Below are 57,671 nucleotides of genomic sequence, written 5' to 3' on the forward strand. Positions count from 1 at the left end.
GCAAGCCATGATCCAGGGCAAGTTCGCCACCGGTAGCCTGCGCCATGAATTCACGGCCGGCGTCTCGACCTTCCGCCGCAAGGACCGCGCGGGACTGTACGTGTATGACTGGGCTGGCGTGAGCAACATCTACCACCCGCAGATCGTCGACATGTCGACCGGCGTGCAAGGCCCCGTACGCCTGGTGCGCAAGGACACGGAAAACTCCGTCTTCGTGCAGGATATCGTCAGCCTGGCGCCGAACTGGAAGCTGCATGGCGGCTTGCGCCATATCGACGTCGACGGCTACCAGTATGTGCTGAAGGCCGACAAGGAAATCCGCGCCAAGCACGACTTCCTGCTGCCCAACGTCTCGCTCGTCTACACCCCGCTCGACAATGTCTCCGTGTATGCGGCCTATTCGCAAGGCATGGAACATGGCGGCACGGCCGACCGCAAGGCGATGAATGCCAACGAAGAACTCACGCCCAGCCGCTCCAAGCAGATCGAGCTTGGCGCGAAGATGGATGTGACGCCGGACTTCATGGTGGCGGCCAGCCTGTTCCAGATCCGCAAGGGCCTGGAATTCCAGAATGCCGCAGGCTACTTCGTGCGCGAAGGCCAGGCACAGCACCGTGGACTGGAATTGTCGGCCCAGGGCAAGGCAACTTCCAACCTGAGCCTGGGCGCCTCCGTGACGGCCCTGAACAGCCAGCAGTCAGGCACGGGCAATGCCACCCTCGATGGCAAGCGCGTGCCCAACGTGCCGGCCTTCAAGGCAGCCGTGCATGCGGACTACGCCGTGCAACAGGTGGCGGGCTTGAGCGTCAATGGCAGCTGGGAGTTTGCTAGCAAGAAAGCGTTTGAGTACAACAACACGACCTTCGTGCCGTCGTACAACGTGTTCAACCTGGGCGCCGCCTGGGCCACGCGCATCGCCGGCACGCGCGCCGTGCTGCGCGCCAGCGTCAACAACGTGGCCGACAAGTTCTACTGGCGCGACGTGACGCCGGAGTCCGATGGTTATCTGTATCCGGGCGCCAGCCGCACGTTCAAGGTGTCGGCCCAGTTTGATTTTTAATTGAGGGAAATGGCAGGCGCTGCAGCTAGCGCCTGCTGCAGCAAGGGCGCCGCCTGTTCCAGGCGTGCCTCCAGGCTGTCGTGCAGCACGTGGTACACAATGCCGCGCGCGTCGAGCTCGTCGAGCAGGTAGCGGTAGATCAGTTGGCGCACGGCTTCGGACTCGCGCTGCAAGCCATCGGCCACCCACGGGCTGTCGGGCGCCGTCACCAACGTCAGATCGTACTGCGTGGCATCGGCCAGCGCCGCCAGCTGTGCATCGGCGCCATCAAAATAATGGCGGCTGTAGACGACCGTCATCAACGGCGTCGTGTCGCAAAACAGGAAGTTGCGCGCTTGCGCGGCGGCTGCCGCCTCGCGTTCGACTTGCGTGCGCGCAATGCCAAACTGGTCGGCCGAGACGGGCACCCTGCCCTGCGTTTCGACAAATTCACGTAAATACTCGGGCACCCAGACGGTGCCGTAGCGCTCGGCCAGGGCGGCCGCCAGGGTCGACTTGCCCGACGATTCCGCGCCCAGGATGGCCACGCGCACGCAGTTGCCCATCACTTGAGGACCATCGCATCGGGCGCGGCCGGCGCCGACTTTCTCCACGCCAGCAAGCCGATGATGGCCATCACGACGAAGAACGCATACAGCACGGCCGTCAGGGTCAGGCCCTTGTGCACATACAGCCACACGTACAGCACGTCGACGATGATCCAGGCGATCCAGTTTTCCAGCTTCTTGCGCGACAGCAGGAATTGCCCCACCAGGCTGCCTGCCGTGAGAAAACCGTCCGCGTGCGGCACGTCCGTATCCGTCGTCGTCAGCAGCCAGGCGATCAGCAGGAAGCCGACCAGCCAGCCTACGGCGCAAGCCAGCCAGCCGCGACCATCGAGGCGCGTGACGGGCAGGGTCTTGCCGCCGCTGGCCGGGTGCAGCCACTGGTACCAGCCCCAGAACGAGACGCTGATGAACAGCAGTTGCAAAGCCATGTCGCCATACAGGCGCGACTCGAAAAACACGAAACCGTAGGCGGCCGAGGAAATGATGGCGAACAGCCACGCCCAGTGATTCTGGCGGATGTTCAGCGCAACGGTTGTCAGTGCCAGGACAAAGGAAATCAGTTCAAGCGGCGTGGTGGCAAAACCCAGCAGGAGAAGCGTATCGTTCATGGGAATCGTGATGAGGCTGGTGGTGCAGTATGCAATACCGGCCATGAATAAGCAAGATTGCCCGCACCGCCGCAGCCCTTCCCTGCTCAGGCAAAGCCTCCCTTGACGGCGCGCGCCAGCGTACGCCGCACAACCAGCTTGTGAAATGGCCGGATCAGCAGGATGTAGCTACGCCCTATCCAGTTATGGCAATGCACGACGGTGGAAAAGGTGATGCTGCCATGCAGCCCCGCGTCCCGGTTGCGCAGCACGGACAAACGGAAGTCCAGGTGGCTGTCGTCCTCGCCCACGATGATTTCATCATCGCTGACAGCGTAGATGCGAAAGATGCCGATGCGTCCATCAGGCTTGGCCGCCAGCTGTTTCGCCGTCTTGATGCCGAAGGGCGTGACAATAATGTCGCGCACCGCCAGCAGCCACTGCGCCCAGCGCGGCTGGCTGCACAGCACCACGCGCGCCAGGGCCTGCATATCCATCTGCCGCACACCAGCGCTGGGCAGGCCGACGGCATACGCGTCGGCCAGGTTGCTGCCCTGGTACAAAGGGGCGATGCTGGCGCCGGGCGGCATGGCCACGGCGCGTACCACGTTGCTCATCTCTTGCATGTGCTCTCCATGTGTTCAGTGATAACATGACCATCATACACGACAATGTGAACAGCGATAACATAGAATGAACACAAGTAGCAATTATCACCATGGCAACCTGCGCGACACCCTGGTCGCCGCCACCATCGCGCAACTGGCGCAGCAGCACGACGCCACCCTCTCGCTGCGCGAACTGGCGCGCACGGTGGGCGTATCGATCGCCGCCGTATACCGCCACTTCCCCAGCAAAGAAGCCTTGCTGGCCGAGGTGGCGGCGGCCGGTTTTGCCAGCCTGATCGCCAAATGGGAGGCGGAACTGCCGCCGCAGGGCAGCCTGCCCTCCGAACAGCGTTTTCAGCTGCTGGGCCAGCAATACATCGAATTCGCCCTGGCCGCACCGGCCCACTACCGGCTGATGTTCGAGCACCAGGACGTGCGCCAGTTCCCGGCCCTGCTGGAAGCGGCGCAAGCGTGCTTCCAGTACGTGCTGCAGACGGCTGGTGCCGCCGTGCGCGAAGCGGGCCTCGACCCGCGCTGGGACAAGGCTGCCGCCAGCGCCGGCTGGTCGCTGGGCCACGGCTACGTGATGCTGCTGCTGAGCGGTCGCCTGGCCATGACGGAGAGCGGCGACGATTTATCGCCAGCCATGGTGCCGCGCTTTTTCCAGTTGCCGGTGGAGGCCTTGCGGCAGGCGCGTCAGCAAGCGGGAAAACAACCGTGATGACCATCGCCAGATGCGCCCGCTGATCATGCAGGATCCCATGGACTCATCCACTGTCCCTGGCACCGAGGGCTATGCAGACAATGCAGAGCGGCTCATCGCCCGATATGAAAGCGTTGCCTTCCTGGATAAATACCGTCCCGTTGCCCATCTCTTGCCGACGCGGCCAGGCGCCGTGCTCGACATCGGCGCCGGAACCGGCGGCGACGCGGCGTGGCTGGCAAGCCTGGGGCACACGGTGATCGCGCTTGAGCCCGTTGCCGCCTTCCGCGCAGCGGGCATGCAGGCGCATGCCCTGGCCAACCTTGAATGGATCAACGATAGCCTGCCCGCCCTGTCCACGATAGGCGCGCGCCACACCAGGTATGACCTGATTGTCGTCGCTGCCGTCTGGATGCATCTGGCAGCGGAAGAAAGAATGGAGGCGATGGGCAATATCAGCGCATTGCTCAAGCCGGGCGCAGTACTCGTCATTTCCCTAAGGCATGGTCCGCCTCCGGAAGGCCGCCGCATCTTTGACGTAGCCGCCAGTGAAACGGCAGACCTGGCGATGCGGCATGGGCTCAAGGTCATGCTGAGCACGCAGGCGCCATCCGTCCAGCCACAGAACCGCCAGGCGGGGGTGAGCTGGTCCTGGCTTGTCTTTGAGAAATGATTCAAGCTGAAGCAGCCTGCGCCAGGGAGCTGAGAGGCAGGCACTCAGCCGAGACCAGCCATTATTTTTGAAACGCCGTCAATTTATGCACAATATATCAATAGACACTCTCTCCGTGATCGCCAGGCAATGCATTGCCGTGACGTGCCTGCAGCGCTTTTGCCTGCGCTTCGACATTCACCATCCGGCGCTGTCCGCGTTCGCCGGCCACATATGGAAAGTAACGCAGGTCGCGCCTGGGGATTTTGCGGCCTGGGAGCGCGGCTTTGCTTCCCTGGCTGTGACGGGCATGGGCGATCCCTGGCCGGACGACATCCGCACGGCAATACCCGGGCACCTGCTCGGCACGCTGGAGCAGCTTGTTCAGCATGTGCTGGAAACGAGCGCCTGTACCTGGCATGCCGACGACCTTCCGGCAAGCCGGCGCCAGCTGGAAGCCGTGCTTGACATCTGTGTCCGGCATGATGTGGCGGTACCGCAACTTGCGCACTATGCGCAGCACGATACGGCGCCGCGCGGCGGCTGGGGGCCGATGCTCACGGACGCCGAAGTCAGGGCCTGGAAAGCCCTGATATAGCAGTCAGCCCCTCATGCATGGCTGGCCATTGCCGCCAGCCGCACCTGGTCGAGCAGCCGTTCCTCTTCATCCGTATCGGCATCGATTTGCGTGACCACGGTCCAGAATCGCGCGCAGGTCCTGATCTGCTCGAAAGCATGGCGCGTCTCAAGCCGCACCATGGTTTTCCTCAGGCTGTGCAGATAGCCTTCCTCGATGGCATCGAGCAAGTCGTCATCGGCAGCGTCGATCAGCTCGAGCAGCGCGCCTTCTATCGTTGCATGCCCCTCTTCCCATAGTTGGCCAATTTCCGGCACATCGACTTCCATGCACTCGTTCGACCAGTCCGGCGGGTAGTCACCACGCGCCCGGTTGTCGGGATCGGTGTCAAAGCTCAGCGAAAGGGATGGGAACGAGACGGCGTTGAAGGCAAACGCTGAAAATGCCTGGTCCTTGAATCGGGACGCGCCCAGCACTGCCAGCGACGCGCTGGCCAGCTTGAACCAGGTTTCTTCAACGGCGTATGCCGCTTCAAACGTTTGCCAGTCAGGCAGCGAATCGGGAGTCAGGGACATGGTGGGCCTGTCGAAAATGAATAGCGGTGGATAGTGCGAGGAATTATACGTGGCACAGCCAATGCGGCCGGCGGTGGTGCGTGAACAGTGCGGACGATGCCGGGAGCACAAACCGGTGACTCAGAGCGGCCCTTCATCGTCAGCGCGGCGAAAAAAAAGACCGCACCCGCCTAGGGAGCCGGGGCCAGGTCGGATATGCAGATAGAAACTATTTCTTAGGCTGGGACAGGGTCGCCTATGAGAGATATCGCTAGCGTTCAGCCTTATCCAAGATCGGGAAGGGAGGCATCCATCAAATGCCACGTCACGTCGTCATCTGGCAAATCGAGCAGCCAGTCGCGGCACGGTCGCGGGAACGGCGCGCCTTGGGTCAGCCAGGCCTGGCGCCAGTACTGGTTGACGATGGCCTGCAGCGGATGGTCGGCCGCCACCCACGGTTGCCAGACGCCGCTGACTGGACAAGCCTGGTCGCAAGCGCAGCTCAACCATGGCTCGGGCCGTGCCACCTCGCGCAGCAAGCCGCGCGCCGCGCGCGGCTCCACTACCCCATGGTTGTGCCATATCGTCAGGCACTGTTCCCATATCACGGGGCCGTAACGGGTCTTTCCTGCAGCATCGAGCACGCTGAAATGGCGGAACTCTTCGCCTTCACCGAACAGCCAGGCCGGTTCCGTCAAACCCTGCCCTTGGGCGGGTTGCCAATACGCGGAAAATGGCGCGGTCGGCGCGTCGCTGTGCAAGCCGGTGGGATGTAGCGCATAGCCGGCGGCCAGGAAATATGGTTTTTTGAAAAGCGACGCAGCGCCTGGCTGCGGAATGGCTGGCGGCGGACGCACGCCCATGGCGGCGTCGAGCAAGGCATCTTTGTTGCCATCCCACGGCGGCAGATCGGCCGGTGGCAATGGCAATATTTTATCGAGGTTGGGGAAGCGCGCATTGGGGTTGAAGCCGAGGGCGTTACTAAGTACGGCATATCGCTCTCCACGAGCCTTGTCCACATATGGCGCCAGCATATCGGCAAGATCAAAAGGTGAACCGAATTCAATTGCCAATGCGCTCGCACATTCTGCGCAGCCAAACTTGACTCCCTCATGCAATACATTTAGAGCACGCTGTTTGGTTGCAGGAGTTCGATCGCCAATCTCATCGCCATTTGCAGCTCTTGGTATTGCATACAAATAGTGCAGGTTAAACGCAGCAGGCCCATATCCTTGAGAAAGCGCACACGCCATCATTTTTATCGCTACAGGAATATTGGCCCAATATCCAGGAATAGCACCGTCTGTTCCCGCTCTTAATTTTTCTCCTAAAAATGCCATCGCCTGAGGATTTCCCATGACAGCCGCCTTTTGCCAGAAGGCATAAGCCCGGGTGGTATCGCCTGTCACACCCGTACTGTTCGCATAATACGTTCCCATCCGGTCGTAGGCCGCCGGTATGCCCAGCCGCATCGCTTTTTCCACCAGTTGCACCGCTTCTTCCTCACCATTTAAAGGATCGCGTCCTTCCACATACAGGCTGGCCAGATTGAGCATCGCCTTCCAGTGCAAACGCTGCGCCGCCTGACGCGTCAGATCGATGATTTTTTTATAATCGCGGTCTTCCACAAAAATTTCAGGATCTTCCAAGGCGCGTGCTTCGAGAAACCAGTCCTCGGCTTGCGCATCGATGGGCGGCACCTTGTTCGATTCGATTTCACAAATGAAATCAGGGACATGCGGATTGAAGAGGGGCAGGCTTTGATTGCGTGGCAAGACTTCTTCTTTGTCGTTTGGCATTTTGCAGGCGAATAAAGGGATATACAGGAGAACTACCAATACGGAACATGGCAGACGAATGAATATATTTTGATACTGTTTCATGCTCACCCCAGACGTATAGTAGAACTTCGGCTATCTTCTAATGGCAACAAAAAACCAATCATTTTTTTTAATTTTGCTCCGCCTTGTTTTGCCAGCTTTTTCGTTCGATTGGCCTTCATTAAGTTTCCCCACTTTTCAAAGGCATCCACAATCTCCGCCTTCGTCCCGCCCCCGCCATCGACCAATCCCCCGCTATGCATGCGCCACACCCGCTTGCGCAAATCGCGGGCCACGCGGCGGTCGATGGTGGCTATATTGATTTCGCTGTCGACGGCCATGCTGCGCTGGTTCAGGTTGGCGCTGCCCAAGGTCATGAACACGTCGTCGACCAGCATCAATTTGGAGTGGATGTAGATTTCACGGTAGCGCCAGCGGTTGGTGTCGAACGCGCTGACATTGAGCATGGCCACCGAGACCTTCAGCCCGAATTCGCTTTCAAGCATCATCGCGCCGGGTTTGTTGATGCCGTTGGAATGCCGCACCACGTCGGGCAACTTGACTTCCGCCTCGGTGGAAATGCCGAATCCTGCCCTGACACGCCGGGTTTTCGGTCGCTTGTTGTAGTCGTCGATCATGGTGTTTTGCCCCGTCATGCCAGCGTGCTGCCCCAGCGCCGCCAGCGTGTCGTGGGTGCGCGGCACCATCTGCGCGCGTTCCGGCACCGGAATGACGATGAACACGTGCATGACCGGCATGTCTTGCAAGATCTTGCCCGCCTTGACACTGCCGGCCTTCCAGGCGGCGACCACCTTCTTGCGCTCGCTCAGCAAATGCGCGGCCCAATCTTCATACTGGAAATACTGGTTTTCCACATACAGGTAGCCGGCCGCCAGGCTGGCCTGGGTCACGGCGCGAAAGTAGGTTTCCTTGATGGTTTTGTCCTGCTCCTCGGGCTGCGTCAGGACGATCTGCACGGTGGAGTCGTCCGGCCCGGCCTCGCGCAACAGCCGCGCCGGTGGGCTGCCACATGGCAACTCCTGGCTAACACAGTCGGTGGAAGCCGAACGCGTGCGGTCGTCGATAGCGCGGTCCCATGCCTTTACGAAATTGTTGTACAGCGCGATCAATGCCTTGCCGCCGTCGATGCGGCAGGCGTAATCCTGATACGGTTTCAGCGTGGCGAACCCGCCGTCCGCGGCCATTCCCTGCAAGCACTCGCGCCGCTCGTTGACGCCGCCCTGTTCGCGGCGCGTATCGTCGAGCAGATGGGCCGTCGTGTCCCAATAATCGGTCACAGAGTTCAGGCCCATCACGTAACCGACGGCCTTGGCCCCCTCTTCGTGGTCGAAATCGATCAGGACAGGCTTCTGGTGGTGCGTGCCCAGGTATTGCATGCCGGGCTTTTCGATTTCCCCCATCGTCAAGCCGCGCGGCTGGTTGATTTCGGTCGAGATACTCTTGCTGATTGCGCCGCTGTCGCCGTGGCGCAAACGAATCGTGATACCACTCAGCATGCCCTTAAACGCCGCCACATACCAGTTGTAGCAATATTCTTCACGCGCCAGCATCGGAATATCCTCGGGCCGGACCCTATCGCCCCTGAAACCGCCGCTGAACATCGCTTTCCTGGCGACCGCGTCCTGCAACATCGCCAGGCTGGCTTTGGCGCTGATGTCGTCGGCGCGCTGTCCATAGGTTTTCCATGGCGAGGTGCCGTGCGAATGGCCCGGCATATTGTGCACCATCGGCGAACCGATCCGGTCATGCCAGATCAGCAGGCGCACCCTGACGTGACGCCGTGCGGCGGCGATCAGCAAGTCGCCAAACGTGTCGCCACGTGGCCAGGTTGCGCCGTTGCCACGCACCACTTCCATGCCCGGGTCGAAGCCCCAGCAGCACAGGTCGACTGAATGTTTGGCCTTGGCGATCTCCGCGGCGATGTCGGTGAACGCTTCCTGTCCGCAAATGAACAGCGTCAGCTTGTTGTTATGCGTGATCGGGTGGCTGGCCTTGCCCTTCAGGTTGCGGTTTTCCAGCAGCCACTGGAGCGAACTCGTCGCAGTCCGTCCGACTTCGTCGATATGGGTCGTTTCGATGCGGCCGCTCGATTCCGGCATGGCGCTCTCCAGTCAGTGTCGTGAATCATTGAACCCAGCGGCCATCGGCGGTGTCGTCGAACGCGCGCAAACCGCGGTTCGACAGCTTCTGTTCGCCGTCCGGCGCCGCGTTCGGGTCGAAGCGTGCGCTGGCCTGCAATGAAAATTCTTCGCCATTGCCAAGGACGACACGGTAGCGCGGCGTGCCGTCCTGATGCGCGATCAGGATGCGGCCGAATTCGTCGGTCAAGCCGCGTTCGACTTCGGCGTCTCCCCTGTACAGCGTGTACGGCACGTGCGCGTATTGACCACCATCCGCATGGGCCTGGATCGTATGCTGCAATTGCCCCGCTACCGGCGCGATGGGCGGTTCCAGCTCCGGTTGCGGCCGGTTCTTGGGCGCCAGCGTTTCCAGGTTTCCATGGAACAGCGTCGGCGACGCGGTAAAAAACTGCACCTTGTCGCTAATTTCAAGCATGCAATTGGCGCCATGCAGGCGCACGCCTTTGCGGCCGCGAATATCCACCCAGTCGGTCTGGCTGATCAACTCCAGAACCTTGTTGGCGACGATATCGACCGCATCGGTTTGCGCCGCGATCTGCACCGGGCCAGCTGCGGCGATCAGTTTCATGCCAGCCTTGTGGACGAACAGGCGGAACGCTGCGCCGATGCTGGCGAACAGGCCGCCGCCGGCCGCCAGCGACAGGTCGCGTCCGGCCGTCAGCGCGGTGTGCTCGGCGCTGGCGATGTGCGTCGATTGCGCGGTCGTCGTTTCGATACCGGCCGGACTGGCCAGCACCAGATGCGGCTTAGCTAATTCGGGAAACGCGTTTTCGCCATTGCCGCCACCGCCCTGGATCCCGGCATGCTGAGCTTTCAGCACATCGGCGGCGGCGCCCTGCTGGGCGGCGCTTTCTTGCGCACCATAATGCTGCGCCAAGGCGGCAAGCGCCTTGTGCCGCTCGGCAGCCTCGGCCAACCGGCGCAAGGTTTCATCCATGCTATTGATATGCGAGCCGGCACCGGGGCGCGCTTCGGTGGTCAGCAACATGCCGCGGCCGGCGCGCGCCACGCCCCAGGCGTCTGATGCCAGTTCCCAGCCCTCGCCACGCGCATCCTTGCGCCCGCTGGCGTCTTCGATGCGGCTGATGCAGCCGAGCGACAATTGGCTGTGCTGATGATCGCTTTTCAGTTGCGCCTGGATGCGCTGGTGCGTGTCGTCGAGCACCAACTGGTTGCCGCGCACGCCGTAGCCGCCGCCAGGCATCAGCTCGGCGCTGCGCCAGCCCCCAAGCATGCGTTGCCCCGGCAAATTCCACGGCGGCGCATGCTTGCCGTTGTACACCGCGCCGACAATGACGGGACGGTCGATATTGCCGTCGAGAAACTGGATCAGCACTTCCTGGCCGATGCGCGGCAACGCGATCTGGCCGAACGCCTGGCCCGCCCATGGCGTCATGACCCTGATCCATGGCGAACTGCCCGCGTCGAACTTGCCCAGCCGGTCCCAGTGGAATTGCACCTTCACCCGGCCCAGACCGTCGGTATGGATGGTTTCACCTGCCGGCCCGGTGACAATCGCCGTCTGCACGCCGGGCAACGCACAAGGCGTGCTGTTGAACTGTCGCCCCGGATACCAGCGGACGCTCTTGCGGATGCAGCTAAAACGGTTTTCATAATGCGACTTCGCACCCGTGCCTGCCTGGTAATTGTTGCTGGCGATATGATCGACCGACAAGATCAGGTATTCGCGCGAGCCAATGTCCGGGCGCGCCGGTTCACCTCTGGCCGGCATGGATTGCTTGCCGCTGAAGTGTCCGACCAGCGTGAAACTGCGCCCGGCCTGGGCGCAGCGGTGATTGCCGCCCGCGTCGAAGTATTGCGCCCGGCAGTTACTCTCCTCCAGGCGGCGTTGCGCCAGCGCTTCGCCGTCGCCCATGTCGGCATAGCCATAGCCGGTGTCCTGATACAGTTCATGGGCAAACACGTCGCCCTGCTGGTGCAGCGCATGGCCGCTGGTGCGGCTGGCATACGGCTGCTTGTAGTTGAAGCTGGCCAGCGTGAGCGAGCCTGAAGCGATCTTCCGTATTGCCTGCCAATCACGTATGCCGTCGCGCTCCAGCGAGCCCGCGTCGCCGCGAAACATCATTTCGTCGGCTTCGCTGGCATGGCCGTCGCCTGGGTCGATGCTGTCGCTCAGCCAGGTATTGTCGCCCAAACAGAGCGTATGACCGTCGGCACGATGTTCATACCAGTAATGGATACCCTGGTCTTCCCAACGCCGGTGCAGATGGTTGTAATCGGTTTCATTATGCTGGTTGGCGCAGCTTAATATCGCTTTTTCCTCATGCAGCCGGTTTTGCCAGTCGCGCTGCAAGTAGTGAGCGAAGGTCGTTTCGCTGATGTCGATGACCGTGCGTTCGTGGAACGAGACGTTGTCCATGCGCAGCCTGGAAAACGCCAGCCAGGGTTGCAGCACCATCTGGTAGAACGCGAAACCGCCATCGCTGCGCAACAAGCGAAATTCGCCGACATAACCATTAAAATAGCGCAAGCTGCCGTCATCGCGCACCATCGAAATCGTGACCATCCGGCCCATCATCGCCGTCAGGGGGACGTGGAGATTGTCGGACAGCAGTTCGACGTCGAAGCGGAAGTCGCGTGACATTTCCTCGTGTGCCCGCAAGCTGTTGACCAGCAGCGCGGTATCGGGCGGACCATCGTTGCGCGGAAAATCCATGCGCAGCAAGCGGCTGTCCTGGACTCGCCAGCTCGCTCCGAAAAGGCGCGCCAGATCGGCTGCCAGCTCGCCATCATCCATTTTTCCTCCTTCGGATAGTTCCCCTAGCCCATGCTAACCATGGTGAACGCTGGCATATTGATGGAACTCAAACTAGTTGCCCATACGCAAAAAAGCCGCATCGGCCCTGCGGCGGATGCGGCTTTCATTTCAACCAAGAAAGATTATTTCTTGGCGGCTTTCGGATACTTGATGCTCATTTCCTGCAACAGGTTATCCGCGTGGTCCACTTCCTTCATCACCCACAGCATGTAGCGGATGTCGAGGTGGATGGCGCGCGTGATGGCCGTGTCGAAGTACCAGTCCTTGGTGATCGATTCATACGTCGAATCGAAGTTCAGGCCGATCAGTTCGCCGCGCTTGTTCATCACGGCCGAGCCGGAATTGCCGCCCGTGGTGTCGGCGCTGGTGAGGAAGTTGACGGGAACCGTGCCCAGTACCGGATCGCGGAACTGGCCGTAGCGTTTTTGCTTGACGGCATCGATCAGCGCTTGCGGCGCTTCGAACGGGGCCTTGCCAGTGACTTTCTCGACGATGCCTTCCACGGTCGTGAACGGTCCCTTGGTCAAGCCATCGCGCGGCGAGTATGGCGACACGGTGCCGTACGTTACGCGCAGGGTCGAGTTGGCGTCAGGATAGACAGGTTTGCCTTGCGACTTCTTCCATGCGATCACGGCTTGCATGTATTGCGGAATCACGCGCTCGAGATTGCCGTCGATTTCCTTGCGGCGCTCTTCCAGCGCCGCCTCGACCGGCTGCAACTTGATGGCCAGCGCCATGAAGGCGTCATCGGACTGGGCAACAGCGGCCTGGTCCTTTTCCAGCCAGGCCAGGCGCTTGGCTGTGTCCGCCAGTTGCGTCTGCTGGTACAGGGCCGCCACGGCCGCTGGGACCGGCAGCAGCGCGTCCAGACCTTGCGGATGGCTCTTCGCCGCCAGTTGCGCGTAACGCTTCAGGCCAGCTTCAAAACGCGCCTGGTCGACCTTGTTGACGTACGATTGCTCCAGGCGGGTCAGGCGGGCCTTGATGAAGGCCAGGTCGCGCTGCTGGTAGCCCGATTCGCGCTCGGCGTCCGCTTTCTGGCGCTCCAGCGACAAGCGGTAGATGGTGCGCGCGCTTTTCAGCAAGTCGCTGTTGGTGGCAACACTCCAGGCGAACTCTTCTTCGCTCAAGGCCATGTCGCTGGCGATCGCCGCGTCCAGTTCGGCCAGCAGGGTCGGCGACACGTTCGGCTGCTTGGCGTACCAGGCGCGGAACTCGGCATCCTGCACATCCTTGATGGCGGCGATGTCCTTGCGCGCGAAACCGTCGAGCAAGCCCTGGGTTTTCTTCAGCACGTTGTTGATGCTTTTCACCACGCTCGCATAGCGCACGGCGGCAGCCGCGTCGCCATTCGTCGCGTCGGCCATCACGGCCAGGTCCGCTTGCAGTTCCGATACTTTCAGGGGGAAGGCCGTGTCGCGTGCGAAGCGGATTTCCGCCGGCAGCTTGTAGCGACTGGTGCGGCCGGGGTAACCTGCCAGCAAGATGCCGTCACCGGCTTTCAAGCCTTCGGCCGACACCACCAGGAAATCCTTCGATTTGTACGGCACGTTGTCGGGCGACGGGTCGGCCGGACGGCCATCCTTGCCCACGTAGGCGCGCAGGAACGAGTAATCGCCCGTATGGCGCGGCCATTCGTAGTTGTCGATGTCGCCGCCGAAGTTGCCGATCTTGTCCGATGGCGCGTACACGAGGCGCACGTCGCGTATCATCATCTGGCGGATGCGGTAGTACTCGAGGCCGCGGTGGAAGGCGGGCACGGAGCAGCGGTACATCTTGTCCGTTTCGCATTCGGCGATCAAGTCCTTGACGCGCTTTTCCACGGCTTCGTGGCGCGCGCGGCCGCTCATGTCGGCCGTCAAGCCTTTCAGCACGCGGTCGCTGACGTTCTCCACCTTGTCCGTCACATACACGAGGCTGTTCGGACCGCCCGGCAGCTCTGCGGCGCGCGTCTTGGCCAGGAAGCCGTTGGTGATGTAATTGTGTTCCGGCGTGGAATTGCGCTGCACGGCACCGTACGCGCAATGGTGGTTCGTCACCACCAGGCCGGCGTCGGAGACGAAAGCGGCCGAGCAGCCGCCGAGCGACACGATGGCACTCATCGGGTGCTTGCTCAGGTCAGCCAGTTTTTCTGCAGGAATTTCGATGCCGACCCGTTTCAGTTCGGCTTTCAGCTGTGGCAGTTGGTGTGGTTGCCATTGCCCTTCGTCGGCGTGTGCGCCGGCGAACGCGCCCAACAAGGCGACTGGTAAAACGATTGTTTTGAACAAGATATGCCCCTCCATAAAAGCAGGCGAAAGTATAGCCTGTCCAAGGGAGCTGAGTCGGCAAAAATTAACCCCTTGCAATTTCCGTATCAGGCGGCCGGCCGCCCCGCGCCCTGCAGGGGGATCTGCAGGGCCAGTCGGCAACCGACGCCCGATGCCGGCAAGCCCACATAAAAGTGGCCGCCCAGCGCCGTCACCCGCTCGGCGATGCCGATCAGGCCAAAACACTGTTTCTTGCGTTGCTGCTGCGGCGTGATGCCGATGCCGTTGTCGCTGATGGCCACGTACACGGCGCAGGCATCCGAACTGAACTCGATCTCGACCTGGCTGGCCTGGGCATGGCGCATGACGTTGCTCAGCGCTTCTTGCACGATGCGGAACAGCACGATCTCGGCCTGGCTGCCGATGGTGGAAAACAGCGCCTCGTCGCGTATCAGCAGACGGCAAGCGACGCCGCTGCGCTTGCGGAAGTCGCCCACCTGCCATTCGATGGCGGCCTGCAAGCCCAGGTCCAGCGCCATCGGACGCAGCTCGTTGATGATGCCGCGCACGCTCCGGATGGTGGTGTCGACATTGCTGAGCACGGCGCCGACGCGGCGGTGCAGGCGCGGATGGGAACCTTCGGTCCGCGCGCTGAGCATGGAGATATCGATGCGCAGCGCCAGCAGGTTTTGCCCCAGTTCATCGTGGATATCGCGCGAAATGCGCTTGCGCTCGTCTTCCTTGGCCGTTTCCAGGTGCAGCGCCAGCTGGCGCAGCTGCGCGTGCGACTGGCGCAGGGCGCCATCCATCAACTTGCGTTCGGTAATGTCCGTGTGCGCCACCACCACGCGCAGCGGCCCTTCGCCGAGAAAACGGCTGACCCTGGCCTGCGACCAGCGGGGGCCTGAGCGCGTGATAAATTCATACTCGAGCGCAAACGTGTCGGCACGGCCGGCAATGACGGAGCGGATGCCGGCGGCCAGCTCGCGTCCGGCGCTGCGCTGCCAGCGCGGGTCCGTCTCGCAAAACTCCAGGTAATGCAGCGGTTTTTGCATCTGCCCGACAAAATCCAGGCACGCCTGGTTGGCATGCGCGACGCTGCCCGCCTGGTCCAGCACCAGCACCCGGTCCGTCAGCGAATCGATGGTGGCATGAAAGAAACGCTCGGCATCGCGCAAGGCTTCCTGCGCCCGCTCACGCTGCTGCACTTCCAGCTGCAGATGCTGGTTGGCGTGCAGCAATTCGGCCGTGCGGTCGATGACGCGCTGGTCCAGCTCGCGGTGCAGTTCGCGCAAATCCGCCTCGGCCAGCTTGCGCTCGGTAATATCGGAAAACACGCCGACGAAATGGCTGATGGTGCCGTCCGCCGTGCGCATGGGCGTGATCGACAGCGATTCGACGAAGCGCTCGCCATTCTTGCGCCGGTTCACCAGTTCGCCATACCAGCTGCCATCCCGGTGCAGGCTGCGCCACATGGTTTCATAGAAATGCGGCAAATGCGTGCCGCCGCCGAGGAAGGACGGATCGCGCCCGATGGCTTCCTCGGCCTGGTAGCCGGTGATGGTGGTGAAGGCGGGGTTGACGGAAATGATGCGGTTGTCGCTGTCCGTCACCAGCACGCCTTCGCGGATACTGTCGAGTATGACGAAGGCGCGCCGCAAGGCCGATTCGCGCGCGTGCTCGTCGCCCAGGTCCGTCACCAGCATGCGCGCTGTGGCGCTGTCCGCGTCGAAATTGGCTTCGATACGCACCATGCCGCCCGCCGAGCCGCCGAACAGCTGGGCTTCGAGCACTTGCCGCGCGCCGCTCGTGAAGACGGCGTCGAGGAAGCGGCGGAAGCTGCCCTGCGCCTGGGGCGCGACGAATTGTTCGAAACGCCGCCCCAGCAGCTGGTTCCTGTCGCGCTGCAGCAAGCCGCAGGCCGCCACGTTGACACGCGTGACGACGCCCTCGGGCGCCAGCGAGAAGTAACTGACGGGCGCCTGTTCATACAGCTGCGCATAACGGTCGCGGCTGCTTTCATATTCATTCTTCAGCTGTTCCAGCTCGGCCAGGGCCGCGTTCTGCATTTCCAGCTCGATCTGGCTGACCTGCAACTCATGCAGCTGGCGTATCACGTCTTCATTCGACTGCGGCACGGGCTGGCGCTGCTGCGCCGCCAATTGCTCGGCCTGCTCTCGCAATCTGGCCGGCGCGCTCTCCTCGTCGAATGGCTCGTTCATGACACGTTCTCGCCGCTATTGCCGGCCGCCGCGGCGCCGGACTGGATCTGGCGCAGCTGGGCTTCCAGCAGTTTCGATTCCGTGATGTTGATGAAGGTCACCACCACGCCGTCGATCACATTTTCGATCGTGCGGTAGGGCATGATGCGCACGTTGTACCAGCGCCCCGTCTTGGTTTCCACTTGCCGCTCGCAAAACACGAGGCTGCGGATCACTTCCAGCGCATCGTCTTCCAGGCTAGGATAGTCGAGGTCGTTGACGATGTCGCTGAGCGGGCGGCGCAAGTCCGTCTGGATCAATTTGTAGATTTGCGTGGCCGGCGCCGTGAAGCGGCGGATGCGCAGGTCGCTGTCGAGGAAAATGGTGGCGATATCGGTGCTGTTGAGCAAGTTTTTCATGTCGCTGTTGACCAGCGACAAGTCGTCGACCTTCGATTGCAGCTCGGCATTGACCGTGTACAACTCCTCGTTGAGCGACTGCATCTCTTCCTTCGAGGTGGTCAGCTCCTCGTTCGTCGATTGCAGCTCTTCATTGGTCGACTGCAATTCCTCGTTGGCCGACTTGAGTTCCTCGCGCGACGTCTGCATCTCGTCGCGCACGGCCTGGATTTCATTGCGCGCCTGCGCCAGCTGCTGCTCCAGTTCCAGCACCTTCGGATTCGGCGAACGGCCGCGGCGCACCTCGGTCACCAGCGGCGCACTGGAGAACGTCACGAAGACCATGCCGCGCAGGGACTCGGGCTGGCTCAGCGCTTCGGCGCTCAGGTCCACGCCCAGGGATTGCCCCAGGTGGTCCTTGACCACCAGCCCCTTCAGGCGCACCACGCTTTCGCTTTGCAGGGCTTGCTTGATCAGGCTGGCCAGCTCGTAGCGCAAGCCTTCGCGCGCCATGGCGTGGATATTCCAGTTGGCCTTGCCGGCCGCCGGTTCCAGGAAGGCGCCCGTGCGGCCGTTGATGTACAGGATGTCGCCGTCCTGGTTCAGCAGCGCGGCGGCAGGCGAATATTTCTGGAGCAATAATTGCTCGACATGGGATTGAATCTTTCCGGTCATGCTGACTTCTCTCGTGTCGCTAGGTGTAGGGGGGGATGCCAACGATACCTTGGTGGGGAAATACGTGGGCAGGCGCTGGCGCGCCAAGTTGTCGAGGCGGCGGTACAGCCGTGTCGACGTGGTCAGGGGCGAAAACAGGTCGGAAAAATGGCCGGGCGTGTCGGCACTGCCCAGCAGCAAAATGCCGTCACGGTTCAGCGCGTAATGAAACAAGGGTATCAAACGCTGCTGCAGCTTGGCATTGAGATAAATCAACAGATTGCGGCAGCACAGGATGTCGAGTTTGGTGAACGGCGGGTCTGAAATGATGTTTTGCTGGGCAAAGATGATCGTGTTGCGGATCTCTTTCTTCACATGGTAGCCGTTCTTGTCATTGACAAAGAAACGCTCGATCCGTTCGGCCGACACGTCGCTGATGATGCTATGCGGAAAGCGGCCCTGGCGCGCGCGGTCGATGGCATCGGCCGACAGGTCGGTGGCAAAGATCTGCAGGCTGTATTTCGACGGCGGATTGATGCTGGCCACCACTTCATGGAAGACCATGGCCAGCGAATACGCTTCCTCGCCCGTGGAACAGGCGGGCACCCAGGCTTTGAAGGCGCGCCCGTCCGGATGGGCCGCCAGCATTTGCGGAAACACCACCATCTTCAGGTATTCCCACACCTTCTGGTCGCGGAAGAAGCTCGTCACGCCGATCAGCAATTCCTTGAACAGCAAGTCGATTTCGGCGGGATTGGCGCGCAAGTACGGCACGTATTCTTCCATCGACGTCATTTGATACAAGCTCATGCGCCGCTCGATGCGCCGCAGCACCGTGTTGATCTTGTAATCGGTAAAACTGTTGCCTGTGTGCTCGGACAGCAAGGCAACAATTTCCTGCAGGGAATTGCGCCCGTTCGGCTCATGCCCGGGCAAGCTGAGGAAACTGCTGCGGAACAGATAGGTGATGATCTTGTCCGGCATCTTGTCGGGGAAATCGACCAGGTCGACCACTTCGGCTGCCACCGCGCTTTGCGGCATCATGTCGAACTTGGCCGTATCGGGATGCTGGGCCAGAGTCAGGCCGCCGGCCTGCTTGATCGCCTGCAGGCCGCGCGTGCCGTCGTTGCCCATGCCGGAAAAAATCACGCCGACGGCCAGTTCGCCCAGTTCGCTGGCGAGGCTCTCGAAAAAGGTATTGATGGGCAAGCGGTGACCGCGCAGCTGCACCGGCTCGCTGAGCACGAAACGCCCTTTGGACAGGCCCAGGTCGGCATTCGACGGAATCACATAGATGTGATTGGGCCGCAATTCCGCCTGGTGCGTGATTTCCGTGACGGGAATGCTGGTGGCGCGCTGCAGCAGTTCCGGCAGCATGGCCTTTTGCGTGGGATCGAGATGCTGGATCACCACATAGGCAATCCCGCTTTCCTGCGGCACGTTGGCCAGGAAAGCGACGATGGGATCAAGCCCGCCGGCGGAAGCGCCGATGGCCACCACCGGGAAAACGATGGCGGCCACTTCGGGAACGGAAGTATTGCTGTGTTTACTGCGTGTCATCGTCTGCAAGATAGCAGCCACGGCCAAAGCGTCAGGCTGAAAATTAATAATCTTGCATTCTAGCACCCAAGATGCGCGATAAAACGCGAATTTGGCGCAGGGGTTTGTCCCTGCGCCAGGCAGCCCCCTGCTACTCCCCTACTGCGCCTGCGGCACGTGCCAGCCGCCGCCCAGCGACTGGATCAGGGCCACGGCCGTCGTCTGGCGGTCCGCCTGCGCCTGCACCAGCGAGCGGCGCGCCGACAAGGCCGTCACCTGCGCCGTCACCACGTCCGTGTAGCCGACCTGGCCCGCGTTGTAGCGGTTCAGCATCTGCTGCTCGACCTGGTCGGCGGCCGACGACGCCTGCTGGCGCAAGGCCAGCTGCTCGGCCAGCGCACGCGTGGCCGACAACTGGTCTTCCACGGCGCCAAAGGCAGTCAATACCGTCTGGCGGTAGCGCGCCACGGCCGCCTCATGCCCCGCCTTGGCCGCATCCACGCTGGCCGTCGTGGCGCCCGCGTTGAACAGCGTCTGCGCGGCCGACACGCCCAAGGACCACAGGCTCGACGATGCATTGAACAGGTCGCCCACCTTGCTGGCGCCGGAGCCATAGGAACCCGTCAGGTTCAGGCTCGGATAATAGGCCGAGCGGGCGATGCCGATCTGCTCGTTGGCCACGGCCACGCGGCGCTCGGCGGCGGCGATGTCGGGACGGCGCTGCAGCAGGGTCGACGGCACGCCCAGCGGCACCTCGGGCACGGTCAGGGTCCACGGCGCCACGGCCAGGCTGAAGTCGGATGGCGCCTTCCCCAGGAGGATGGCGATCGCATGTTCGAGCTGGGCGCGCGCACGCGTCTGGCTCGACAGGTCGATCTGCGCATTGGCCAGCTGCGTCTGCGCCTGCAGCAGGTCGGACTTGGCGGCGATGCCCGAGTTGAAGCGGTTGCTGGTGATCTCGAGCACGCGCTTGTAGCCGTCTATCGTGGAATTGAGCAGCGCGATCTGCGCATCGCTCTGGCGCAGCGAAAAATAATTGGTGGCCAGCTCGCCCTGCGCCGACAGGCGCGCCGCTGCCAGGTCCGCCGCGCTGGCCGCCGCGCTGGCGTCGGCCCCGGTCACGCCGGCGCGCAAGCTGCCCCACACATCCGGTTCCCACGACGCGCCGATGGCGGCCTTGAAATTGTTGTTCGTCTGCTGCTCTCCCCCGCCACCGGAGCGTGCACCGCTGCCCGTCAGGTTCACGGTGGGGAACAGCGAGGCGCGCTGTTCGCGCACCAGCGCGCGCGCCTGCTCGTAGGAGGCGATGGCGGCCGCCACGTTCTGGTTCGATATGTCGATGCCCTCGGCCAGCTGGTTCAGCTGCGCGTCGCCGAACAGGGTCCACCACGGACCCCGTTCCAGGGTATCGGCCGGCACGGCAGGCTGCCAGCCGGCCGCCTCCTTGAACGTTTGCGGCGCGGCGGCCGCCGGCGTCTCATACGCGGGGCTGACGGCGCAGCCGGCCAGCAGGAAAGCAGCCGCCAGTGCCGGCAAGTGGCGTGCAGGGACGGCGGATGGAATAGGTTTTACTTGCTTCATGATTGTGTGCTCGGGTTATCTGGCCCAGGAATGCGGCTCAATTGCTGCTCGTCGACGCTGCGCGTGCGCAGCTTGTCGAGCAGGATGTAGACCACCGGAGTGGTCAGCAATGTGAGTAACTGGCTGGCAATCAGGCCGCCGATGATGGCGACCCCCAAGGGCTGGCGTAGCTCCGACCCCTCGCCGAAACCGATCGCCAGCGGCAAGGCGCCAAGCGCCGCCGCGAGGGTGGTCATCAGAATGGGGCGGAAACGCAGCAAACATGCCTCGCGCACCGCCTCCACCGCACTCAAGCCGCGCGAACGCTCGGCCTCCAGCGCGAAGTCGATGATCAATATAGCATTTTTCTTCACGATACCGATCAACAGGAACACGCCGATCAGGGCGATGATGGAAAACTCCATGCGGAACAGCAGCAATGCCAGCACGGCGCCCACGCCCGCCGACGGCAAAGTCGACAGCACGGTGACGGGGTGGATCAGGCTCTCGTACAGGATGCCCAGCACGATGTAGATCACCACGATGGCCGCCAGGATCAACAGCGGCTGCTCCTTGTTGCTGTCCTGCGCACTCTTCGCCGAACCCTGGAAGCTGCCGCGCACGTTCACGGGCATGCCGATTTCCGACTCCGCCTGGGCCACGGCCGCCTGTCCGTCGCTGAGCGGATAGCCGTCTGCCAGGTTGAACGACACGGTGGTCGCCAGTTCGCCACCCTGGTGGTTGATCGACGTGGCCGTCGAGCTTTCCGCAAAGCTGCTGAACGAGGACAGCGGCACCATATGTGCCAGGGTCGTGGACAGGGCCGAGCCGCTGGACGGGTCGCGCGCCGCCGTCGTGTTGGACGTCGCCACGCTGGTGGTGGCGGCAGTGGTCGTGGAGCCTGTGGCGGCGACGGCGGCCGCATTCGACGCCGGCACGTACACGGAGCGCAGCGCTTCCGGGCTTTGCGCATAGCGTGGCGCCACTTCCATGATCACGTGGTACTGGTTCAGCTCATCGTAGATGGTCGCCACCTGGCGCTGGCCAAAGCTGTTGTACAGCGCATTGTCGATATCCTTGACCTGCACGCCCAGCTGGGTGGCACGGTCCTTGTCGATGGAAACAAAGGTTTCCACGCCATTTTCCGCCTGGTCCGTGTCAACGTCGATCAGGGCCGGCTGCAGCTTCATCTGGTCGGCCAGTTTCGCCGCCCATTTCTTCAGGTCCGCCTGGTTGTCGCTGATCAGGGTGTACTGGTAGGTTGAATTGCTCGAGCGCCCGCCCATGCGCAAATCCTGCACGGGATTGAGGAACAGCGAAATGCCCGTCACCTTGGCCAGCTGTGGACGCAAGCGGGCGATCACGGCTTGCCCCTTGTCCGTGCGCTGCGAGGCCGGTTTCAGGTCGATGAACATGAAGCCGCCCCCTGCCCTGCCGCCGCCAGTGAATCCCACGACGGTGGCGACGGCCGGATCGTCCTTGATGATGTCGACCAGCTGGCGCAATTTACTTTGCATGGCCTGGAACGAGATGCTCTGGTCGGCGCGCATGCCGCCATTGATCTGGCCCGTATCCTGCTGCGGGAAAAAGCCCTTGGGCGCGGCCGCGAACAGGTATACGTTCAGGCCGACGACGAACACGAGGATGGTCATCACAAGGGCCGCGCTCGACAAGGCCCAGTCCAGGCAGTGTTCATACACTTTCAGCATGCGCTCGAAACCGCGTTCGAACCAGCGCGCGACAAGGCCGGGCGGCTTGTGCTGCTCGCCGCTTTTCAGCAGCCAGGCGCACATCATCGGCGTGGTGGTCAGCGAGATGACCAGCGAAATCATCACGGCTGCCGACAGGGTCACGGCGAATTCGCGGAACAGCCGCCCCACCTGCCCGCCCATGAACAGCAGCGGGATGAAGACGGCGACCAGCGACAGGCTGATCGACAGCACGGTAAAGCCCACTTCGCGCGCGCCCAGCAGGGCCGCCTTGAAGCGGTCCATACCTGCCTCGATGTGGCGCTGCGTGTTTTCCAGCACCACGATGGCATCGTCAACGACAAAGCCCGTGGCCACCGTCAGCGCCATCAGGGACAGGTTGTTCAAACTGAAGCCCAGCATGTACATCACGCCGAAGGTGCCCAAGAGCGAGACGATGGTGGCGACAGCCGGGATGATGGTGGCGCGCACGCTGCGCAGGAAGGCGCTGACCACCAGCACGACGAGCACGATGGACAGGATCAGGGTGAACTCGATCTCGTGCAGGGACGAGCGGATGGAATTGGTGCTGTCGGACGCCACCTGGAGCTTGATGTCGCCGGGCAGCTGCGCCTGCAGTTGCGGCAGCAGCGCGCGCACGCCGTCCACCGTGGCGATGACGTTGGCGCCCGGCTGGCGCGTGATCAGCACGATGACGGCAGGGTCGCCGTTGAACAGGCCCAGGGTATTGTTGTTCTCCACGCCGTCGACCACTTCGGCCACGTCGTCGAGTCGGATGGCGGCGCCATCGCGCCAGGCCACCACCAGGCTGCGGTAGTCGGCCGCGCTGCGCCCGCCCGAAGCCGTCGCCGCGCCCGAATAGATTTGCAGGCTGCGTTCGTCGCCGGAAATGGCGCCCTTGGGCCGGTTGGCGTTGCTGGCCTGGATGGCCGCGCGCACGTCTTCCATCGACACGCTGTAGTGATTGAGCTGGTAGGGCAGCAGTTCCACGCGCACGGCCGGCAGCGAACCGCCGCCCAGTTCCACGTCGCCCACGCCCTTGACTTGCGCCACCTTTTGCTGCACCAGGTTCGACACGGCGTCGTAGATCTGGCCCGGCGTGCGCGTTTTCGACGTCAGCGCCAGGATGATCACGGGCGCATCGGACGGATTGGCCTTGCGGTAAGTGGGGTTGCTGCGCAGAGTGGCCGGCAAGTCCACGCGCGCGGCGGCAATCGCCGCCTGCACTTCGCGCGCGGCCGAATCGATCTTGCGGTTCAGGTCGAACTGCAGGTTGATGCGCGCCGAGCCCGTGCCCGACGACGACGTCATCTCGTTCACTCCCGAGATCACGCCGAGGCGCCGTTCCAGCGGCGTGGCCACCGACGTGGCCATGGTCGCGGGGCTGGCGCCGGGCAGGCTGGCGCTGACGGAAATGGTCGGATAATCGACCTGCGGCAGCGGCGAGACGGGCAGCACGAAGAAGGCGCCGACACCGGCCAGCGCGATGCCGATGGTCAGCAGCACGGTGGCGATGGGACGCTTGACGAATGGTTCGGACAGGTTCACGCGGCGCTCCCCGCGTTATCGGCCGGCTTGTCCAGGTTGACGCCCCGCGTTCTGGAAGCGAAGCGCTGTCCCAGGCGGTCGAAGCCCAGGTAGATGACGGGCGTGGTAAACAAGGTCAGCACCTGGCTGACGATCAGGCCGCCGAAGATGGCCAGGCCCAGCGGACGGCGCAACTCGGCGCCCTCGCCCCAGCCCAGCATCAGCGGCACGGCCGCAAACAGCGCCGCCAGGGTCGTCATCAAAATAGGACGGAAGCGCAGCAGGGCCGCCTGGTGGATGGCTTCCTGCGGGCTCTTGCCTTCATCGCGTTCGGCCTCGATGGCGAAGTCGATCATCATGATGGCGTTCTTCTTGACGATGCCGATCAGCAGGATGATGCCGATGATGCCGATCACGCCCAGGTCCTGCCCGGAGATCATCAGCGCCAGCAAGGCGCCCACGCCGGCCGACGGCAGGGTCGACAAAATCGTCAGCGGGTGGATGTAGCTTTCGTACAGCACGCCGAGCACGATGTACACGCAAACGACGGCGGCCAGAATGAGCCACAGCTGGTTCGACAGCGAGTTTTCATACGCGCCGGCCGCGCCCAGAAAGGTCAAGGTCACCGATGGCGGCAAGGCGATGTCTTTCGCCGCCTGGCGGATGGCGTCGACGGCGCTGCCCAGCGCCACGCCCTGCGTCGTGTCGAAGCCGAGGGTCGTGGCCGGGTATTGCGCCACGTGCGTGATTTGCAGCGGCGCCTGTTTTTCGCTGACGCTGGCAAAGGCGGACAGCGGCGTCGACTTGCCGGAGCCCGTGCGCACCTGCAGGTCCGCCAGGTCGGCCGGCGTGGTGACGATGCCCGGCTGCGCTTCGAGGATCACGCGGTACTGGTTGGTTTCCGTGAAAATCGTCGAAATGATGCGCTGGCCGAAAGCGTTGTACAGCGCGTCGTCGACGGTTGCCGTGGTGACGGACATGCGCGCGGCGCTGTCGCGGTCGATCGCCACGGTGACGGCGGCGCCCGTGGCGCCCGCATCCGTGACGACGTTGCGCAGCTGCGATTTTTCACGCATGCGCGCGGCCAGCTTGCCGGCCCACTCGGTGACGGTGGCCGTGTCGGCCCCTTCGAGCGAGACGCGGTACTGCGTCGGCCCCGACTCCGCATCGATGGTCAGATCCTGCGTCGGCTGCAGATACAGGGTCACGCCAGCCACCTTGGCCACGCGGTTGCGCAAGCGCTCCATGACCTCGTCCTGGCTGCCGCTGCGCGGACGCTTGAGGTTGATCAGCATGCTGCCCGTATGCAGCATGGTGTTGTTGGCCGCATCGACGCCGACGAGGGAACTCAGGGTATCGACAGCGGGGTCTTCCAGCAGCGCACTGGCGGCCGCCTGCTGCAAGGTGGCCATGCGCTCGTACGAGACGGCTTGCGAGGTTTCGATGCGCGCCTGCAGCTGCCCCGTGTCCTGCGTGGGGAACAGGCCTTTCGGAATGGTGATGTAGAGGATGACGGTCAGCACCAGGGTGGCCAGCGCCACCAGCAAGGTCAATCCCTGGCGTTTCAGCACCCACACGAGCGCATGGTCGTACTGCACGATCACACGGTCGAGGAAGGCCTGGATGCGCTGGCCCGTGGCGCTGATTTTTTCATCGGCGTGGCTTTTCAGCCAGCGCGCCGACATCATCGGCACCAAGGTCAGCGAGACCACGGCGGAAATCAGGATCGTGATGGCCAGGGTCATGGCAAATTCGCGGAACAAGCGGCCCACCACGTCGCCCATGAACAGCAGGGGAATCAGCACGGCGATCAGGGACACCGTCAGCGAGATGATGGTAAAGCCGATCTGCGACGCGCCTTTCAGGGCGGCCGCCATCGGCGTTTCGCCCTCCTCAATGTAGCGGGCGATGTTTTCGATCATGACGATGGCGTCATCGACGACAAAGCCCGTGGCGATCGTCAGCGCCATCAAGGAGAGGTTGTTCAGGCTGTAGCCGAGCAGATACATGACGCCACAGGCGCCGATCAGCGAAATCGGCACGGACAGGCTGGCGATCACCGTGGCGCGGATGCTGTGCAAAAAGGCGAAGATCACCAGCACCACCAGCAGCACGGACAACAGCAGTTCCATTTCCACGTGTTCGACCGAGGCGCGGATGCCCGTCGTGCGGTCGCTCAGCACGTCGAGCTTCATGGCCGCCGGCAGGCTGGCCTGCAGGTCGGGCAGCAGGGCCTTGATGGCGTCGACCGTCTTGATGACGTTGGCGCCGGGCTGGCGCTGCACGTTCAAAATGATGGCTGGCTGCTTGCCCGACCAGGCGCCCAGGCGCGTGTTTTCCGCGCTGTCGACGACGTTCGCCACGTCGGACAGGCGCACGGGCGCGCCATTTTTATAGGTGATGATCAGGCGCTTGTAGTCTTCCGCCGTGACCAGTTGATCGTTGGCGTTGATGGTGAATGAACGCGTGGGGCCGTCGAAACTGCCCTTGGCGCTGTTGACGTTGGCCGCCGCGATGGCCGTGCGCAGGCTGTCGAGGCCCAGGCCGTACGAGGCCAGCAATTTCGTGTCGCCCTGGATGCGCACGGCCGGACGCTGGCCGCCCGACAGCGAGACGAGGCCCACGCCGTTGACCTGGCTGATTTTGAGCGCCAGGCGCGTATTGACGATGTTCTGCACCTGCGTCAGCGGCATCGTGTCGGAGGTAATCGCCAGGGTCAGCACGGGCGCGTCGGCCGGGTTGATCTTCGCGTACACGGGCGGCGCCGGCAAGTCGGTCGGCAGCAGGGAGCCGCCCGCATTGATGGCCGCCTGCACTTCCTGCTCGGCCACGTCCAGGGTCTGGCCCAGCGTGAATTGCAAGGTGATGATGGAAACGCCGGCCGCGCTGGTGGAACTCATGCGCTGCAAGCCCGACATCTGCCCGAACTGGCGCTCCAGCGGCGCCGTCACGGTCTGCCCCATGACTTCAGGGCTGGCGCCCGGATACAACGTCTGCACCTGAATGGTGGGGAAGTCCACCTGCGGCAAGGCGGCCAGCGGCAGGAACTTGAAGCCAACCAGCCCTGCCAGCACGATGGCCAGCATCAGCAGCGCCGTGGCGACGGGGCGCTTGATGAATGGCGTCGATGGACTCATTGCGCTGCGCCCTTCGCGGGAGCGGTCGCCGGCGCCGGCGCCGATGCGGCAGCCGATGCGGCCGGTGCGCTGGCCGCGCCGTCAGCGTGCTGGCGGCGGTGGCGGCGCTCGCCCGTGCCTCCCGCGCCACCGGCGCCGCCCATGGCCGGCTTGTCGCCCGCCAAGGTGACTTTCGCGCCTTCCTTCAGGCGGTCGGCGCCTTCCGTGATGACTTGCTCCCCCGCTTCCAGGCCGGCGCGGATTTCCACCATGTCGGTGGTGGCCTGGCCCCGCGTGACCATGCGCACGGTGACGGTTTTATCGGCTTTCAGCACGTAGACAAAATCGCCGTTGTTACTGTGGCGCAGGGCCGTCACGGGCACCAGCACGGCGCCCGTGATGTTGCCCAGTTCCAGGCGCACGTTGACGAACTGGCTGGGGAACAGCGCCATCTTGTCATTCGTGTAGCGGGCCTTGGCGCGCACGGTGCCCGTCTGCACGTCGACCTGGTTGTCCAGCGCCGTCAAGCTGCCCTTGTCCAGGGTATGCGTGCGCGTGCGGTCCAGCGCCAGCGCGGCCAGGGCCGAGCCGCCATTCAGGCGCTCCTGGATGGTCTGCACTTTATCCTGCGGCACGGAGAACTCGACGTCGATGGGCGAGAGCTGCGTCACCACCACCACGCCGCCCGTGTCGCTGGTGCTCACCAGGTTGCCGATGTCGACCACCTTCAGGCCCGCGCGGCCGCTGATCGGCGACACCACCTTGGTGTAGCCGAGGTTCAGTCTGGCCGTGCCTTCGGATGCGCGGTCCGTCATGACGGTGCCTTCCAGCTGCTTGACCAGGGCGGCCTGCGTGTCGACGTCCTGGCGCGCGATGGAATCCTGGCCCAGCAAAGTCTGATAGCGTTTCAGGGTCAGGCGCGCGTTTTCCAATTGCGCTTCGTCGCGCTGGCGCTGGCCGGTGGCCTGCATCAGCGCCATCTCGAACTGGGCCGGGTCGATCTGCGCCACCACTTGGCCCGCCTTGACCATGCCGCCTTCCTTGAATTTCAATTCCTTCAAAATGCCCGACACTTGCGGGCGCACCGTCACGGTGGACGCGGCCGTCACCGTGCCCAGCGCGTCGAGCACCACGGGCAGGTCGGATTTCACGGCCGTGGCCACGCCCACGGTGGTCGAAGGGCCGCCGCGGCGCCCGCCTGGGCCACCGGGCCCGCCAGGACCGCCGGCCCCCATGCCGGGGCCGCCCTGGGCGCTGGTGCCCGAATGGGTCAGGTACCAGGCACCGCCCCCCAGCGCAGCCATCACGGCCAGCGCGATGACCGTGCCGACGATTTTTGAACGGCGGCTGCGCCGCGGGGTGTTGGGTGTAGTCTGCGAATCCATCGCTTATCCTTGTCTAGGCCGCTGGCACGGCGATTCTGTGGCGCCGGCCGAGGTGGAACACACTCAGGCCGGACGACCGTTTTTCGGGGTTGTTTCGGTACAAAGCCGGGGGAGTCAAGAGCTGAAAATCAGCTGAAAAAACATCGCTCCCTAGCGTGAAACGACTCTAGCATAGTCATGTAACTGTTTCATTTCTACCTGAAACAATTGCACACAGCCTGGCAGGCATGGGAGGATCAGACGGGCTGGCAGGCAGGCCGCCACTGTGGGGGAATGGTGGAAAAATCAGGCTTGCGGGGCGCCGCGCCCCCGCGAGCACGCGGCGCGGGCGACTCGCATGCAGATACAAACTCGCTACAAATCTCCGGCCAGCCGGCTTGACCTGGCGCCGCGCGGGTGCCCAGGCGACGGGAGACAGCGGCAATTCTTTACGTGGATTTACAAGGTCATGCCGAGGATGACGTCCTGGTAGTCGGTGCGGCCCACGCGGAAGGTGCGCCTTCCCAGTTGCGCAAAGCCGCAGCGTGCATAGAACGCCAGCGCATCGTGGTTTTCCGCGTACACGCCCAGCAGCACGCGCCCCGCCCCGCTGGCGCGCGCCTGCTCCACGGCCGCCTGCATCAAACGCTGGCCCACGCGCTGGCCCTGGAAGCGGTGCAGCAGGTAGATGCGCTTGATTTCCAGGTCGTTCGGGCGCGGGTCGGCCACCGGCAGGCCGGCGGGACTGAGCACCAGATAGCCGACGGGCGCGCCGCCCGGCGTGGCCTCGGCCAGCCACAGCCGCATGGCCGGCAGCGCCAGCCAGTCGCGGTACAGCTGCACGTCGTGCTGGCGCTGGCAATGGGCGATGACGTCGGCGCCATCGAGTATGCCGGCGAATGCTTCAAGAAAAGTGGCCTGCCCCACCAGCGCCAGCGCGTGTTCGTCGCCCTTGGCGCAAGGGCGGATGGTGATCGCGTTGTCGGTGTCTGCATTCATATCGCTTGGCATATTGGGCTCCTCAAGGAAAACAAGCCGGGCGAAGCCGGCTTGAGGTCATATCACTACTGCGATTACTTGCCGCCTAACGGCACCTCGCACAGGCAGTGCGTGAGGGCCATGAACGGTTTATGTTCGCGCGTGATGCCCGACAGCCAGGAGAGGTCCTGCGCCATGCCCAGCGCCGCGTCGGCCGGCAAGCCGGTCGTGGCCAGGCCCAGCTTCACGTGTTCGCCCAGGCCCAGCGAAGCCATGGCCTTGGAGCCGAACATGCCGATCAACCGGTCCACGTTCGACGTTTCCTGCTCCAGGTAGGTCACACGGTAATCGGTGCCCAGCTTGGCGCGCTTGGCGGCCGAGGCCAGCGCATCGCCATAGCTGCCGATGCGGTCGACCAGGTTGCGCTCCTTCGCCTGCAAGCCCGTCCAGACGCGGCCCTGCGCCACCTCATTGATTTTCTCGGGCGTCGTCTTGCGCGCCTTGGCGGCCAGGTTCAGGAAGTCGCCATACACGTGGTTGATCGAACCCTGGATCACTTGCGCGAAACGCGGGTCGAGCGGACGCAATGGGTTGCCCGCGTCGGCCAGCCACGTGGTCGGCGAACCGGCCGTATGGATGCCCAGCTTTTCCACTACCTTGTCGGCCGTCGGCAGAATCGCGAACACGCCGATGGAACCGGTGATGGTGGCCGCGTCGGCGATCACTTCATCGGCCGAGGTGCTGATCCAGTAGCCGCCCGAAGCGGCCACGTTGCCCATCGAGACGACCACCGGCTTGCCGGCGGCGCGCGTCAGTTCCAGTTCGCGGCGTATCAGTTCCGAGCCGAAGGCGCTGCCGCCCGGCGAATCGACGCGCAGTACGACGGCCTTGATCGATTTGTCTTCGCGTGCCTGGCGGATCAGGCGCGAGGTGGACAGGCCGCCGATGGCGCCCGGTGGCGCGATGCCGTCGCCGATTTCGCCCGAAGCGATGACCACGCCGACGGCGTCGCCGACGTGCACGGGGCGCAGGCGCGCCAGGTAATCGGTGTAGTTCACCTGGCGGAAGTTCGTGCCTTCCGTATTCTTCGCGCCGCGCGCCATCATGAACTGGCGCAGTTCATCGCGCGTTTTCAGGCCGTCGACCAGCTTGGCGTCCAGCGACACCTTGGCAATGTCGCCACCGGCGGCCGTCATCAGCGCGGGCAGCGCATCGATCGATTGCATGATGGCGCCGGCCGGCAGCTTGCGCGCCTTTTCCACGTCCGTCGTGTAGGTGGTCCACAGGCCGTTGTTCAGGTAACGGTCCGCTTCGGCCGCCGCTTCGGACGGGCCGTTGGCGATGAAAGGCTCGGCCGCGCTTTTATACGTGCCCACTTTCAACAGGTTCACCGTCACGCCCACTTTGTCGAGCGCGTCGCGGTAGTAATTGCGGTAGCGGCCAAAGCCTTCCAGCATGACGCCGCCCATCGGGTGCAGGAATACCTCGTCGGCCTTGGCAGCCACCAGGTACTGGCGCTGGTTGTAGCTCGAACCCCAGGCCGTGACTTTCTTGCCCGTGGCGCGGAAGCGTTCCACGCCGGCCGCCACTTCGCGCAGCGAAGCGAGGCCGCCGCCCTGCAATTCGTCGAGCAGGATCACCATGGAGCCGATGTCCTTGTCCTTGGACGCCGTGTCGAGCACCGCCAGCACGTCGCGCAGCTGCACCGTCTTCTTGACTTCGCCGCTGACATTGGCCAGCACGGCCTCGCGCACGCCGCCCGGGGTTTCCTCGACCAGCGGGCCTTGCAAGTCCAGTACCAGGGTGGTCTTTTCCGCCAGGGGCTTGGCGCCGCCGCCGAAGATGGCGATCAGGATGGCGATGACGATCAGCAGGAAGATCAGATTGATGACCGCGCGGCGGGTGGCGTCGAGCGCGCGCCAGAATGCGCCGAAACCGCGGCGCAGCGGCGGGAAGGGGTTGAGTGACATTGATGCTCCGTGAGGTTGTGTACCTAAAGGAAATCAATATAACTGAAAACGGGCTGAATCGTCTTATTTTGACAAGTGTGGCGCGCCTTTGATGGCCTGCCCTGCCGGCGTCGAGATGAGGAACAGGCCGCCCAGCACCAGGGCGCCATTCAGGATCAGCAATTCCAGGCCGATGCGGTAATGCTCGAACAGCAACGCCTGTTCCTGTTCGATCAGCGCGCACAGCAGCGGCCCCGCCACGGCCACCAGCGGCACCCAGCGGTCGCGCACGCCGCGCCGGCTCAGCAAGCCGAAGGCGAACAGGCCCAGCAGCGGACCATAGGTATAGCTGGCCAGCTTCAGGATCACGCCTATCATGCTGGGATCGTCAAGCCACTTGAAGGCCATGATCAGGATCAGGAACAGCGCGGCAAACCCCAGGTGGACACGGCGGCGCCAGCGCATCTGCGCGGCCGGATTCAGGTCCGCCCGCCGCTGCACGCCCAGGATATCGATGCAGAAGGTGGATGTGAGTGCCGTCAGCGCCCCGTCCACGCTGGGAAACAGGGCGGAAATGAGGGCGATGAAGAAAATCAGCTGCACGACGGCCGGGAAATGCCCGAGCACGACGGCGGGGAACAGTTTGTCGCCTGTTGCCGTCACGCCGGCCAGCGGCGCATACAGGTGCAGCAAGCCGCCGAGGAACAGGAACAGCAGCAGCACGCCCGTCAGCACCACGGTCAGGCTGAGCATATTCTTTTGCGAGTCGCGCAAGGTGCGCACGGAGATATTCTTTTGCATCATCTCCTGGTCCATGCCCGTCATGGCGATGGTAATGAACATGCCGGCCACGATGTGCTTCCAGACATAAGCGGGGCTGTCCGGATCGACGGTGAAGATGCGCGTGAGGCCCTGCGCGCGCATGCGTTCGAGGCTGTCGATGAGGGACAGGTCCATCTCGCGCAGCAAAAATACGCTGCAGATGACGAGACCGGCCAGCATGCACGCCGTTTGCAGGGTATCGGTCCAGACGATGGTCTTGACGCCGCCCTCATACGTGTAGAGCAGGATCAGCAGCAGCACGGCGCACGACGTCAGCCAGAACGGCACGCCCAGGCTGTCGAGGATGGTCGCTTGCAGGATATTGACCACCAGATACAGCCGCGCCGTGGCGCCCAGCAGCCGCGACACGATGAAAAACGCCGCCCCGCTCTGGTAGGAGCGCCGTCCCAGACGCAGTTCCAGGTAGCGATAAATGGAGGTCAGCTGCAGCCGGTAGTACAGCGGCAGCAAGATGAAGGTGATGGCCAGGTAACCGAGCACGTAGCCGATCATCAGCTGGATGTAGCCAAAACCGTTGCTACCCACGGCGCCGGGCACGCTGATGAAGGTCACGCCCGTGAGTGTCGTGCCCACCATGCCGAAGGCCACCAGCATCCAGTTGCTGTCCTTGTTGCCAATGAAAAAACTGTCGTTGGTGGCGTGGCGCGACGTGCGCCACGCAACGCCCAGCAGGATCAGGAAATACGCGAGGACGACGGCAAACAGGATGAGGGGCGACATGGACGTTGCGCTGGCGGCAAAGAGGAACAGGGGCAGCAATATACAACAAAGCGTACAGCAATGCCCCCGGTCAATCAGGCATCAGCAGCCAGTCGGTTTGACCTTCTCCACTTCCAGGCCGAACCACGGACGCAAGCGCGTGCCGATGACGTTGCCCAGAAAAGCGCAGACCAGCCACAGCCAGCCGTGCAGGCTGCCAGAGATGATGCCGCTGAAGTAAGCGCCGATGTTGCAGCCGTAGGCCAGGCGCGCGCCGTAGCCGAGCAGCAAGCCGCCGACGATGGCGGCGATCACCGAACGGCGCGGGATGCGCCACACGGGCGCGTAGCGGCCGGCCAGCGCGGCCGCCAGCATGGCGCCCAGCACGATGCCGATGTCCATCACGGACGTCTTGTCTTGCGTCAGCGGCGCGGCCAGCGCGGCCGCGTTGGCCTTGGTCGACCAGTAAGCCCAGCTGGCCGTGTCGATGCCGACCACGGACGCGGCTTTCGCGCCCCACAGGGCAAACGCGGACGTCACGCCCCACGGCCGGCCCGACAGCGCCAGGGTGGCGAAGTTCAGCACGACGAGAGCGATGGCGCCCGCCACCAGCGGCCAAGGGCCGTGCAGCCAGGGCGATGCCTGCGCGGGCCGCAATGGCGTGGCGACGAGCTTGCCATGGCGGCGCTTTTCCACCAGCACCGTGATGCCGGCGATCAGCGCGAAGACGATCCAGTTCAGCGCCAGCGCGGGTACCAGGCCCAGGGTCGTCACGAGGGAAATGGGCTGGAGCTGTGGCAGCGACGTCCAGAATGGCATATGCGCCGTGCCGATCACGGAGCCGACGATGAAGGCGGCCAGGGTGATGAGCATGCGCGTGCTACCCCCGCCCACCGTGTACAGGGTGCCGGACGCGCAGCCGCCGCCCAGCTGCATGCCGATACCGAAGATGAAGGCGCCGAAGATGACCGAGGTGCCGGCCGGAGAAACGAGGCCCGCGACGGGCGTGCCGAACAGGGTGCCGGCCGACAGCGCAGGGAAGAACAGCGCCACGCCGACGGCCAGCATCAGCATTTGTGCGCGCAAGCCGTCGCCGCGCCCATCGGCAATGAAGACGCGCCAGGCGGAAGTAAAGCCGAAGGCCGCGTGATACAGGGTGATGCCGAGCAAGGCGCCCACCACATACAGCGCGGACAGCGTGGCGCCGACGGTTTGCGCCAAATACCAGGCGCCGAGCACGATAAGCACAAGCGCGACGCCCAGCGGTTTTGGATTGATGGCGGCGCGCAGGCGCAGCGGTGACATTGCTGTATCGGACATGGGGAGTATGGGCAAGAGGAAAGTAAACGTCATTCTCGCCCGTTTTGGTGTTTTCTGCCAGAAACTTGCTGGCAGATCAGGCTAGCCTAGTGCCCCACCGCATGGATCGACTTTGCACCGCCGGCACGTACGGGAATCGGGTTCAAGCGATCCAGCCGGCCGCTCAAGGCTGTCAAACCGAAGGCACCCAGCACGACGAGCGCGCCGATCCAGCCCGTGTGCACGAGGCCCAGGTGTTCGACGATCAGGCCGCCACCCCAGGCGCCGCCGGCGATGCCGAGGTTGAAAGCGGCGATGTTCAGGCCAGAAGCCACGTCCACGGCGCGGGGCGTGAAGTGCTCAGCTTGCTGCACGACATACACTTGCAAACCGGCCACGTTACCGAAGGCCACGGCGCCCCACAGCAGCACGGTGATAACGACGAGCACGGGATGCGGCGCCGTGAAGGTCAGCAGCAGCAAAACAAAGGCCAGCAGCAAAAAGATCAGTTTCAGGGCGCGCACTGGGCCGCGCTTGTCGGCCAGCTTGCCGCCCCAGATATTGCCGAACGCCACCGACACGCCATACACAAGCATCACCACGCCCACGGCGCCGGCGCTGAAGCCCGACACTTGCTGCAAAATCGGCGCCAGATAGGTAAAGGCGATGAAGGAGCCGCCATAGCCGACGGCCGTCATCGCATACACGAGCAGCAGGCGCGGCTGGGCCAGCACCTGCACTTGCTGCAGCAGGGACGCCGGTTTGCCGTGGGCAATGGTCGACGGCACGTACAGCAGGCTGCCGATGAACGCCACCAGGCCGAGGGCCGAGACGGCAAGGAAGGTTTCGCGCCAGCCGAAATGCTGGCCGATGAAGGTGCCCAGCGGCACGCCCGTCACGAGCGCCACGGTCAAGCCCGTAAACATGATGGCAATGGCGCTAGCCGCCTTGTCTTTTGGCACCAATGACGTGGCGATGGTCGAGCCGATCGAGAAGAACACGCCATGCGCCAGCCCCGTCAGGATGCGGGCGACGACGAGGGTTTCATAGCCCGGTGATTTCCATGCCAGCAAGTTACCCAGGGTGAACAAGACCATCAGCGACAACAGCAAGGTCTTGCGCGGGATCTTGCCCGTCAGGGCAGTCAGCACGGGTGCGCCGACGGCGACACCCAGCGCATACAGGCTGACCAGCAGGCCGGCCGACGGCAGGTTCACGCCCAGGTCGGCGGCGATGGTGGGCAACAGCCCCACGATGACAAACTCGGTGGTTCCGATGGCAAATGCGCTGAGGGTCAGCGCGAGCAAGGCAATGGGCATGAAAAACTCCGATCAATGATGTTGGCATGCAGTATCGGAGTTTTCTTTGTTTCGAAAAATACTTCGCTTGGCAGAAGATAATTGCGCTCAAATCAACAATTTATAAGATATCGATCCAGTAGCAGCCGCTGACTACCTGCCGAGCGGTATGCAAACGATAACGACTGGACATGAGCAAAAGGAATTGAACAACCGGAAATATTACAAAGGCATATTGATTACAAAGGCATATTGCCCGGACCTTAACGCAGCTGCGGCCTTTCTATCCTTTGTGCCCTGCTGCGTGTTTCCCGTTCAATTTCGCTGCGCCGCTGACGCTCTGCTTCGGCGGCAGGAGACTGGAATATCTGCATCTGCGTGGCATTTTCTTGCCGTTCTACTTGCTGGAGTTTAGCTGTCGCCGCCTCGGCCGACATTTTCAAGGTCGCCACCTCCAGGCTGGCCGCATCCTGCCGCAACGAAGCTACTTTTTCCATGTTGCGCACCAGTTGCAGCGACGACTCGCGGTAAGCAACCGTGTCGAGCCACACCGGAATGGCCGGCATCGACGGCGCCTGGTCCTCTTGGGCGGCAGGCAGCGGCGTATCGGGATGCCCAGCGTGCGGAAGCGCATGCGACCAATCCATGGCATCTGAACGTATCAGCAACTCCGCGCGGCCTTGTGCCAGCAGTTTGTCGCGCAGTTCCTTTTCTGCCTGCAGATAAAAGGCATCGATGCCGGCGCTCTGCGCCAGCGCCGCGGAAGCAATGCTCCTCAGATTGGCGGCGGCCAGCAGGTCTGCAGTCAGCAGCCATTGCTCGGCGCTGGGCAAGCGCTTGATGGGCTCGCCAAGAGCGGCGTGCGCGACAGCCGCCAGTTGCGCATTGAGCTGGTCGGGATCATGCTGTAATGCCGCGATTTTTTCAGCATTGGCAGGATCGCCCAGGTACTGGGCCAGGCCGGTCGTCACCTTGATGGCATTGCGCTGGTGGCCCGTACGCAGACGGGACAAGTCAGGCACCAGCACGCGTACCGTTTGCTCCGAGGGTAAATCGCTTTTTAAGGTGAATTCGTAGGCGTTTTCATCGGCATCGACGCGCAGCGTAACGGTCAGCAACTCAGTGGAGTTGCCATTGATCAGCTGCGGACTTGCGCCAGGCGAAACCAGCAAGGAACGGCTGGACTTTTTCCCGATCCAGTACTTCATGTGGGCACGCCCCGTATTCATCAGGCGGACGTTTTCCTCGGGCGCGCCCAAGGTGAAAATATAACTATTCTCGTCACGCTGAAAATCGGGCAGCTCCAGCTGGGCACTCATCTGCAGCGGCAGCACATGCTCGGTCAACTGCCCGGACAGAAACATGTAGGCAGGATGCGTAGCCCGATCGGGCTTGACGAGCGAAATGTGATCCGCATTATCGATCGCCACCGGACGCCCGTCGCACACGCGCGTCGCGCTTCCCCACTGCACGATGCGCACGCCCCCCACATCAGCCGTTTCATAGGCGCAGCCGACGCGCGGCTTGGCCGCAAGGCTGGCCCAATCGTCGCTAAGCTGCTTGAGCATGTCATTGCTGTCGACTGGCCTCAAGTTCGACAGCGCAGGATTGCTCGCCACCAGCCCTGCCAGTTGCGCCACCTGTGCTCCCTCCATCGGCGCACTGAACAAAACGATCAGCGGCACTTTTTCAGCCAGTGCGGGGGCCTTGTCCAGATTATTGGCCAGATAGCGCATGATGACGAGCCCACCCATGCTGTGCCCGACAAACACAATGGCCGGGTAGTCAAGCACACCGGACGGCTGCAGATAGCTTTGCAGCTTGTTGGCTGCCTCGCGGATATCAGGCGAGCCGCCAGTCATGATGTTGGAGCTGAAACCGAAGGCATAAGTATCGACTTGCGGTCCCAGCGTGGCATCATTCTTGAGCAGGCGAAAGAAACTCTCGCCATGCGCGTCCGTCCACGTACCTCGCGTGCTGCCAAAGATGCCATGCACGAACACGACCGCGATTTTATGCCTGGTATCGGACCGCTCTACCCAGCCTGGATCCTCGCCATTCACAGGGGCCGAACGGTGGCACGCAGCCAAGACCAGGCAAGCAGCAATGAGTGTCAGCCACCAATGCTGGCGGCGCAGTGCGACAGCTGTTCGCATTCTTGCCCCCTTTCCATGCCATGACCACGGATGCCACCTGCTGCCCGTGCATGTAAGCGTCACGGCGCACTGACGACACAGTATGTGGCGCAACGGCGCTTGCGCGTAGTGAAATGCATGATAGTTTGATTTCGCGAAAGCCGGCCCCAATACGATGGAACCAAATCACGCGCGTGGTGTACAAACTGACGGGTGTCGGCCGTCCCGGCCTGTCTGCTACACTGCGCTGCATGCAACAGAGGTCACCACCATGAATTCAGAAAAACTGGCGCTGCTGGTCACGCGCGAAATGCCATATGGGAAATATCAGGGACGGCTGCTGGCCGACTTGCCGGGACACTACCTGGGCTGGTTCGCGCGCGAAGGCTTTCCCTCGGGCGAACTGGGCAGTTTAATCGCGCTGATGTACGAGCTCGACCACAACGATTTAAGAAGCTTGCTCGACCCGCTGCGCACGCGCAAGTCGCCGTGGCGGCCGGGCGAGTAAGGAGAGTAGTAAGGCGGGTCTTAAAACTCGCGTACTTTCCTTGCCAGCATGGCGCTGAACTCGCCATTTTCCACGAGTTTTTGCAGTTCGCTTGCGCCACCGATGAGCATGCCGTTGACAAAGACCATGGGAAACGTCGGCCAGCCCGTCCACATCTTGAGGGCATTGCGGCGGTGCCACTGGCTCAAATAACTGCCGTATTGCAGGTACTGGTAGGGCGTGCCCAGCACGTCAAGGATCTTGCGCGCCTTGCGCGGAAACGGATTGAGCGCCATGCCGACGACGACGACCTGGTGCGCGGCGATGGCAGCCTGCACCTCGCGCACGATGTCCTTGTGCTTGCTGCCGATCAAGGGACGGGCGGCGGAATGGATCTGGGCTTGGTCAAGGATGGCGCGGGTCATGAAAGTCCTGGGATGAGTGGCACGTGGCGTGCGGATCCACGCATTGTGCCACGCACGCAGCCTGGCGTGGGCTACACTGCGCCTCTCCTCCCCTTCGCGTCAAAGATATGCAAGACATCCATCCCATGCTTGAACGACGCCGCAGCCGGCGCCTGCTCGGCGCTCTTCTGCTGGCCGCCAGCTGCGCCAGCGCCCACGCCGCCGATCCCGGCCTTGAAAGCGGCCTGCTCCACGCGCTGCACCTGAAAAAGGGCACGACGGACAGGGTGGGCACCTCGGGCAAGGCCATCGCCGCCTACATGCGCGAAGGCTATATCGGCAAGCGTCCCGACCAGCGCTTCGACTACACCGATTACTACCTGCTGAAGAAACCGGCCAGCTTCATGGGACATGAACTGGTGCTCATCGAGGAAGAATACATCACGCAATACATAGGCTGCTGCGTCAGCCCCGGGGCCGGCGTGACGGTGAAGGTGCGTGGCAACACGCAAAACCTGCAAGCGTTCGCCAGCGCCCAGCGCTGCACCCTGACCGACCCCGTCGATATGCAACATGCATTGAGCGAGGCGGCCATCAAGGCCAGGCTGCCGCAAGGCCATTACGCCTCATTGAGCTGCCGCGAACGCGACGCGCAGCCCTAGCGGCTCGATGGCGGATGCCGTATGCCGGCCTGAACAATCGTTGCCGTCGAATACGGGGATGCGATATGCCAGCCCAGGCTCGCATACAATTTCGCCCCATCGTCCGTTGCCACCAGCACCCGGCGCGCGCTGGCCGATCGTTGCCTGGCCGCCAGCGCGGCCATCAGCGCCCGCCCCAGACCCCGGCGCCGGTGGCCGGCCTCGGTGACGATGCGGTCAAAGACAAAGACACCGGCATATTCGACGGCATGGCCGCTGGCGGCAATACCGCCATCTTCGGCCAGAATACGCGCCGTCGTGATTTCCTGTGATGTTGCCACGTCCAGGCGGTAGCCGGCAGGCAGATCCGGCGCCTGCAGAGTGCCTTCATGGGTCATGAAATAGCCGCCGGGGCAAAGTTGCCATCGCGGCGGTAACAGCCCCAGCAATTGCTCCCCGTCACCACACATCTTGATGAAGATATGCGGACCGTGGATCGACGCTGCCAGCGCGCTGATGCCTGGAACAGGTCCCGCAAAAACGTGGCGCCGGATTTCGCCCGGCAAGCCCGTATCGACGCGCCATCCGCCGTGATCGGGCACGGGCAGCGCCAGGCCGCGCGCCATCGAACGTGCCGCCAGCCAGGCGGCAAGCAGGCCGGGATCGGCCAGATTCGACTTTCCTTGTTCTTCCAATTTTCATGCTCCTACATTCGTCCCTGTCCCGCTTATGCCAGGGAAAATCTTCCGCCTACCCCAGCGGCACGTGCAAGCCCATCTTCAGGCAAGTCAATGCCACCGACGTGCGGTAGCGCCGGATATTGTCGTCGCCGCCGAACAGGCGCTCCGTCAGCGCCTCGTATTCGGCCATGCTGCTGGCGGTAATGATCAGCAGGTAATCGGCCTCGCCCGTGATCCCGTAGCACTGCTGGATGGCAGGCTCGGCCATGATGCGCGCGCGCATGCCTGCCGTGCGCTGCGGGTGTTCGTCGTGCAGATGCACTTCCACCGTCAGGATCAGGGGGCGGCCTACGCGGCTCGCGTCGAGCACGGCCACTTCATTGCGGATCACGCCGCTCTCGCGCAGGCGGCGGATGCGCCGCTGCACGGCCGGTGCCGACAAGTGCACGGCCTGGGCGATTTCACGCTGCGATGTCGTGTTATCGCGCTGCAAGATGTCGAGGATGGCCAGGTCGAAGGTATCGAGGGTGAGGGAGGGCGTGAGCGAAAGTTGCGTCATGAAGGTCAAAATGCAGTGCAAAACTCGGAGCAGACACAATAAACTTTCACTATTCCGATATCAAGCCTTTTATCACATGCCATTACGCCGCTATTCCTCGTTGATTCCCCTGCTGGCCATCCTCGGCTCCGTCACCTGCCTGGGACTGGGCACGTCATGGGCCAAGCACAGCCTGTTTCCGCTCGTGGGCGCGCAGGGCACGACGGCCGTGCGCGTGGGCTTTTCCGCGCTGCTGCTGTTGCTGTTCTGGCGCCCGTGGCGCTGGCAGCTGAGCCGTGCCGACCTGCGCACGGTGGCCCTGTACGGCGCCGCGCTGGGCTTGACCAACCTGTGCTTCTACATGGCCTTGCGCACGATCCCGTTCGGCATCGCCGTGGCGATCGAGTTTTCCGGCCCGCTCGCCGTGGCCCTGCTGGCCTCGCGCCGCCCACTCGACTTCGTCTGGGTGGCCCTGGCCGTGGCGGGACTGGCGCTGCTGCTGCCGCTCGGCCACGACGTCAGCAACCTCGATCCGACAGGCGTGCTGTTCGCCCTGGGCGCTGCCGTATGCTGGGCCTCGTATATCGTCTTCGGCAAGCGCGCCAGCCATTTGCATGCGGGCCATTCCGTCTCGCTGGGCCTGGCCATGGCCGCGCTGGTGGTCGTGCCCGTGGGCGTGATGCACAGCGGCGCCGCCCTGCTCTCGCCTGTCGTGCTGGGCGTAGGCTTAGGGGTAGCGCTCATTTCCAGCGCGATACCGATCTCGCTGGAAATGGTGGCCCTGAAGCGGCTGACGCCGCAAGCGTTCGGCATCATGAGCAGCATGGAGCCGGCCGTGGCCGCCATGCTCGCGTACATCCTGCTCGACGAGCGCCTCGGTGCCGGGCAATGGCTGGCGATTGCCATGATCATGGCCGCGTCGATGGGCAGTTCGTACATGGCGCAGCGCCAGAGACGCGCTGCGCCGGCTGGTGCTCAGGCCCGAATATAAATCGTGAAGCTGGCATAGATCATGACGATGCCTCGTGCTGCCTGGCCGTGCGCCAGGCCAGCAGCGCGGCCAGCACGAGCAGCGCGGCGCTGGCCGTGAAGGTGGCGCGAAAACCGTGGCCATCGAGCAGGATGCCGCCCACGGTGGAACCGAAGCCGATGCACAGCTGGACGACGGCCACCATCAGGCCGCCACCGGCTTCGGCGTCATCAGGCAAGGTCTGCGCCAGCCACGACCACCAGCCCGTGGGCGCGGCCGTCGCCAGCAATCCCCATAGCCCCAGCAGCACGAAGACGGGCGCCAGCTCGTCGCCGAACGCCAGCAGGGCCAGCGCGATGGCGGCCATCAGCAAGGGAATGGCGACGAGCGTGCGGTACAGGCCACGCCGCAGCACCACGCCGATCAGCGCCGTGCCGATGAAGCCGGCCACGCCGATCGCCAGCAGCAGCATCGACAAGGTGGGCACGCCGACGCGCGTGACGTTTTCCAGGAACGGACGCACATAGGTAAACAGCACGAACTGCCCCATGAAGAACGCGCCGACGGCCAGCATGCCCAGGGCCACCTGGCGGCGTTCGAGCAGGCGCAAGATTTGGCCGGAACGGGCCGACCGCGGCGCCGCCGGCATCGATGGCAGGCTGCGCCACTGCCAGGCCAGCGCCAGCAGCGCCACCGGCGCCAGGCACAGGAAGGCGCCGCGCCAGCCGATGCTGGCGCCCAGATAGCTGCCCAGCGGCGCGGCCACCACGGTCGCCAGCGCATTGCCGCCATTGAAGATGGCCAGCGCCCTGGGCACGCTGTGGCTGGGCACGAGGCGCATCGCGACGGCGACCGACATCGACCAGAATCCCCCCACCACCACGCCAATCAGCGCGCGCCCCGCCATGTACATCGCGTAGCTGGTGGCCAGTCCCACCACCAGCGCCGACACGCACATCAGGCCCGTCAACAGCAGCAGCAAGGTCTTGCGGTTCATCAATGCCGCCAGGGTAGCGATGGACAGGCTGGCCAGCACGGCGAAGGCGCCCGAGATGGCGATGCCATAGCCGGCCAGGCCTTCGCTGACGTGCAAGTCCGCCGCCAAGGGCGTGAGCAGGCTGACGGGCATGAATTCGGAGGCGATCAGGGTGAACACGCACAGGGTCATGGCAAAGATGCCGCCCCAGAACGCGGGCGCTGCCGCCTCGCTGCGGACCGCGCTCATGCCGCCAGGGCGCGCTGGAAGAACGACGCCAGCTTGTCCCACGGGATCAGGGTCACGCGGTCATACAGGTCGACGTGGCCGGCGCCGGCAACGTAATGGAGCTCCTTCGGCTCGGCGGCGCGCCGGTAGGCATCCTCGCTGAACTCCTTCGAGTGCGCCTGGTCGCCCGTGATGAACAGCAGCGGACGGGGCGAGATCGTCTCGATATCGATGAAGGGATAGAAATTCATGAACTTCACGTTGCTGCTCAAGGTGGGACGGGTGGCGCGCTCAGGCAGCTGGCTGGCAGGGATGTAGGCGCCGCGCGGCGTGCGGTAGAAGTCGTGGAATTCGCGTTCGATAGCACTTGGGTTGGCGCTCAGCTCGGGCAAGGTGCCGCTCGTGTAGGCGGTGGCGCCTCCGGCAAACTCCACCTGGCGCTGGCGCGCGGCCGCGGCGATATAAGCCTGGCGCTGCGCCAGCGTTTGCGACTGACGCAAGCCGTGGCGGCTGGCGCCGCCCATGTCGTACATGCTCACCGTGGCGATGGCCTTGATGCGCGGGTCGATCTTGGCCGCGCTGATGACAAAGCTGCCGCTGCCGCAAATGCCGATGGCGGCGATGCGTTCGCTGTCGACCAAGGCTTGTGCGCCGAGAAAATCGACGGCGGCGCTGAAATCCTCGGCGTAGATATCGGGCGAGACGGCGTTGCGCGGCCGCCCTTCGCTCTCGCCCCAGAACGACAGGTCCAGCGACAGGGCGACGAAGCCCTGCTCGGCCATTTTGGTCGCATACAGGTTCGCGCTTTGCTCCTTGACGGCGCCCATCGGGTGGCCAACGATGATGGCGGCGTGCCGGCGAGCGGGGTCCAGCTGCGCCGGCAGGAACAGATTGCCGGCAACCGTCATCTGGTACTGGTTGCGGAAGCGCACCGGCTGTACCGTCACCTTGCCGCTTTTGTAGAAATTGTCGGCGCCATCGGGCATGGCCGGCAAGGCCGGCGCGGCGGTGGCGAAAATGGGTGCGCCCAGGACGGATAGGACGCCCAGTGCCGCCATGCCCGTGCCCGCTGCCTTGACGAATTCGCGGCGGCCAGCGGTCGTTTTCATGCGTGTTGTCTTCATGCCCATGCTCCTTTAAAAGTCAGGGCACCATCTTGACGCAGGCAAGCTCTTTTGATTAGCGGGTACAATCTTGATGTAGTTATGAGAAAAATTCAGCAATGAGCCAAACCAAAGTCAACGATCTGCAAGCATTCCTCGCCGTGGCGCGGGAACGCAGCTTTACCAAGGCCGCCGCCAGGCTGGGCATCACCGCGTCCGCGCTCAGCCATACCATCCGCACCCTGGAAGAACGGTTGGGCGTGCGCCTGCTGGCGCGCACCACGCGCAACGTGGCGCCCACCGACGCGGGCGAAAAGCTCATGCTGGCCATCGCGCCCCTGTTCGAGCAGATCGCCGCCGAGGTCGAGGCGCTGGGCGCGCTGCGCGACAAGCCGCGCGGCACTATCCGCGTCACCTGCACCGACGACCATATCGAACTGCTGCTGCGCCCCATGCTGGCCGGCTTCCTGCGCGACTATCCCGACATCAGCCTGGAACTGGTGGTCGACTACGGCTTTACGAATGTGGTCGAGCAGCGCTTCGACGCCGGCATCCGCCTGGGCGAAGCGATCAGCAAGGACATGATCGCCGTGCGCATCGGCCCCGACTGGCGCCTGGCCGTGGTGGGATCGCCCGCGTATTTCGCGCGCCATGGGGCGCCCGCGACGCCGCATGCGCTGACGGAATTCGCTTGCGTGAATATCCGCCACCGGCCCGCTGGCGCCATCTACGCCTGGGAATTCGAAAAGGATGGCCAAGCCTTTGCCGTCAAGGCCGAAGGCCAGCTGGTGTTCAACAGCATCATGCACGTGCTCAATGCGGCGCTCGACGGCATCGGCCTGGCGTATGTGCCCGAGCCCCTGCTGGCGCCTTACCTGGCCGATGGCCGCCTGGTCGAAATCCTCGCCGACTGGTGTCCCACCTTCCAGGGCTACCATCTGTACTACCCGAACCGGCGCCAGGCCACGCCCGCGTTTTCAGCCTTCGTGGAGGCGCTGCGCTACCGCGCCTGATTTCGCCACGTTCCTGCGCGCCAGCCAGGCCAGCGGCAGCAGCGCGAGCAATGCCGCCGCCACGCCGGCCCACGGCGACGACGCCATCATGTGGCGCGACACCATCAGCGCACCGAGCATCGAACCGAAGGAAATACCGAGGTTAAACGCGGAAATATTCAGGCCCGAGGCGAAATCGACGGCGTGCGGCGTGTAGCGCTCGGCCGTGGCCAGCATGCCGGCCTGCAGGGCGGGCGACAGGCCGAAGGCGAACACGCCCCAGACGAACAGCATCACCGTCATCATCCACTGCGAGCTGATGCTGAGCGCCACGCCCGCTTGCGTGACGGCGAGCAACACCAGCATCAATCGCAAGGCCTTTTGCCAGCCCAGGTGGCTGGTCAGGTAGCCGCCCGCCAGATTGCCGGCAAAAGTGGCGATGCCGAACACGATCAGCAAGGCGCTGGCCATGGTGGCGGAAAAGCCCGTCACGTCCGTCAGGATGGGCGTGATAAACGTGAACGCGGCAAAGCTGCTGCCGAAACCGAACGTCGTCACGGCCATCATGGTCAAAATGGGACCGCTGCCCAGGGCCGCCAGCTGCGTCATGGCCTTGCCGCCTTTGCCTTGCGCCAAACCGGCCGGCAGCCAGCGCGCCATGGCGGCCAGGCCCAGCGCGGCCAAGACCACCACGGCAAAGAAGGGCAAGCGCCAGCCCATCAGGTTGCCGAGGAAGCTGCCGAACGGCACGCCGATCACCATGGCCAGGGTCAATCCCGCGAACATCACGGAAATCGCCCTGCCCGCCTGCGCCTTGTCCACCAGGCTGGCGGCCACGGTGGCGCCGATGGCAAAGTAGGTGCCGTGCGCCACGGCAGTGATGACCCGCCCCAGCAGCAACAGTTCGAATGTGTGGGAAAACGCTGCCAGCAGGTTACCTGCCAGGAACACGCTCATCAGCCCCAGCAGGGCCGCCTTGCGCGGCAGTCGCGACATCAAGAGCACCAGCAGCGGCGTGCCGATGGCCAGCGCCAGCGCATACAGGCTGACCAGCGAGCCGGCCGATTCGATGGAAATATGCAAATCTTTCGCGATGGTGGGCAGGATGCCGACGACGATAAATTCGGTGACGCCGATGGCAAAGGCGCCGACGGCCAGCGCCAGCACGCCGCGCGGCATCTTGCTGGCTTGAGGTGAAACAGGGCTTGCGGTGGTCATGGCATTCTCCGGCTGAGTTCAAGCCAGTCAGTGTATCGAGCAAACCGCTTTTGATATAGACTCCGATAATGGAAACACCTGTGAAATGGATTCAATAATGGCCAGGCAAGACATCAACCGCGCGTTCGAGATGGCCGTGTTCGTCGCCGTGGTGGAAACGGGGGCGTTCTCCGCCGCCGCGCGCCGCCTGGCCTTGACGCCGTCAGCCGTCAGCAAGCTCGTCAATCGCCTGGAAGCGCGGCTCGGCGCGCGTTTGCTCCAGCGCAGCACGCGCCAGCTGCACACGACGCCCGAGGGCGACGCCTTCTTCGTGCAGTGCAAGCGCATCCTCGACGATATCGACGGCGCCGAGCGCGAAGCATCGCAGGGCGCGGCGCCGCGCGGGCGCTTGCGCATCAACTGTTTCGTGCCATTCGGCGTGCGCCATCTGCTGCCCATCCTGCCCGAGTTCGCGCAGCGCTATCCCGACATCGTGCTCGACGTCGTCGTCAGCGACGCCATCGTCGACTTGCTGGAAGACCGCACCGACATCGCCATCCGCACGGGCAAGCTGAAGGAATCGAACCTGGTGGCGCGCAAGCTGGGCGAAGATGTGATGGTCGTCGTGGCCTCGCCCGCCTACGCGGCGCACCACGGCTTGCCGCGCACGCCGCAGGACTTATCCACGCACAATCTGCTGGCGTTCAACTTCCGCTGCCAGAACGAAACCTGGCCCTTCCTCGATGGCGCGGGCGGAACATTGCAGGTGGCGCCGCAGGGCAATACCTGCGTCAGCGATGGCGAAAGCATGCGCCAGCTGGTGCTGGCCGGCATGGGACTGGGACGCTTTTCACGCCAGCACGTGCTGCGCGACATCGAGCGGGGCGATTTGATTCCCGTGCTGCAGGACTACAATCCGGGCGACAGGGAACTCGTGCACGCCGTCTTCGTGGGACCGGGCTTGCAAGTGCCGGCCAGGGTGCGCGTGATGCTCGATTATCTGCTGGAAAAAGTGCAGCTGGGGTGAGCGCCGCCTGCCCGCATCGCGTCTTATAATCGGCCGTATCGTTGAACTTCCAGGGAGCCGCGCCATGCACGATGACTTGATCCATACCTTGCAAAACCGCTTCAGCAAGCACATGCACCGCCATCCGGGTTGGACATGGGACAAGGTGCTGGCGCGGCTGGACGCCGCTCCCGCCAGCCTGGCGGTCTTGCAGCAAATGCAAGATACGGGCGGCGAACCGGACGTCATCGGACACGCCGGCGACACCGACACCGTCACGTTTTTCGATTGCTCAGCAGAAAGCCCGCTCGGCCGGCGCAGCCTGTGTTTCGATGCGGCGGCCCTGGCCGCGCGCAAGGCCAACAAGCCGACCGGCAGCGCCATGGCCATGGCGCAAACGATGGGTATCGCCTTGCTGACGGAAACGCAGTACCGCCAGTTGCAGGAGCTGGAACCGTTCGACCGCAAGACCTCGAGCTGGATCGCGACGCCGGACAGCATCCGGGCGCTGGGCGGCGCCCTGTTTTGCGACCGCCGCTATGATCAGGTCTTCGTCTACCACAATGGCGCCGACTCGTATTATGCGAGCCGGGGTTTCCGTGGCTTGCTGCGCGTCTGACCGCTACGGTTTCAGACTGCCTCTTCCAGGCGCAACTGCCGGCCTTCATCGAGCATCAGCTCGAATTCCGCCGCCGGCACGGCCGGGCTGAACAGATAGCCTTGCAGCTGGTCGCAGCCGAGTTCGCGCAGGAAACGCATCTGCTCGGCCGTTTCCACCCCTTCGGCGACGATTTCCTGGCGCAGCTGCTGCGCCATGGTGACGATGGCGCGGGCGATGGCGCAATCGTTTTCCTCGAACGGCAAGCCGATGACGAACGAGCGGTCGATCTTCAATGTGCTGATGGGGAATTTCTTCAGATAGGCCAGGCTGGAATAGCCGGTGCCGAAGTCGTCCAGCGCCAGCGCCAGGCCCATGGCCACCAGCTGGTTCATGATGTCGATGACCTTGTCGGCACCGCGCATCAACAGGCTTTCCGTGATTTCCAGCATGATCTGGTCGGGCCGCACGCCGTAGCGCTCGAGCACGGCCGCTATGCGCGCAGGCAACTGCTCATCGAACTGGCGCGCCGACAGGTTGACGGCGATGGCCGGCATGTGCAGGCCCCGGTCTTCCCAGCTGCGGATCTGGCGGCACGCCTCGTCCAGCACCCAGGTGCCCAGCTCCAGAATCAAGCTGGTTTCCTCGGCAACAGGGATGAAGACGCCGGGCGAGACCATGCCGCGCATCGGATGCTTCCAGCGCAGCAAGGCTTCCGCGCCCACGATGCGTCCGCTGGCCAGGCTCACTTTCGGCTGGTAATGCAATTCCAGTTCCTTGTCGCCCAGCGCCAGCCGCATTTCGCTTTCCAGACGCAAATGTTCCTTGGCCCTGCGGTTCATGTCTTCGCGATAGAACAGGAAGGTCGATTCGATGGTCTGCCCCGCCTTGGACACGGCCACGTCGGCAAAGCGGAACAGGGCAGGCGCTTCCAGGCCATCTTCCGGATACACGGTGATGCCGATGCTGGCACCCACGTGCAGCGCGTGCGCATCGATATTGATGGGCGCCTCGAGCAGGTTGAGCAGCTTTTGCGCCACATTCGCCGCATGTTCGCGCTTTTCGATATGCAGCAGGGCCACGACGAACTTGCTGTTGTCGACGCGCGCCAGGATGTCCGCGTCGCGCAGGGCGCCCCGGAACAGCTGGCCGATGGCGATCACCAGCTGGTCGCCCACTTCATGGCCCAGTGTGTCGCTGATGGAACCGATGCGGCTGATGTCGATGACCATCAGCGCGCCATGCGTGCCCTGGCGTTTCGCTTCGGCCAGGCCCTGGTCGACCAATTGATTGAGCAGGCAGCGGTTGGGCAAGCCAGTCAGGCTGTCGTAGTTGGCCATGCGCTGCATGCGCGCTTCGGCATCCTTGTGCACCGAGATATCGGAAAACAGGGAAAACACGTGGCTGATTTCGCCGAATTCGTCGCGCACGACGCTGATGGTGACGTCTTGCGGGAACAGTTCGCCATTCTTGCGCTTGCCGATGATTTCGCCGCGCCAGGAACCGTGCCCGCGCATGGCGGCGCGCACCTTGGCGCGGAAATCGGGGTCGTGCACGCCCGAGCGCAGCAAGTCCGGCGTGCGGCCGATGGCTTCGGCAGGCGAATAGCCGGTGATGCGGCTGAACGAGCTGTTGATCGAAACGATGCGCTCTTCCGCATCCGTGATCAGCACGGCTTGCTCGCTGTCTTCGATAATGCGCGCGTGCAACCTGACTTTGTCCACGTCGGACAGCGGCTCGCTCATGGCCGACAGGCGCACGGCCATGCCGCACGCCTTGCCCGCCTGGTCGTGGATCACGTGGCGGTGCATGCGCAGCCACGTCACCATGCCCGACTTCTTGCGCCGGCGCACATCGGTGGCCACGTCGCCCTGCAAGAAATGCAGTTCCAGCACGCTCGCTTCCGCGTCGTCTTCCGGATACAAAAACAGGATGTGCTGGCCCAGCGCCTCGATTTCGGAATAGCCGAACATCTGTTCGGCGCCATGGTTCCAGCCGATCAAAAAGCCGTCGGGATCGATTTCCAGCAAGGCGTCGGGGGGCGCCACGCGCACCACGGGCCGGCTGGCGCCGCGCAGGCGCTCCAGCTCTTCCTCCAGCCGCGCCAGGGTGGCGGCCTGCTGCGGCCCCGCCTGTTCACGGGCATCCTGAGCCAGGCGCAGGCACAGCGCGACCTTCGCCTCAAGCATGGCAACCCCACTCGTGGGCCAGGTCAGGGGAAGGTATCAGGGGCGCTGCGGTGTGTGTAATCATCAAAATCCCACTGTGGGGCATGGAGGTCGGGCAAGAAATACGATTGCAATACTGCGAATATGGTAACTTAAAAATGTTGGCGTATGTCAACATTTTAAGGCCTACGCCGAATGGCCCGGCAGATGCTGCGCCAGGCGGGCAAACACATCCGGTTCGCGCATGCGCGCCATCCACCAGCGCAATGCCGCGCCATCCTCGCCCACTCGCCAGGCCAGGTAAAACGTTTCCGACGGTTTCGGCTCTTCCACGGCCTTTTCCACCAGCAAGCCGCGGGCGATGGCGGCGCGCGCGCACGGCCCCGGCAGGAAGCCAAAGCCCAGCCCCAGCACCTGGTAATCGAACTTGACCTGCATGTTCGGCACGCTCAAGGCATCTTGCCCCAGCAGCAGACCCACCGTGCGCGGCGCCATCTGGCGTGCCGAATCGGCCACCACCACGGCCCGGTGCTGCTGCAGGTGGCCGCGCGACAACGGTTCCCGCACCTGCGCCAGCGGATGCGTGGGCGCCACGGTAAAGACGAAGTCGAGCATGCCGATCGGCTGCGCGATATAGCCGCCGCCCGCCGGTCCGTCGCCGGGCGCGCCCACGAGCAAGTCGGCGCGCCGGTCCAGCAGCGCTTCCCACGTGCCCGACAGGGTATCTTGCGACAGGCGCAGGCGCGTCTGCTGCGCCACGTCGTAAAAGGCGCGCACGTCGTCAGCCAGAGCCACGGCGGAAAACATGGAATCGATGCCGATCGACAATTCCGTTTCCCAGCCGGACGCCACCCTGCGCACGCGGTGCTCGAGGTCCTGCGCCGCCTTCAATAGATAACGGCCCTCTTTCAGCAATTCCTGGCCAGCCGCCGTCAGCATGACTTTCGGGCCATTGCGCTGGAACACTTGCACGCCCAGGTCGTCTTCCAGCTTGGCCACCGTATAGGAAATAGTGGACGGGACTTTATGCAACTCCTTGCCGGCCGACGAGAACGATCCGCGGCGGTCGATGGCGTCAACGATTTGCAGGGCTTCCAGGCTCAGTCTTAACATTCGATTTTTTCGATCATAGGTCGCAAGATTTTCCGTTTTTCTTTCTCTGCTGGGGGGCCTATACTTTGTTCATCGTACAGCGAAGGGCAGAAAAGAAGCCACGGCGTAACGCCAGGCAACGGTCCTTCGAAATTATCGCACATTAACCTTTAGAAACGGAGTCCACCATGTTACAGATTCGTCATAGCGAAGAACGCGGCGCAGCCAACCACGGCTGGCTCAATTCCCACCACAGCTTTTCCTTCGGCAGCTACCATGATCCGCTGCACATGGGCTTTGGCCCCTTGCTGGTGATCAATGAAGACCGGGTCACGCCTGGCCAGGGTTTCGGCACACACGGCCACCGCGACATGGAAATCATTTCGTATGTGCTCGACGGCGCGCTGGAACACAAGGACAGCATGGGCACGGGCTCCGTCCTGCACTACGGCGATGTGCAGCGCATGAGCGCCGGCAGCGGCGTGCGCCACAGCGAGTTCAACCACTCGGCAACGGAGGGCTTGCACTTCCTGCAGATCTGGATCCAGCCGAACGTGACGGGCATTCCGCCCAGCTATGAAGAGAAACACTTCACGCCGGAAAGCAAACGGGGCAAGCTGCGCCTGATCGCCTCCTCCGACGGCCGCCAGGGTTCCGTGCTGATCCACCAGAATGCGGCCATCTACGCCAGCATCCTGCAGGAAGGCGAACAGGCCGAACATGCGCTGGAAGAAGGCCGCCTCGCCTATGTGCACCTGATCCGCGGCAGCCTGGTCGTCAACGGCACGCCGTTGAAAGCGGGCGATGCGCTGAAGCTGACGCAGGAAGCCAGCGTGATCATCACTCAGCCGGAAGATGCGGAATTCCTGCTCTTCGACCTGCCTAAATAATTGATAAATATATTAAGAAAGAGAAAATCATGGAAAACAGAACCAACGTATTGCTGCCCCTCGGCCGTGCCGCCCTTGGCGTGCTGTTCTTTGTCTCGGGCTTGCTGAAAATCGGCGGCTTTGCCGGTGTGGCCGGCTACATGGCCAGCCAGGGCTTGCCGATCGCCAATATCTTGCTGGTGGGCGTGATCGTGCTGGAAGTGGGCGGCGGCTTGCTCTTGATCACGGGCTGGCAGGCGCGCTGGGCGGCGCTGGCCCTGGCGCTGTTCCTGATCCCGACTACCGTGATCTTCCACGCCTTCTGGAGCGCCGATGCGGCCCACTTCCAGGACCAGCTGACGAACTTCCTGAAGAACCTGTCCATCTTCGGCGGCATGCTCTTGCTGGTGGAGCGCGGTTTTCGCCAGACCAAATAAGGCCAAGGCTGCCTGACCGGACGGGCCCGTCATCGACGCGGCCCGCCCGGCCGGCAGCCTGTCACCGTTTTGTCATCAAGCTGACATGGCGCTGTCACATTCGCCAACTATCATGCGGTTGCCATTTAAATCACGCAACCACAGGACATCGCAGCCCATGAACAAGCCCAACGATCTGGCCATCAGCGCCACCGATCTGAACGACATTGACAGCAACGCGTCCCACGACAACCATTTCAACAGCATCCTGAACGCCCGCCTGAGTCGCCGCAACTGGCTGCGCGGCAGCGCCGTCACGGCCGCGACCGCCGTCATGGGGTCGATGGGCCTGTCCGCTTGCGGCGGCGGCAGCGATGCGGTCGCCGTCACGCCGACGCCGACGCCAACGCCTGAAAAACTGCTGGCCTTCACGGCCGTGCCGAAAAGCCTGGCCGACGTCGTATCGGTACCGGCCGGCTACACGGCCACGGCCCTGTATGCGCTGGGCGACTCGCTGCGCGCGGCCACGCCAGCGTACAAGAACGACGGCAGCGATACCGATTTCGACAACCGCGCCGGCGACCACCACGACGGCATGGAATACTACGGCCTGTCCGCCGCTGGCGCGCCGCTGGCGTCCGGCGCCGAACGTGGCTTGCTGGCGATGAACCACGAAGCGACCACGGACGAAAAACTGTCCTCGCACTTCCTGCACGTGAATGGCGGCACCACCTCGCTGCCCCGCCCTGCCGCCGAAGTCGACAAGGAAGTGGCCGTCCACGGCCTGAGCGTGGTGGAAGTCAAGAAGACGGGCAGCGCCTGGGCCACCGTCAACGATTCCGAGTTCAACCGCCGCGTCACGCCGCTGACGGACATCGAGATCGCCGGCCCCGTGCGCGGCAACGCTCTCGTGGTCACCAAGTATTCGCCGACCGGCACCAAGACGCGCGGCACCATCAACAATTGCGGCACGGGCAAGTCGCCTTGGGGCAGCTACCTGTCCGGTGAAGAAAACTGGGCCGGCTACTTCACGCGCTCGTCCACCGACAATGCGGCGCGCGGCGACAAGTCCGTCGTGTCGCTGAACCGCTATGGCCGCAGCCAGGGCGGCGCCTCGCGCCACGGCTGGGAAACGGGCGGCAGCGACGACAAGTACGCACGCTGGAATCTGAGCAAGATTGGCGCGTCGACCAACGGCAGCGACGACTACCGCAATGAGCTGAACGGCATGGGCTACATCGTCGAAATGGATCCGTACGACAAAACCAAGGCCATCCGCAAGCGCACGGCGCTGGGCCGCTACGCGCACGAAAGCGCCGCCTTCAGCGTGCCGGCCGTGGGCCAGCAATTGGCCGTCTACATGGGCGACGATTCGCGCAACGAATACATTTACAAGTTCGTCACGACGGCCGTCTGGGCCGCCGCCGATGCCAATCCGGCCGACCGTATCGCCACCGGCGACAAATACCTCGATTCGGGCAAGCTGTACGTGGCCAAACTGGCCGCCGACGGCACGGGCCAGTGGATCGAGCTGGCCATGTCGAACGCGCTGATCCAGGCCTACAGCGCCTACAAGTTCGCCGACCTGGCCGACGTGCTGGTCAACGCCCGCCTGGCGGCCGACGCCGTGGGCGCAACGAAGATGGACCGCCCGGAATGGTGCTCGGTCAACCCGGCCAATGGCGAGATCTACTACACGCTGACCAATAACTCGAACCGCAACGTCAATCCGAGCGGCTCATCGCAGCTGGCGCCGGACAGCGCCAATCCGCGCGCCTACACGGACATGAAGGGCAGCAGCGCCCAGAACGGCAATCCGAACGGCCACATCATCCGCTTCAAGGAAGGCACGGGCGCGGCCGCGGCCACCAGCTTCACGTGGGACGTCTACCTGTTTGGCGCCGAGAGCGGCGCCGACGCCAGCAAGATCAACCTGTCGAACCTGACGGCCGACCAGGATTTCTCGAGCCCTGACGGCCTGGCCTTCAGCCCGTACACGGGCATCTGCTGGATCCAGACGGACGATGGCGCGTACACGGATGTGACCAACTGCATGATGCTGGCGGCCATTCCCGGCAAGGTCGGCGACGGCGCCAAGTCCACCCTGAACTACGCGACGGCGGCCGGCGGCAACCTGGCGGTCGACACCTTCATCGGCAAGAAACCCACGGCCGACACGCTCAAGCGCTTCCTGGTGGGGCCGGTCGGCTCGGAAATCACGGGCATCAGCGAAACGCCTGACGGCAAGACCATGTTCATCAACATCCAGCACCCGGGCGAAAACACCTCGCTGGCGAACATCGGCGATCCGTCCAAGTATACGAGCCAATGGCCGGCCAACGCCGGCTATGGCGCCGGCAAGCGCCCCCGCTCGGCCACCATCGTGATCACCAAGAACGATGGCGGACGCATCGGCAGCTGATGTCCCGTGCCTGGCGGCGGCAGCCGCCAGGCAAAGCCAGCAATTCACCTTGTAAAAGGAGGAAGTGCCCCTAAGTAAGGTTCATCACCAGACATTGCAACGACCGAATGGCAGCCAGGGAAAACGTTTCCCTGCTTTTTGGTATGATGGCAAGGCGCGCCGGCACCGGAGTGGTGTCGCGCGCCTTTTATTTTTGATAATTACTTATATGAGCACAACCATGCAAAGCGGCGCAGACATCCTGGCGACAGGCGAATTGGATTACACGACTTCCTGCGCACTGCCGACGCCGTGGGCCCAGTTCACCTTGCACGCCTTTGTCGAACATGCCACGGGCAAGGAACACCTGGCCATGGTGCTCGGTGATATCGGCAACGGCGAACCGGTGCTGGCACGCGTGCATTCCGAGTGCCTGACGGGCGACGTGCTGTTTTCGCAGCGCTGCGACTGCGGCGCCCAGCTCGAGGGCGCGCTGAAACGTATCGCCGAAGAAGGCCGCGGCATCTTGCTGTACCTGCGCCAGGAAGGACGCGGCATCGGCCTGATCAACAAGATCCGCGCCTATCGCCTGCAGGAAGCGGGCGCCGACACGGTGCAGGCGAATGAACAGCTGGGCTTCAAGGCCGACGCGCGCAACTACACCCTGTGCAAACCCATGTTTGCGCAATTCGGCATCCACAGCCTGCGCTTGATGACGAACAACCCGCGCAAGATCGCCGCCATGGAAGCGCTGGGCATCACGGTGGCCGAACGGGTGCCGCTGCTGGTCAACCGCAACGCCTTCAACCAGCACTACCTGAATACCAAGCAAAGCAAGCTGGGTCACATGATGACGCCGGAAACGGCGCCGGCGCTGGAAGACGGCGCCCTGTAATTGCCGCACCGGCTTGCCGCTCAGGCTCATGCCGGGCCTGGCTTGCCGGGCTGCTGCGCATGCGCCGGCCCTGCCCGCCGCGCTCTGACTACGCACAAAGGCTGGCCAGCCTGTGCGCTGCAGCAGGCGCACACGCAGCCCCGGCGCCTGCGCCAGCCGCTGCCCCCGCCGCTTCGACTCCTCCCGACAAGCCGCCGCCGGCCACCGCCGCGCCCTCCTCCACCGAACATGCGGCCCTGCCGCCGCCCTCGTCCGCCGCGCAAAAGCTGTACACGGCCGCGCGCGCCGACATCCTGCAAGTGCGCGTGTTGCTGAAAAACGGCCGCACGCAGTCGTCGGTCGGCTCGGGCTTCTTGATCGGCACGGGCGACCTGGTGGTGAGCAACTATCACGTGGTGTCCCAGTTCGCGCTCGACCCCGATACCTATGTGGGCGAATGGGTCGATACGAGCGGCCAGCGGGGCAATGTGGAATTGCTGGCCGTCGACGTGCTGCACGACCTGGCCGTGCTACGCGTGAACCGCCACGGCACGGGCTTCTTCAAGATGCCGGAGCCGCTGGCGCCGCTGACCCAGGGCCAGTACCTGTATTCGATGGGCAATCCGCTGGACCTGGGCTTCGCCATTTCGGAAGGTTCGTACAACGGCGTCGTCACGCGCAGCTTCTACGACCAGCTGATGTTTACGGGGCCGATCAATTCCGGCATGAGCGGCGGCCCCAGCGTCACCACGAATGGCGACGTGGCCGGCGTGAACGTGTCGAAACGCCTCGATGGCGAACTCGTCAGTTTTCTCGTGCCGGCCCGCTATGCCCAGCAATTGCTGGCCAAGGTGGCGCAGCAAGGCAAGCCGCCGAAAGACTTCAAGCCGCTGGTGACGGCGCAGCTGCTGGCGCACCAGGAAGTCATGCTGGCGCGCCTGCTCGACACGCCCTTGAGCCTGAAAGCCATGGGCCCGTACCGCGTGCCCGTGCGCGAGTCCGACCAGATGCGCTGCTGGGGCCGCTCCAACGTCAAGTCCGACAAGCCCTACATGCTCGACAACACCAGCTGCGCCATGGAATCGGCCATCTTCATTTCCGGCGCCCTGCAGACGGGGCAAGTGTCGATGCGCCACGAATTCTTGCGCAGCAGCGAACTGGGCGCCCTGCGCTTTTCCGAACTGGCCAGCGCCTCGTTCAAGAATGAAAGTTTCGGCAGCTACAAGAGCGTGAATCTGACGGGCCCGCAATGCACCGAGCAGTTCGTCAAGAACAAGACGCTGCCCCTGCGCGCCGTCCTGTGCGTGCGCGCCTACCGCAAGTTTACCGGCCTGTATGACTTTGCCCTGCTGGCCGCCAGCACCGATGAGCCACTGATGAGCCTGCAAAGCCGCATCGACGCGCGCGGCGTGTCCTACGCCAACGGCATGCGCGTCACGCGCACCTTCCTCGAAGCGCTGTCGCGCGAAAGCAGCCGCAAGCCATGAAGCCGCCCTATTACCTTGAAATCCTCGCCGAGAATGGCGAAGTGCAGCGGCGCCAGCGGATCGAGTCCCTGCCGATCCGCATCGGCCGCGGCTACGGCAACGACTTCATCCTCGACGACCCGCATACGGCGGCCGAGCACGCCATTGTCGAAGACGACGGCGCAAACGGCCTGCTGCTGCGCGACCTGGGCAGCCAGAACGGCGTGATCCACCGGGGACAGCGGCAACCGCAAGTGGCCTTGAGCGGCAACAGCATCGTGCGCCTCGGCCACACGCGTCTGCGCGTGCGCGCCAGCGATCATCCGGTGGCGCCCGAACTGGGCGACACGACCCGGCACGACTGGGAAGGCTTGCGCCCGGCCGTCGCCGGCCTGGCCATGATCGGCGCCTCGGCCGCCTTCAGCAACTGGCTCAGCGATGCGGACGCCTTCGAGCCGATTTCCTATCTGATGATCATCGCGTATGCGCTGGCCGGCGGCCTCGTGTGGGCGTCGATCTGGGCCGTGGCAAACCGCCTGTTCGGCCATGTGGCGCGCTTCGGCCGCCACCTGTTCATCATCGGCTGCGGCCTGCTGGCCATGGAAGTGTGGGAACTGGCCAGCAACGTGGCGGCGTATGCGCTGTCGCTGGAAGCACTGACGCGCTATGGACGGCATATGTTCATCGTCATCGTCTGCGCCATGATCTACTACCATTTGTGCACGATCAAGCCGCAGCACCCGCGCCGCGCCGGCCTCGTCGCCGTCGTGCTGGCCATTCTCGGCTCGACCCTGATCCTGCTGAGCAACCTGCAGGCCAGCGGCCGCCTGGCCGACGAGACCTACATGTCCGTGATCTACCCGCCCGCCTTGCGCCTGAGCCCGAATCACACGACGGACGCCTTCTTCCGCGACGCGGCCGGCCTGCAGCGCGCCGTCGATGCCGAACGGGGCAAGGCGGCCAAGGGGGCCGACGAAGACGAAGACAGCGGCGATTA

At 63.6% G+C, this 57,671-nt stretch carries 44 protein-coding genes (2 of these 44 only partly in view); 16 read left to right on the forward strand and 28 right to left on the reverse strand.

All coding sequences use genetic code 11. The features are described from left to right. On the forward strand, positions 1–1,060 hold the 3' end of the coding sequence (locus AC4BCN_RS20795; RefSeq protein ID WP_490491652.1) for a TonB-dependent siderophore receptor. The gene continues 1,088 nt to the left of window position 1, outside the view; the window shows 1,060 of its 2,148 coding nt (coding positions 1,089–2,148); the start codon falls outside the window, past its left edge; its stop codon occupies positions 1,058–1,060. Here the strand turns inward: AC4BCN_RS20795 and AC4BCN_RS20800 are convergent. The 3 genes from AC4BCN_RS20800 to AC4BCN_RS20810 form a co-directional block, all read right to left on the reverse strand. Then, on the reverse strand, positions 1,057–1,605 hold the full coding sequence (locus AC4BCN_RS20800) for an AAA family ATPase (protein WP_436480647.1): 549 nt from the start codon (positions 1,603–1,605) through the stop codon (positions 1,057–1,059). The genes AC4BCN_RS20795 and AC4BCN_RS20800 overlap by 4 nt on opposite strands. Continuing rightward, positions 1,605–2,216, reverse strand: a complete 612-nt coding sequence (gene pnuC, locus AC4BCN_RS20805) for a nicotinamide riboside transporter PnuC (protein ID WP_046684578.1) — start codon at positions 2,214–2,216, stop codon at positions 1,605–1,607. The genes AC4BCN_RS20800 and pnuC overlap by 1 nt, the downstream gene beginning before the upstream one ends. Before the next feature lie 86 nt (positions 2,217–2,302). Beyond that, entirely contained in the window at positions 2,303–2,821 is a 519-nt protein-coding gene (locus AC4BCN_RS20810; RefSeq protein ID WP_034749875.1) for a DUF2867 domain-containing protein, read from the reverse strand. A gap of 67 nt (positions 2,822–2,888) precedes the next feature. On the opposite strand from AC4BCN_RS20810, the gene AC4BCN_RS20815 reads away from it, so the two are divergent. The 3 genes from AC4BCN_RS20815 to AC4BCN_RS20825 all read left to right on the forward strand — a co-directional run bounded on the left by AC4BCN_RS20815 (position 2,889) and on the right by AC4BCN_RS20825 (position 4,756). Next, positions 2,889–3,524, forward strand: a complete 636-nt coding sequence (locus AC4BCN_RS20815) for a TetR/AcrR family transcriptional regulator (protein ID WP_490491653.1) — start codon at positions 2,889–2,891, stop codon at positions 3,522–3,524. Positions 3,525–3,564: 40 nt separating this feature from the next. Then, complete coding sequence (locus tag AC4BCN_RS20820) at positions 3,565–4,179, forward strand: class I SAM-dependent methyltransferase (RefSeq protein WP_490491654.1); 615 nt, start codon at positions 3,565–3,567, stop codon at positions 4,177–4,179. Positions 4,180–4,294: 115 nt separating this feature from the next. Then, positions 4,295–4,756 carry a hypothetical protein gene (locus AC4BCN_RS20825; protein WP_139143316.1) on the forward strand — a complete coding sequence of 154 codons (462 nt, stop codon included), beginning with the start codon at positions 4,295–4,297 and terminating at the stop codon, positions 4,754–4,756. An 11-nt stretch (positions 4,757–4,767) separates the two neighbouring features. Here the strand turns inward: AC4BCN_RS20825 and AC4BCN_RS20830 are convergent, their stop codons facing one another. The 17 genes from AC4BCN_RS20830 to AC4BCN_RS20910 form a co-directional block, all read right to left on the reverse strand. After that, positions 4,768–5,310 carry a hypothetical protein gene (locus tag AC4BCN_RS20830; RefSeq protein ID WP_490491655.1) on the reverse strand — a complete coding sequence of 181 codons (543 nt, stop codon included), beginning with the start codon at positions 5,308–5,310 and terminating at the stop codon, positions 4,768–4,770. Positions 5,311–5,573: 263 nt separating this feature from the next. Next, positions 5,574–7,172 carry a tetratricopeptide repeat protein gene (locus AC4BCN_RS20835; RefSeq protein WP_490491656.1) on the reverse strand — a complete coding sequence of 533 codons (1,599 nt, stop codon included), beginning with the start codon at positions 7,170–7,172 and terminating at the stop codon, positions 5,574–5,576. Between the two features lie 2 nt (positions 7,173–7,174). Beyond that, a complete protein-coding gene (locus AC4BCN_RS20840) occupies positions 7,175–9,229 on the reverse strand; it encodes a phospholipase D-like domain-containing protein (protein WP_490491657.1) in 2,055 nt (684 codons plus the stop codon). A gap of 25 nt (positions 9,230–9,254) precedes the next feature. Continuing rightward, positions 9,255–12,029: a type VI secretion system Vgr family protein gene (locus tag AC4BCN_RS20845; RefSeq protein ID WP_490491658.1), complete on the reverse strand. Its 2,775-nt coding sequence runs from the start codon at positions 12,027–12,029 to the stop codon at positions 9,255–9,257. Between the two features lie 143 nt (positions 12,030–12,172). Beyond that, on the reverse strand, positions 12,173–14,320 hold the full coding sequence (locus tag AC4BCN_RS20850) for a S46 family peptidase (protein WP_490491659.1): 2,148 nt from the start codon (positions 14,318–14,320) through the stop codon (positions 12,173–12,175). Positions 14,321–14,406: 86 nt separating this feature from the next. After that, positions 14,407–16,521 (reverse strand): PAS domain-containing sensor histidine kinase, encoded by a 2,115-nt coding sequence (locus tag AC4BCN_RS20855; RefSeq protein ID WP_490491660.1) that lies wholly within the window; start codon positions 16,519–16,521, stop codon positions 14,407–14,409. Continuing rightward, on the reverse strand, positions 16,518–19,112 hold the full coding sequence (locus tag AC4BCN_RS20860) for a chemotaxis protein CheB (RefSeq protein ID WP_490491661.1): 2,595 nt from the start codon (positions 19,110–19,112) through the stop codon (positions 16,518–16,520). The genes AC4BCN_RS20855 and AC4BCN_RS20860 overlap by 4 nt, the downstream gene beginning before the upstream one ends. A gap of 138 nt (positions 19,113–19,250) precedes the next feature. Then, entirely contained in the window at positions 19,251–20,672 is a 1,422-nt protein-coding gene (locus AC4BCN_RS20865) for an efflux transporter outer membrane subunit (RefSeq protein WP_490491662.1), read from the reverse strand. Beyond that, positions 20,669–23,908: an efflux RND transporter permease subunit gene (locus AC4BCN_RS20870; protein ID WP_490491663.1), complete on the reverse strand. Its 3,240-nt coding sequence runs from the start codon at positions 23,906–23,908 to the stop codon at positions 20,669–20,671. Before AC4BCN_RS20870 ends, AC4BCN_RS20865 begins: the two co-directional genes overlap by 4 nt. After that, complete coding sequence (locus tag AC4BCN_RS20875) at positions 23,905–27,024, reverse strand: efflux RND transporter permease subunit (protein ID WP_490491664.1); 3,120 nt, start codon at positions 27,022–27,024, stop codon at positions 23,905–23,907. The genes AC4BCN_RS20870 and AC4BCN_RS20875 overlap by 4 nt, the downstream gene beginning before the upstream one ends. Continuing rightward, positions 27,021–28,388, reverse strand: a complete 1,368-nt coding sequence (locus AC4BCN_RS20880) for an efflux RND transporter periplasmic adaptor subunit (RefSeq protein WP_490491665.1) — start codon at positions 28,386–28,388, stop codon at positions 27,021–27,023. The genes AC4BCN_RS20875 and AC4BCN_RS20880 overlap by 4 nt, the downstream gene beginning before the upstream one ends. A gap of 438 nt (positions 28,389–28,826) precedes the next feature. Then, complete coding sequence (locus AC4BCN_RS20885) at positions 28,827–29,378, reverse strand: GNAT family N-acetyltransferase (RefSeq protein ID WP_490491666.1); 552 nt, start codon at positions 29,376–29,378, stop codon at positions 28,827–28,829. A gap of 62 nt (positions 29,379–29,440) precedes the next feature. Then, positions 29,441–31,315: a signal peptide peptidase SppA gene (sppA, locus tag AC4BCN_RS20890; RefSeq protein WP_139089888.1), complete on the reverse strand. Its 1,875-nt coding sequence runs from the start codon at positions 31,313–31,315 to the stop codon at positions 29,441–29,443. A 63-nt stretch (positions 31,316–31,378) separates the two neighbouring features. Then, on the reverse strand, positions 31,379–32,857 hold the full coding sequence (locus tag AC4BCN_RS20895) for a sodium:solute symporter (protein ID WP_490491667.1): 1,479 nt from the start codon (positions 32,855–32,857) through the stop codon (positions 31,379–31,381). An 81-nt stretch (positions 32,858–32,938) separates the two neighbouring features. Next, the gene (locus tag AC4BCN_RS20900) at positions 32,939–34,156 is read right to left on the reverse strand and encodes a YeeE/YedE family protein (RefSeq protein WP_490491668.1); all 1,218 of its coding nucleotides are present in this window, start codon (positions 34,154–34,156) and stop codon (positions 32,939–32,941) included. Positions 34,157–34,242: 86 nt separating this feature from the next. Next, positions 34,243–35,454 carry an MFS transporter gene (locus AC4BCN_RS20905; protein ID WP_490491669.1) on the reverse strand — a complete coding sequence of 404 codons (1,212 nt, stop codon included), beginning with the start codon at positions 35,452–35,454 and terminating at the stop codon, positions 34,243–34,245. Positions 35,455–35,696: 242 nt separating this feature from the next. Beyond that, complete coding sequence (locus AC4BCN_RS20910) at positions 35,697–37,589, reverse strand: alpha/beta fold hydrolase (protein ID WP_338679282.1); 1,893 nt, start codon at positions 37,587–37,589, stop codon at positions 35,697–35,699. 250 nt (positions 37,590–37,839) lie between these two features. Between AC4BCN_RS20910 and AC4BCN_RS20915 the strand changes: the two genes are divergently transcribed. Then, positions 37,840–38,076 carry a DUF3820 family protein gene (locus tag AC4BCN_RS20915; RefSeq protein WP_034749909.1) on the forward strand — a complete coding sequence of 79 codons (237 nt, stop codon included), beginning with the start codon at positions 37,840–37,842 and terminating at the stop codon, positions 38,074–38,076. Positions 38,077–38,096: 20 nt separating this feature from the next. Here AC4BCN_RS20915 and AC4BCN_RS20920 read toward each other — a convergent pair whose 3' ends face one another. Further along, on the reverse strand, positions 38,097–38,480 hold the full coding sequence (locus AC4BCN_RS20920; RefSeq protein WP_490491670.1) for a glutaredoxin domain-containing protein: 384 nt from the start codon (positions 38,478–38,480) through the stop codon (positions 38,097–38,099). Positions 38,481–38,605: 125 nt separating this feature from the next. On the opposite strand from AC4BCN_RS20920, the gene AC4BCN_RS20925 reads away from it, so the two are divergent. After that, complete coding sequence (locus tag AC4BCN_RS20925) at positions 38,606–39,121, forward strand: hypothetical protein (protein WP_490491671.1); 516 nt, start codon at positions 38,606–38,608, stop codon at positions 39,119–39,121. On the opposite strand, the gene AC4BCN_RS20930 is transcribed toward AC4BCN_RS20925, so the two are convergent. Next, a complete protein-coding gene (locus AC4BCN_RS20930) occupies positions 39,118–39,795 on the reverse strand; it encodes a GNAT family N-acetyltransferase (protein ID WP_490491672.1) in 678 nt (225 codons plus the stop codon). The two genes, AC4BCN_RS20925 and AC4BCN_RS20930, sit on opposite strands and share 4 nt — an antisense overlap. A gap of 55 nt (positions 39,796–39,850) precedes the next feature. Next, positions 39,851–40,339 carry an Lrp/AsnC family transcriptional regulator gene (locus AC4BCN_RS20935; protein ID WP_034750278.1) on the reverse strand — a complete coding sequence of 163 codons (489 nt, stop codon included), beginning with the start codon at positions 40,337–40,339 and terminating at the stop codon, positions 39,851–39,853. 76 nt (positions 40,340–40,415) lie between these two features. On the opposite strand from AC4BCN_RS20935, the gene AC4BCN_RS20940 reads away from it, so the two are divergent. Continuing rightward, positions 40,416–41,309: an EamA family transporter gene (locus AC4BCN_RS20940; RefSeq protein WP_070302149.1), complete on the forward strand. Its 894-nt coding sequence runs from the start codon at positions 40,416–40,418 to the stop codon at positions 41,307–41,309. Between the two features lie 19 nt (positions 41,310–41,328). Here the strand turns inward: AC4BCN_RS20940 and AC4BCN_RS20945 are convergent, their stop codons facing one another. Together AC4BCN_RS20945 and AC4BCN_RS20950 are read right to left on the reverse strand one after the other, a co-directional pair. Next, entirely contained in the window at positions 41,329–42,513 is a 1,185-nt protein-coding gene (locus tag AC4BCN_RS20945; protein WP_490491673.1) for an MFS transporter, read from the reverse strand. Further along, positions 42,510–43,616: an alpha/beta hydrolase gene (locus tag AC4BCN_RS20950; RefSeq protein WP_490491674.1), complete on the reverse strand. Its 1,107-nt coding sequence runs from the start codon at positions 43,614–43,616 to the stop codon at positions 42,510–42,512. The genes AC4BCN_RS20945 and AC4BCN_RS20950 overlap by 4 nt, the downstream gene beginning before the upstream one ends. A gap of 98 nt (positions 43,617–43,714) precedes the next feature. Here AC4BCN_RS20950 and AC4BCN_RS20955 point away from each other — a divergent pair, with 98 nt between their 5' ends. Next, positions 43,715–44,608 carry a LysR family transcriptional regulator gene (locus tag AC4BCN_RS20955; RefSeq protein ID WP_034749920.1) on the forward strand — a complete coding sequence of 298 codons (894 nt, stop codon included), beginning with the start codon at positions 43,715–43,717 and terminating at the stop codon, positions 44,606–44,608. On the opposite strand, the gene AC4BCN_RS20960 is transcribed toward AC4BCN_RS20955, so the two are convergent. Continuing rightward, positions 44,573–45,805 carry an MFS transporter gene (locus tag AC4BCN_RS20960; protein WP_490491675.1) on the reverse strand — a complete coding sequence of 411 codons (1,233 nt, stop codon included), beginning with the start codon at positions 45,803–45,805 and terminating at the stop codon, positions 44,573–44,575. The genes AC4BCN_RS20955 and AC4BCN_RS20960 overlap by 36 nt on opposite strands. A 97-nt stretch (positions 45,806–45,902) precedes the next feature. Between AC4BCN_RS20960 and AC4BCN_RS20965 the strand changes: the two genes are divergently transcribed. Both AC4BCN_RS20965 and AC4BCN_RS20970 read left to right on the forward strand, forming a co-directional pair. After that, positions 45,903–46,811: a LysR family transcriptional regulator gene (locus AC4BCN_RS20965; RefSeq protein ID WP_139090079.1), complete on the forward strand. Its 909-nt coding sequence runs from the start codon at positions 45,903–45,905 to the stop codon at positions 46,809–46,811. A 64-nt stretch (positions 46,812–46,875) separates the two neighbouring features. Beyond that, the gene (locus tag AC4BCN_RS20970; protein WP_139089897.1) at positions 46,876–47,409 is read left to right on the forward strand and encodes a DUF4256 domain-containing protein; all 534 of its coding nucleotides are present in this window, start codon (positions 46,876–46,878) and stop codon (positions 47,407–47,409) included. 11 nt (positions 47,410–47,420) lie between these two features. Here the strand turns inward: AC4BCN_RS20970 and AC4BCN_RS20975 are convergent, their stop codons facing one another. Both AC4BCN_RS20975 and AC4BCN_RS20980 read right to left on the reverse strand, forming a co-directional pair. Then, a complete protein-coding gene (locus AC4BCN_RS20975; protein WP_139089898.1) occupies positions 47,421–49,577 on the reverse strand; it encodes a putative bifunctional diguanylate cyclase/phosphodiesterase in 2,157 nt (718 codons plus the stop codon). A 165-nt stretch (positions 49,578–49,742) separates the two neighbouring features. Next, positions 49,743–50,669 (reverse strand): LysR family transcriptional regulator, encoded by a 927-nt coding sequence (locus AC4BCN_RS20980; protein WP_034749931.1) that lies wholly within the window; start codon positions 50,667–50,669, stop codon positions 49,743–49,745. A gap of 167 nt (positions 50,670–50,836) precedes the next feature. Here AC4BCN_RS20980 and AC4BCN_RS20985 point away from each other — a divergent pair, with 167 nt between their 5' ends. From AC4BCN_RS20985 to AC4BCN_RS21010, 6 genes are all read left to right on the forward strand, one after another. After that, positions 50,837–51,538: a pirin family protein gene (locus tag AC4BCN_RS20985; RefSeq protein WP_034749933.1), complete on the forward strand. Its 702-nt coding sequence runs from the start codon at positions 50,837–50,839 to the stop codon at positions 51,536–51,538. A 29-nt stretch (positions 51,539–51,567) separates the two neighbouring features. Then, positions 51,568–51,954, forward strand: a complete 387-nt coding sequence (locus AC4BCN_RS20990; RefSeq protein ID WP_070311373.1) for a DoxX family protein — start codon at positions 51,568–51,570, stop codon at positions 51,952–51,954. 157 nt (positions 51,955–52,111) lie between these two features. Continuing rightward, positions 52,112–54,355, forward strand: a complete 2,244-nt coding sequence (locus AC4BCN_RS20995) for a PhoX family protein (RefSeq protein ID WP_490491676.1) — start codon at positions 52,112–52,114, stop codon at positions 54,353–54,355. Between the two features lie 220 nt (positions 54,356–54,575). Then, entirely contained in the window at positions 54,576–55,229 is a 654-nt protein-coding gene (ribA, locus tag AC4BCN_RS21000) for a GTP cyclohydrolase II (protein WP_034749940.1), read from the forward strand. A 59-nt stretch (positions 55,230–55,288) separates the two neighbouring features. Then, positions 55,289–56,695: a S1 family peptidase gene (locus AC4BCN_RS21005; RefSeq protein WP_490491677.1), complete on the forward strand. Its 1,407-nt coding sequence runs from the start codon at positions 55,289–55,291 to the stop codon at positions 56,693–56,695. Then, positions 56,692–57,671, forward strand: the 5' portion of a protein-coding gene (locus AC4BCN_RS21010) for an FHA domain-containing protein (RefSeq protein ID WP_490491678.1). It continues 1 nt past the right edge of the window; 980 of the gene's 981 nt are visible here — the first part of the coding sequence; its start codon is at positions 56,692–56,694; the stop codon is cut by the window's right edge — 2 of its three bases fall inside, at positions 57,670–57,671. The genes AC4BCN_RS21005 and AC4BCN_RS21010 overlap by 4 nt, the downstream gene beginning before the upstream one ends.

The organism is Janthinobacterium sp. Bl 1 (genome assembly GCF_058215535.1).

Bases quoted from the DNA above. Each gene is read 5' to 3' on its own strand.
- sppA (WP_139089888.1), bottom strand. From the start codon at position 31,315: ATGTCACTCAACCCCTTCCCGCCGCTGCGCCGCGGTTTCGGCGCATTC.
- AC4BCN_RS20945 (WP_490491673.1), bottom strand. From the start codon at position 42,513: ATGAGCGCGGTCCGCAGCGAGGCGGCAGCGCCCGCGTTCTGGGGCGGC.
- pnuC (WP_046684578.1), bottom strand. From the start codon at position 2,216: ATGAACGATACGCTTCTCCTGCTGGGTTTTGCCACCACGCCGCTTGAA.
- AC4BCN_RS20910 (WP_338679282.1), bottom strand. From the start codon at position 37,589: ATGCGAACAGCTGTCGCACTGCGCCGCCAGCATTGGTGGCTGACACTC.
- AC4BCN_RS20920 (WP_490491670.1), bottom strand. From the start codon at position 38,480: ATGACCCGCGCCATCCTTGACCAAGCCCAGATCCATTCCGCCGCCCGT.
- AC4BCN_RS20875 (WP_490491664.1), bottom strand. From the start codon at position 27,024: ATGAGTCCATCGACGCCATTCATCAAGCGCCCCGTCGCCACGGCGCTG.
- AC4BCN_RS20895 (WP_490491667.1), bottom strand. From the start codon at position 32,857: ATGTCGCCCCTCATCCTGTTTGCCGTCGTCCTCGCGTATTTCCTGATC.
- AC4BCN_RS20935 (WP_034750278.1), bottom strand. From the start codon at position 40,339: ATGACGCAACTTTCGCTCACGCCCTCCCTCACCCTCGATACCTTCGAC.
- AC4BCN_RS21005 (WP_490491677.1), top strand. From the start codon at position 55,289: ATGCGCCGGCCCTGCCCGCCGCGCTCTGACTACGCACAAAGGCTGGCC.
- AC4BCN_RS20810 (WP_034749875.1), bottom strand. From the start codon at position 2,821: ATGCAAGAGATGAGCAACGTGGTACGCGCCGTGGCCATGCCGCCCGGC.
- ribA (WP_034749940.1), top strand. From the start codon at position 54,576: ATGCAAAGCGGCGCAGACATCCTGGCGACAGGCGAATTGGATTACACG.
- AC4BCN_RS20815 (WP_490491653.1), top strand. From the start codon at position 2,889: ATGAACACAAGTAGCAATTATCACCATGGCAACCTGCGCGACACCCTG.
- AC4BCN_RS20900 (WP_490491668.1), bottom strand. From the start codon at position 34,156: ATGTCCGATACAGCAATGTCACCGCTGCGCCTGCGCGCCGCCATCAAT.
- AC4BCN_RS20960 (WP_490491675.1), bottom strand. From the start codon at position 45,805: ATGACCACCGCAAGCCCTGTTTCACCTCAAGCCAGCAAGATGCCGCGC.
- AC4BCN_RS20855 (WP_490491660.1), bottom strand. From the start codon at position 16,521: ATGAACGAGCCATTCGACGAGGAGAGCGCGCCGGCCAGATTGCGAGAG.
- AC4BCN_RS20845 (WP_490491658.1), bottom strand. From the start codon at position 12,029: ATGGATGATGGCGAGCTGGCAGCCGATCTGGCGCGCCTTTTCGGAGCG.
- AC4BCN_RS20940 (WP_070302149.1), top strand. From the start codon at position 40,416: ATGCCATTACGCCGCTATTCCTCGTTGATTCCCCTGCTGGCCATCCTC.
- AC4BCN_RS20835 (WP_490491656.1), bottom strand. From the start codon at position 7,172: ATGAAACAGTATCAAAATATATTCATTCGTCTGCCATGTTCCGTATTG.
- AC4BCN_RS20970 (WP_139089897.1), top strand. From the start codon at position 46,876: ATGCACGATGACTTGATCCATACCTTGCAAAACCGCTTCAGCAAGCAC.
- AC4BCN_RS20980 (WP_034749931.1), bottom strand. From the start codon at position 50,669: ATGTTAAGACTGAGCCTGGAAGCCCTGCAAATCGTTGACGCCATCGAC.
- AC4BCN_RS20915 (WP_034749909.1), top strand. From the start codon at position 37,840: ATGAATTCAGAAAAACTGGCGCTGCTGGTCACGCGCGAAATGCCATAT.
- AC4BCN_RS20840 (WP_490491657.1), bottom strand. From the start codon at position 9,229: ATGCCGGAATCGAGCGGCCGCATCGAAACGACCCATATCGACGAAGTC.
- AC4BCN_RS20965 (WP_139090079.1), top strand. From the start codon at position 45,903: ATGGCCAGGCAAGACATCAACCGCGCGTTCGAGATGGCCGTGTTCGTC.
- AC4BCN_RS20955 (WP_034749920.1), top strand. From the start codon at position 43,715: ATGAGCCAAACCAAAGTCAACGATCTGCAAGCATTCCTCGCCGTGGCG.
- AC4BCN_RS20885 (WP_490491666.1), bottom strand. From the start codon at position 29,378: ATGCCAAGCGATATGAATGCAGACACCGACAACGCGATCACCATCCGC.
- AC4BCN_RS20860 (WP_490491661.1), bottom strand. From the start codon at position 19,112: ATGACACGCAGTAAACACAGCAATACTTCCGTTCCCGAAGTGGCCGCC.
- AC4BCN_RS20925 (WP_490491671.1), top strand. From the start codon at position 38,606: ATGCTTGAACGACGCCGCAGCCGGCGCCTGCTCGGCGCTCTTCTGCTG.
- AC4BCN_RS20975 (WP_139089898.1), bottom strand. From the start codon at position 49,577: ATGCTTGAGGCGAAGGTCGCGCTGTGCCTGCGCCTGGCTCAGGATGCC.
- AC4BCN_RS20905 (WP_490491669.1), bottom strand. From the start codon at position 35,454: ATGCCCATTGCCTTGCTCGCGCTGACCCTCAGCGCATTTGCCATCGGA.
- AC4BCN_RS20800 (WP_436480647.1), bottom strand. From the start codon at position 1,605: ATGGGCAACTGCGTGCGCGTGGCCATCCTGGGCGCGGAATCGTCGGGC.
- AC4BCN_RS20985 (WP_034749933.1), top strand. From the start codon at position 50,837: ATGTTACAGATTCGTCATAGCGAAGAACGCGGCGCAGCCAACCACGGC.
- AC4BCN_RS20880 (WP_490491665.1), bottom strand. From the start codon at position 28,388: ATGGATTCGCAGACTACACCCAACACCCCGCGGCGCAGCCGCCGTTCA.
- AC4BCN_RS20990 (WP_070311373.1), top strand. From the start codon at position 51,568: ATGGAAAACAGAACCAACGTATTGCTGCCCCTCGGCCGTGCCGCCCTT.
- AC4BCN_RS20865 (WP_490491662.1), bottom strand. From the start codon at position 20,672: ATGAAGCAAGTAAAACCTATTCCATCCGCCGTCCCTGCACGCCACTTG.
- AC4BCN_RS20950 (WP_490491674.1), bottom strand. From the start codon at position 43,616: ATGAAGACAACACGCATGAAAACGACCGCTGGCCGCCGCGAATTCGTC.
- AC4BCN_RS20830 (WP_490491655.1), bottom strand. From the start codon at position 5,310: ATGTCCCTGACTCCCGATTCGCTGCCTGACTGGCAAACGTTTGAAGCG.
- AC4BCN_RS20820 (WP_490491654.1), top strand. From the start codon at position 3,565: ATGGACTCATCCACTGTCCCTGGCACCGAGGGCTATGCAGACAATGCA.
- AC4BCN_RS20995 (WP_490491676.1), top strand. From the start codon at position 52,112: ATGAACAAGCCCAACGATCTGGCCATCAGCGCCACCGATCTGAACGAC.